Source organism: Geobacillus sp. C56-T2 (assembly GCF_007829715.1).
In the GTDB taxonomy this organism is placed as follows: domain Bacteria; phylum Bacillota; class Bacilli; order Bacillales; family Anoxybacillaceae; genus Geobacillus; species Geobacillus icigianus.
This window is the reverse complement of sequence record NZ_VJWB01000001.1, coordinates 463,185-520,855: the sequence shown is the minus strand read 5'-3', so window position 1 is coordinate 520,855 and position 57,671 is coordinate 463,185. Positions and strand designations below refer to the sequence as shown.

Annotated in this window: 54 protein-coding genes and 5 pseudogenes (2 of these 59 cut by a window edge); 16 read left to right on the top strand and 43 right to left on the bottom strand. The window is 51.0% G+C overall.

All coding sequences use genetic code 11. The annotated features are described in order from the left end of the window. Both GC56T2_RS02590 and GC56T2_RS02585 read left to right on the top strand, forming a co-directional pair. Window positions 1–126: the 3' portion of a class II glutamine amidotransferase domain-containing protein gene (locus tag GC56T2_RS02590; protein ID WP_144972848.1), read on the top strand. Its footprint begins 933 nt before the window's first position; only the last 126 of its 1,059 coding nucleotides appear in the window; the start codon falls outside the window, past its left edge; it ends in the stop codon at window positions 124–126. A gap of 394 nt (window positions 127–520) precedes the next feature. Continuing rightward, entirely contained in the window at window positions 521–1,600 is a 1,080-nt protein-coding gene (locus tag GC56T2_RS02585) for an FUSC family protein (protein ID WP_144972846.1), read from the top strand. 13 nt (window positions 1,601–1,613) lie between these two features. On the opposite strand, the gene nikC is transcribed toward GC56T2_RS02585, so the two are convergent. The 10 genes and pseudogenes from nikC to fabL form a co-directional block, all read right to left on the bottom strand. Continuing rightward, complete coding sequence (gene nikC, locus GC56T2_RS02580; protein ID WP_144972844.1) at window positions 1,614–2,513, bottom strand: nickel transporter permease; 900 nt, start codon at window positions 2,511–2,513, stop codon at window positions 1,614–1,616. Between the two features lie 14 nt (window positions 2,514–2,527). Continuing rightward, on the bottom strand, window positions 2,528–3,532 hold the full coding sequence (locus GC56T2_RS02575; protein WP_144972842.1) for an ABC transporter permease: 1,005 nt from the start codon (window positions 3,530–3,532) through the stop codon (window positions 2,528–2,530). Window positions 3,533–3,602: 70 nt separating this feature from the next. Further along, window positions 3,603–5,207 (bottom strand): ABC transporter substrate-binding protein, encoded by a 1,605-nt coding sequence (locus GC56T2_RS02570; protein WP_144972841.1) that lies wholly within the window; start codon window positions 5,205–5,207, stop codon window positions 3,603–3,605. Beyond that, on the bottom strand, window positions 5,204–6,226 hold the full coding sequence (locus tag GC56T2_RS02565) for an ABC transporter ATP-binding protein (RefSeq protein WP_144972839.1): 1,023 nt from the start codon (window positions 6,224–6,226) through the stop codon (window positions 5,204–5,206). Before GC56T2_RS02565 ends, GC56T2_RS02570 begins: the two co-directional genes overlap by 4 nt. Next, on the bottom strand, window positions 6,192–7,217 hold the full coding sequence (locus tag GC56T2_RS02560) for an ABC transporter ATP-binding protein (RefSeq protein WP_255515997.1): 1,026 nt from the start codon (window positions 7,215–7,217) through the stop codon (window positions 6,192–6,194). Before GC56T2_RS02560 ends, GC56T2_RS02565 begins: the two co-directional genes overlap by 35 nt. Window positions 7,218–7,509: 292 nt before the next feature. Then, window positions 7,510–7,834: pseudogene (locus tag GC56T2_RS02555) on the bottom strand (P-loop NTPase family protein); the annotation flags it as partial. Window positions 7,835–7,922: 88 nt separating this feature from the next. Further along, a complete protein-coding gene (gene ntdP / locus GC56T2_RS02550; RefSeq protein WP_033844543.1) occupies window positions 7,923–8,456 on the bottom strand; it encodes a nucleoside tri-diphosphate phosphatase in 534 nt (177 codons plus the stop codon). A 374-nt stretch (window positions 8,457–8,830) separates the two neighbouring features. Further along, window positions 8,831–9,037, bottom strand: coding sequence for a YgaB family protein (locus GC56T2_RS02545; protein WP_172706238.1), 207 nt, complete (start codon window positions 9,035–9,037; stop codon window positions 8,831–8,833). A 229-nt stretch (window positions 9,038–9,266) separates the two neighbouring features. After that, on the bottom strand, window positions 9,267–9,458 hold the full coding sequence (locus GC56T2_RS02540; RefSeq protein WP_144972833.1) for a gamma-type small acid-soluble spore protein: 192 nt from the start codon (window positions 9,456–9,458) through the stop codon (window positions 9,267–9,269). A 58-nt stretch (window positions 9,459–9,516) separates the two neighbouring features. Further along, window positions 9,517–10,266, bottom strand: a complete 750-nt coding sequence (gene fabL, locus GC56T2_RS02535) for an enoyl-[acyl-carrier-protein] reductase FabL (RefSeq protein ID WP_144972831.1) — start codon at window positions 10,264–10,266, stop codon at window positions 9,517–9,519. A 60-nt stretch (window positions 10,267–10,326) separates the two neighbouring features. On the opposite strand from fabL, the gene GC56T2_RS02530 reads away from it, so the two are divergent. Next, a complete protein-coding gene (locus GC56T2_RS02530; protein ID WP_031405621.1) occupies window positions 10,327–10,551 on the top strand; it encodes a hypothetical protein in 225 nt (74 codons plus the stop codon). On the opposite strand, the gene mutY is transcribed toward GC56T2_RS02530, so the two are convergent. The 4 genes from mutY to GC56T2_RS02510 all read right to left on the bottom strand — a co-directional run bounded on the left by mutY (window position 10,548) and on the right by GC56T2_RS02510 (window position 14,430). Then, entirely contained in the window at window positions 10,548–11,648 is a 1,101-nt protein-coding gene (gene mutY / locus GC56T2_RS02525; RefSeq protein ID WP_144972829.1) for an A/G-specific adenine glycosylase, read from the bottom strand. The genes GC56T2_RS02530 and mutY overlap by 4 nt on opposite strands. Before the next feature lie 103 nt (window positions 11,649–11,751). Continuing rightward, entirely contained in the window at window positions 11,752–13,017 is a 1,266-nt protein-coding gene (locus tag GC56T2_RS02520; protein ID WP_144972827.1) for an L-lactate MFS transporter, read from the bottom strand. Window positions 13,018–13,033: 16 nt separating this feature from the next. Then, window positions 13,034–13,825 (bottom strand): formate dehydrogenase accessory sulfurtransferase FdhD, encoded by a 792-nt coding sequence (gene fdhD / locus GC56T2_RS02515; RefSeq protein ID WP_144972825.1) that lies wholly within the window; start codon window positions 13,823–13,825, stop codon window positions 13,034–13,036. 257 nt (window positions 13,826–14,082) lie between these two features. Then, window positions 14,083–14,430 carry a Na-translocating system protein MpsC family protein gene (locus tag GC56T2_RS02510; protein WP_025949114.1) on the bottom strand — a complete coding sequence of 116 codons (348 nt, stop codon included), beginning with the start codon at window positions 14,428–14,430 and terminating at the stop codon, window positions 14,083–14,085. Between the two features lie 261 nt (window positions 14,431–14,691). Between GC56T2_RS02510 and fdhF the strand changes: the two genes are divergently transcribed. From fdhF to GC56T2_RS02490, 5 genes are all read left to right on the top strand, one after another. Continuing rightward, entirely contained in the window at window positions 14,692–17,655 is a 2,964-nt protein-coding gene (gene fdhF, locus GC56T2_RS02505) for a formate dehydrogenase subunit alpha (RefSeq protein ID WP_144972823.1), read from the top strand. Further along, entirely contained in the window at window positions 17,648–18,136 is a 489-nt protein-coding gene (locus GC56T2_RS02500) for a helical membrane plugin domain-containing protein (protein ID WP_144972821.1), read from the top strand. The genes fdhF and GC56T2_RS02500 overlap by 8 nt, the downstream gene beginning before the upstream one ends. Window positions 18,137–18,327: 191 nt before the next feature. Then, window positions 18,328–18,468, top strand: a complete 141-nt coding sequence (locus GC56T2_RS17705; protein WP_172706239.1) for a hypothetical protein — start codon at window positions 18,328–18,330, stop codon at window positions 18,466–18,468. Window positions 18,469–18,642: 174 nt separating this feature from the next. Then, entirely contained in the window at window positions 18,643–18,804 is a 162-nt protein-coding gene (locus GC56T2_RS02495; RefSeq protein WP_033018877.1) for a small, acid-soluble spore protein K, read from the top strand. Window positions 18,805–18,872: 68 nt separating this feature from the next. Next, the gene (locus tag GC56T2_RS02490; RefSeq protein ID WP_081897256.1) at window positions 18,873–19,034 is read left to right on the top strand and encodes a YpzG family protein; all 162 of its coding nucleotides are present in this window, start codon (window positions 18,873–18,875) and stop codon (window positions 19,032–19,034) included. A 41-nt stretch (window positions 19,035–19,075) separates the two neighbouring features. On the opposite strand, the gene GC56T2_RS02485 is transcribed toward GC56T2_RS02490, so the two are convergent. Both GC56T2_RS02485 and recX read right to left on the bottom strand, forming a co-directional pair. Beyond that, window positions 19,076–19,417: a YfhH family protein gene (locus tag GC56T2_RS02485; RefSeq protein WP_144972819.1), complete on the bottom strand. Its 342-nt coding sequence runs from the start codon at window positions 19,415–19,417 to the stop codon at window positions 19,076–19,078. Between the two features lie 431 nt (window positions 19,418–19,848). Beyond that, entirely contained in the window at window positions 19,849–20,649 is an 801-nt protein-coding gene (recX, locus tag GC56T2_RS02480) for a recombination regulator RecX (protein WP_144972817.1), read from the bottom strand. A 104-nt stretch (window positions 20,650–20,753) separates the two neighbouring features. Between recX and GC56T2_RS02475 the strand changes: the two genes are divergently transcribed. The 4 genes from GC56T2_RS02475 (at window position 20,754) to GC56T2_RS02460 (ending at window position 23,170) form a co-directional block, all read left to right on the top strand. Further along, complete coding sequence (locus GC56T2_RS02475; RefSeq protein ID WP_144972815.1) at window positions 20,754–21,671, top strand: TIGR01777 family oxidoreductase; 918 nt, start codon at window positions 20,754–20,756, stop codon at window positions 21,669–21,671. Between the two features lie 241 nt (window positions 21,672–21,912). Beyond that, window positions 21,913–22,467, top strand: a complete 555-nt coding sequence (locus GC56T2_RS02470; RefSeq protein WP_144972813.1) for a GNAT family N-acetyltransferase — start codon at window positions 21,913–21,915, stop codon at window positions 22,465–22,467. A gap of 125 nt (window positions 22,468–22,592) precedes the next feature. Continuing rightward, window positions 22,593–22,721 carry a YfhE family protein gene (locus GC56T2_RS02465; protein ID WP_081897257.1) on the top strand — a complete coding sequence of 43 codons (129 nt, stop codon included), beginning with the start codon at window positions 22,593–22,595 and terminating at the stop codon, window positions 22,719–22,721. Between the two features lie 263 nt (window positions 22,722–22,984). Beyond that, on the top strand, window positions 22,985–23,170 hold the full coding sequence (locus GC56T2_RS02460; RefSeq protein WP_033018872.1) for a YfhD family protein: 186 nt from the start codon (window positions 22,985–22,987) through the stop codon (window positions 23,168–23,170). A 47-nt stretch (window positions 23,171–23,217) separates the two neighbouring features. Here the strand turns inward: GC56T2_RS02460 and GC56T2_RS02455 are convergent, their stop codons facing one another. Further along, entirely contained in the window at window positions 23,218–24,048 is an 831-nt protein-coding gene (locus GC56T2_RS02455; RefSeq protein ID WP_144972811.1) for a glycosyltransferase family 8 protein, read from the bottom strand. Between the two features lie 1,113 nt (window positions 24,049–25,161). Here GC56T2_RS02455 and GC56T2_RS02450 point away from each other — a divergent pair. Beyond that, the gene (locus GC56T2_RS02450) at window positions 25,162–26,397 is read left to right on the top strand and encodes a CaiB/BaiF CoA transferase family protein (RefSeq protein ID WP_144972809.1); all 1,236 of its coding nucleotides are present in this window, start codon (window positions 25,162–25,164) and stop codon (window positions 26,395–26,397) included. Further along, window positions 26,384–27,583, top strand: coding sequence for an acyl-CoA dehydrogenase family protein (locus tag GC56T2_RS02445; protein WP_144972807.1), 1,200 nt, complete (start codon window positions 26,384–26,386; stop codon window positions 27,581–27,583). The genes GC56T2_RS02450 and GC56T2_RS02445 overlap by 14 nt, the downstream gene beginning before the upstream one ends. 72 nt (window positions 27,584–27,655) lie before the next feature. Here GC56T2_RS02445 and GC56T2_RS02440 read toward each other — a convergent pair whose 3' ends face one another. The 7 genes and pseudogenes from GC56T2_RS02440 to GC56T2_RS02410 all read right to left on the bottom strand — a co-directional run bounded on the left by GC56T2_RS02440 (window position 27,656) and on the right by GC56T2_RS02410 (window position 36,876). Next, entirely contained in the window at window positions 27,656–27,964 is a 309-nt protein-coding gene (locus GC56T2_RS02440) for a DUF3870 domain-containing protein (protein ID WP_033020043.1), read from the bottom strand. Window positions 27,965–28,212: 248 nt separating this feature from the next. Then, a complete protein-coding gene (locus tag GC56T2_RS02435) occupies window positions 28,213–30,801 on the bottom strand; it encodes a DUF2309 domain-containing protein (RefSeq protein ID WP_144972805.1) in 2,589 nt (862 codons plus the stop codon). After that, window positions 30,794–32,296 carry an NADH dehydrogenase subunit 5 gene (locus GC56T2_RS02430; protein ID WP_144972803.1) on the bottom strand — a complete coding sequence of 501 codons (1,503 nt, stop codon included), beginning with the start codon at window positions 32,294–32,296 and terminating at the stop codon, window positions 30,794–30,796. The genes GC56T2_RS02435 and GC56T2_RS02430 overlap by 8 nt, the downstream gene beginning before the upstream one ends. A 335-nt stretch (window positions 32,297–32,631) precedes the next feature. Further along, window positions 32,632–33,000, bottom strand: coding sequence for a Na-translocating system protein MpsC family protein (locus GC56T2_RS02425; protein WP_031405662.1), 369 nt, complete (start codon window positions 32,998–33,000; stop codon window positions 32,632–32,634). Between the two features lie 316 nt (window positions 33,001–33,316). Continuing rightward, entirely contained in the window at window positions 33,317–35,023 is a 1,707-nt protein-coding gene (locus GC56T2_RS02420; protein WP_144972801.1) for an ABC-ATPase domain-containing protein, read from the bottom strand. A gap of 135 nt (window positions 35,024–35,158) precedes the next feature. Further along, window positions 35,159–35,305 (bottom strand): annotated as a pseudogene (locus GC56T2_RS02415) (TipAS antibiotic-recognition domain-containing protein); the annotation flags it as partial. A 107-nt stretch (window positions 35,306–35,412) separates the two neighbouring features. Next, window positions 35,413–36,876 carry a protein adenylyltransferase SelO gene (locus GC56T2_RS02410; protein WP_144972799.1) on the bottom strand — a complete coding sequence of 488 codons (1,464 nt, stop codon included), beginning with the start codon at window positions 36,874–36,876 and terminating at the stop codon, window positions 35,413–35,415. Between the two features lie 176 nt (window positions 36,877–37,052). On the opposite strand from GC56T2_RS02410, the gene GC56T2_RS02405 reads away from it, so the two are divergent. Next, window positions 37,053–37,388 (top strand): DUF1640 domain-containing protein, encoded by a 336-nt coding sequence (locus tag GC56T2_RS02405; RefSeq protein WP_144972797.1) that lies wholly within the window; start codon window positions 37,053–37,055, stop codon window positions 37,386–37,388. A gap of 144 nt (window positions 37,389–37,532) precedes the next feature. Here GC56T2_RS02405 and GC56T2_RS02400 read toward each other — a convergent pair whose 3' ends face one another. The 15 genes and pseudogenes from GC56T2_RS02400 to GC56T2_RS02325 form a co-directional block, all read right to left on the bottom strand. Further along, window positions 37,533–38,165 carry a response regulator transcription factor gene (locus GC56T2_RS02400; RefSeq protein WP_144976992.1) on the bottom strand — a complete coding sequence of 211 codons (633 nt, stop codon included), beginning with the start codon at window positions 38,163–38,165 and terminating at the stop codon, window positions 37,533–37,535. Further along, a complete protein-coding gene (locus GC56T2_RS02395) occupies window positions 38,140–39,192 on the bottom strand; it encodes a sensor histidine kinase (protein ID WP_144972795.1) in 1,053 nt (350 codons plus the stop codon). Before GC56T2_RS02395 ends, GC56T2_RS02400 begins: the two co-directional genes overlap by 26 nt. Then, window positions 39,189–39,920: a cell wall-active antibiotics response protein LiaF gene (gene liaF / locus GC56T2_RS02390; protein ID WP_144972793.1), complete on the bottom strand. Its 732-nt coding sequence runs from the start codon at window positions 39,918–39,920 to the stop codon at window positions 39,189–39,191. The genes GC56T2_RS02395 and liaF overlap by 4 nt, the downstream gene beginning before the upstream one ends. 134 nt (window positions 39,921–40,054) lie before the next feature. Then, window positions 40,055–40,681 (bottom strand): PspA/IM30 family protein, encoded by a 627-nt coding sequence (locus GC56T2_RS02385; protein ID WP_144972791.1) that lies wholly within the window; start codon window positions 40,679–40,681, stop codon window positions 40,055–40,057. Between the two features lie 12 nt (window positions 40,682–40,693). Continuing rightward, window positions 40,694–41,050: a lmo0954 family membrane protein gene (locus tag GC56T2_RS02380; protein WP_144972789.1), complete on the bottom strand. Its 357-nt coding sequence runs from the start codon at window positions 41,048–41,050 to the stop codon at window positions 40,694–40,696. Between the two features lie 386 nt (window positions 41,051–41,436). Beyond that, a pseudogene (locus GC56T2_RS17980) lies at window positions 41,437–41,639 on the bottom strand (IS1634 family transposase); the annotation flags it as partial. 162 nt (window positions 41,640–41,801) lie between these two features. Beyond that, complete coding sequence (locus GC56T2_RS02370) at window positions 41,802–43,460, bottom strand: IS1634 family transposase (protein WP_144972787.1); 1,659 nt, start codon at window positions 43,458–43,460, stop codon at window positions 41,802–41,804. Window positions 43,461–43,759: 299 nt separating this feature from the next. After that, a complete protein-coding gene (locus tag GC56T2_RS02360) occupies window positions 43,760–43,972 on the bottom strand; it encodes a hypothetical protein (protein WP_255515995.1) in 213 nt (70 codons plus the stop codon). After that, window positions 43,969–44,079 (bottom strand): polymorphic toxin type 50 domain-containing protein, encoded by a 111-nt coding sequence (locus tag GC56T2_RS02355; RefSeq protein WP_255515994.1) that lies wholly within the window; start codon window positions 44,077–44,079, stop codon window positions 43,969–43,971. Before GC56T2_RS02355 ends, GC56T2_RS02360 begins: the two co-directional genes overlap by 4 nt. Before the next feature lie 235 nt (window positions 44,080–44,314). Continuing rightward, window positions 44,315–44,839, bottom strand: coding sequence for a hypothetical protein (locus GC56T2_RS02350; protein WP_144972785.1), 525 nt, complete (start codon window positions 44,837–44,839; stop codon window positions 44,315–44,317). An 18-nt stretch (window positions 44,840–44,857) separates the two neighbouring features. Further along, the gene (locus tag GC56T2_RS02345; protein WP_144972783.1) at window positions 44,858–45,229 is read right to left on the bottom strand and encodes a S8 family peptidase; all 372 of its coding nucleotides are present in this window, start codon (window positions 45,227–45,229) and stop codon (window positions 44,858–44,860) included. Between the two features lie 177 nt (window positions 45,230–45,406). Further along, window positions 45,407–45,655, bottom strand: a pseudogene (locus GC56T2_RS02340) (ISL3 family transposase); the annotation flags it as partial. Then, window positions 45,642–46,661 (bottom strand): annotated as a pseudogene (locus tag GC56T2_RS02335) (IS701 family transposase); the annotation flags it as partial. The pseudogenes GC56T2_RS02335 and GC56T2_RS02340, both read right to left, overlap by 14 nt. A 173-nt stretch (window positions 46,662–46,834) precedes the next feature. Then, on the bottom strand, window positions 46,835–48,646 hold the full coding sequence (locus GC56T2_RS02330; RefSeq protein ID WP_144972781.1) for a UvrD-helicase domain-containing protein: 1,812 nt from the start codon (window positions 48,644–48,646) through the stop codon (window positions 46,835–46,837). Continuing rightward, window positions 48,633–49,871, bottom strand: coding sequence for an ATP-dependent nuclease (locus GC56T2_RS02325; protein WP_255516133.1), 1,239 nt, complete (start codon window positions 49,869–49,871; stop codon window positions 48,633–48,635). Before GC56T2_RS02325 ends, GC56T2_RS02330 begins: the two co-directional genes overlap by 14 nt. A 144-nt stretch (window positions 49,872–50,015) precedes the next feature. Here GC56T2_RS02325 and GC56T2_RS02315 point away from each other — a divergent pair, with 144 nt between their 5' ends. Continuing rightward, on the top strand, window positions 50,016–51,674 hold the full coding sequence (locus GC56T2_RS02315; RefSeq protein WP_144972777.1) for an IS1634 family transposase: 1,659 nt from the start codon (window positions 50,016–50,018) through the stop codon (window positions 51,672–51,674). 66 nt (window positions 51,675–51,740) lie between these two features. Here GC56T2_RS02315 and GC56T2_RS02305 read toward each other — a convergent pair whose 3' ends face one another. From GC56T2_RS02305 to GC56T2_RS02290, 4 genes are all read right to left on the bottom strand, one after another. Next, entirely contained in the window at window positions 51,741–52,271 is a 531-nt protein-coding gene (locus GC56T2_RS02305; RefSeq protein WP_186440020.1) for an AAA family ATPase, read from the bottom strand. Between the two features lie 203 nt (window positions 52,272–52,474). Continuing rightward, window positions 52,475–55,816 (bottom strand): DEAD/DEAH box helicase family protein, encoded by a 3,342-nt coding sequence (locus GC56T2_RS02300; RefSeq protein WP_144972773.1) that lies wholly within the window; start codon window positions 55,814–55,816, stop codon window positions 52,475–52,477. Between the two features lie 42 nt (window positions 55,817–55,858). Beyond that, on the bottom strand, window positions 55,859–57,052 hold the full coding sequence (locus tag GC56T2_RS02295) for a restriction endonuclease subunit S (RefSeq protein WP_144972772.1): 1,194 nt from the start codon (window positions 57,050–57,052) through the stop codon (window positions 55,859–55,861). After that, a protein-coding gene (locus GC56T2_RS02290) for a type I restriction-modification system subunit M (RefSeq protein ID WP_144972770.1) crosses the window boundary here: on the bottom strand, window positions 57,045–57,671 show its end. The gene runs 831 nt beyond the window's last position; the window shows 627 of its 1,458 coding nt (coding positions 832–1,458); the start codon falls outside the window, past its right edge; it ends in the stop codon at window positions 57,045–57,047. The genes GC56T2_RS02295 and GC56T2_RS02290 overlap by 8 nt, the downstream gene beginning before the upstream one ends.

Sequence of the window (57,671 nt, the reverse complement as noted above, 5' to 3'; positions counted from 1 at the left end):
CGGCCGTTGGCTCTTGTCCGCTCGGCCGCTGGATCATTGCTGTGGCTTGAGGGAACCCGCTTCCGGCAAGAAGTAAACGCTCGCCTTTCCAACCGCCGCACCCCTCGCCTTCCCGTCGCGTTCTAAACTTTCGGCCAACGAAGGTGTCCCAAAAGGCTGGGACACCCTCTCTCATCGCTATATCGAGGCACTAACTGCTTCCCTGCCATACGGCTCTATCTTTCTTGAGGAGAGATTGCCTTTTCGGTCAGCCCCTCTCTCACCGCTATATAGGCACTAGCTGCTCCCTTGCCACACGATATGCTCTGTCTGTTTTGAGGGGGAGATCGCCTTTTCGGTCAGCCCCTCTTTCATTGCTTCTATATGCGTGCCGACTGCTTCTGCCACCTGATAGGGTTGCTATCTTGGGGCAGGCTATTTTTTGGTCAGCCCCGTTCTATTTTTTCCTTGAACTCATATAGAAAAGTGTGTATAGTACTGAATGGTTCAGGAAAACGAAAAAGGAGAGTTTTGATCATAGATGAAACTCGGTGCCCGCATTTTGAAAACGGGGATCGCCGTAGCGCTGGCGTTGTTTCTCGGGGCGCTCTTTCATTTTCCGTCTCCGGTGTTTGCCGGCATTTCAGCGGTGTTCGCGATGCAGCCGACCATTTATCGTTCGTATTTATCGCTGATCGAGCAAGTGCAAGCGAATGTGATCGGCGCCTTGTTTGCCATTGCCGCCGTTCTTATTCTCGGCCGTGATCCGTTGATCGTCGGGTTAACGATCATGATTGTCATCGCCCTTTGCCTGAAAATGCGCCTCGAATCCTCGACAATTTCGGTCGCGCTCGTGACCGTGATCGCGATTATGGAATATACTGACCGGCAGTTTATCGAGTTTGCAGCCATCCGCTTTCTCACAATCATGCTCGGCGTTTTTGCCGCTTTTCTTGTCAACTTGATTTTTTTGCCGCCCAAATATGAAAAAAAATTGTATGAAAAAATTAGCGGCGAAACAGAAACAATTTTAAAATGGATTCGCCTCCATAAACAACAGGCAGCCGATCATCATCGCTTAAAAGACGAGATTGAAACATTGCATGAAGAAATGACAAAACTGGAGCATCTGTACTTCATGTATAAAGAAGAACGCACGTACTTCCGGCGCCTGCGCTTCCAAAAATCGCGCAAGCTCGTGTTATACCGGCAAATGATCGCCGCCGCCCATCGCGCGTTGTCCGTCTTGAAATGGCTTCATCAGCTCGAAAACGAGTTCACCCGCTTGCCGGCTGAACTCCGCGAAGCCATTTGCTTGCACCTTAGCGACTTGCTCGACTATCACGAACAGCTGTTGCTGAAATTTATCCATAAAGCCAAACCGCTCCCCCACGACAAAAGGGCCGAGGAAATCGGCCGCCAACGCGAACGGCTCGCCTCCGCTCTTTACGCTGGCGGCGAACCGCCTGCTGAGTATCGGTTGTTTTCGTTGATTGGAGCGCTCATCGATTACGGGGACCGGCTTGAACATCTTGACAAACTTATTGACAGCTTCCATCATTATCACTACGATGACAAACTTGAAAAAGAGCTCGAAAAGGCAACAGGCGGCCGCTCGTAGCGGACCGCCTGCTTCAGTTTTTCATCCGTGGGTCAAGCGCATCGCGCAGCCCATCCCCCATTAAGTTAAACCCTAGTACGGTCAACATAATGGCCAACCCGGGAAAAATCATCGTCCACGGCGCCTGCGTCAAAAACTCTTTCGCATCGGACAACATCTTTCCCCATTCCGGGGTAGGCGGCTGCGCCCCTAAGCCTAAAAAACCAAGCGCGGCCGCTTCAATGATGGCGGTCGCAATCGCCAACGTCCCTTGGACGATGATCGGCGCGAGGCTGTTAGGCAAAATGTGATGGATTAAAATGCGCCAATCGCTCATGCCGATCGCTTTCGCTGCCGTAATGTATTCCTCCTGCTTAATGCTTAACACACGGGACCGGATCAAACGACCAAAGTTCGGCACGTTAATGACCGCAATCGCGATGAGGGCGTTTTGCAGGGAAGGACCAAGCACCGCGACGATGCCGATCGCCAACAAAATGCTCGGAAACGCCAACAAAATATCAAACAAGCGTGAAATGATGCCATCGATCCACCGGCCGTAATAACCGGCGATAATGCCGAGCAGCGAGCCAACGATGACGGAGCCAAGCACGGAAAAAAAACCGACCCATAACGAAATGCGAGCCCCATATACAATGCGCGAGAAAATGTCACGTCCAAAGTCATCGGTACCGAACCAATGCTCGCTTGAAGGCGGCTGCAGCCGCTCGGCCAACTGTTGGTCTTTATAATCATATGGCGCCAACCACGGCGCCAAGATGGCGACAAGGATAAAAAAGAAAACGATCCCAGCACCAACCAAAGCGATTTTATTTTTTCGAAACCGCCGCCACGCTTCTTTCCATAAAGAAACGGATTCCATCTCCCCCATTGCCGTCGGCGGTGTTGCCGGTGTGCGCGCTAGTTCAGCCATAGGCGCTCTCCCCTTTAATTGTACTTAATACGCGGATCAATGATCGCATAAAGCAAATCCACGATTAAATTAATGAAAATAAAAATGGTGGCAATGATCAAAATCCCCGATTGAATCACCGGATAATCGCGGTACCCGATCGCATCATAAATATAGCGTCCGATGCCGGGCCAGCTGAAAATCGTTTCCGTCAAAATCGCTCCGCCAAGCAGCAGCCCTGTTTGCAGCCCGATCACCGTCAATACGGGAATAATCGCGTTTTTCAACGAATGTTTGTACACAACCCAAAACATGCTTAACCCTTTCGCGCGGGCAGTGCGAATGTAGTCGGATTTCATCACTTCCAACATGCTCGAACGCGTCATGCGGGCGATAATCGCCATCGGGATCGTCGCTAGAGCCATGCTCGGCAAGACGAGATGTTGAACAACTTGCCAAAACTGCTCGGTATTCCCTGATAGAAGTGTATCGATCAAATACAGATGGGTGATCGGCTCAATCGGGTTGCGCACATCTTCCCGTCCTGCTGTCGGAAACCAATCGAGCTGGATGGAAAACAGCCATTGCTCCATTAAGCCAAGCCAAAAGATCGGCATCGACACCCCAATCAGCGCCAATACCATCGCCATATAATCAAACCATGAATTTTGAAACCAAGCACTGATAATGCCGGCGTTTACGCCGATGATCACGGCAATGAGCATCGCCGCCAGCGACAGTTCGATCGTCGCTGCTAAATACGGCCAGATTTCCTTTGCGATAGGCGCTCCCGTACGGATCGATTCCCCTAGGTCCCCCCGCAGCAAGCCGCCGATATATTTGACATACTGCACATACCAAGGCTCATCCAACCCGAGTTTATGGGTCAAAGCGGCGACAGCCTCTTTCGTCGCTTTTTGCCCTAAAATGACTTGCGCCGGATTGCCTGGAATGGCTCGGATCATCAAGAAGACAAGCAGCGACATTCCGAATAAAACAGGGATGATCATCAGCATCCTTTTCAACACATACGACAGCACCTGACTCTCCCTCCCTCAACATGCGGCAAGCAAAGAGGGGAAGACGCGCTCCTTCCCCTCTCTCAGTCGCTTATCGAAATTCGACTTTCGTAAACTTATCCGAACCGGTCGGGTGCGGAGTAAAGCCTTGAATATTCGCCTTGCCGGCCAACAGCGGAGTCGAATGGACGAGCGGAATCCATGGCGCTTCCTCTTTAATGATCTCTTGCGCTTTTTTATACAGTTCGTTCCGTTTGTTTTCATCGCTCACCGTTTGCGCTTCGACCAAAATTTTATGCAGCTCATCGTTCGAGAAATAGGTGTAGTTGTTGCTGCCAATGCTGTCTTTGTCAAGGAGCGCATATAAGAAGTTATCCGCATCGCCGTTGTCGCCCGTCCAGCCAAGCAGGAACGTGTCCGCTTCTCCTTTGGCGAGTTTGTCTAAATAAGTCGCCCATTCATACGTCACGATTTTCGCTTTGACGCCGATTTTGGCAAAATTCGCTTGAATGGCCTCGGCGATTTTTTGCCCATCCGGCATATACGGACGCGGCACCGGCATCGCCCACAGTTCGATTTCGAAGCCATTCGGATAACCCGCTTTCGCCAGCAGCTCTTTCGCTTTATTCAAATCAAACGGATAGTCTTGAATCGCATCGTTGTAACCCGGGATGCTCGGCGGCATCGGATTTTTCGCCGGTTCCGCTTGGCCGGCGTAAAACGCATCGATGATCGCTTTCTTGTCAACCGCGTAGTTTAACGCTTGGCGAACCAGCTTGTTTTTCAGCGGCCCTCTTGTCGCCGTCAGCCCGACATAGGCGACGTTCATCGACGGACGCTTGAAAATTTGAAACTCTTTGTTTCCTTCCACCTGTTTTAAGTCCGTCGGATTCAAGTCTTCCATGATGTCGATCTCGCCTTTTAAGAGCGCATTGAGGCGCGCCGAGTTGTCTGGAATGGACACGAAGATGAGCCGGTTCAGCTTCGGATAGCCTTTTTCCCAATAGTCTTTATTTTTCTCCAGCACGATCCGTTCGTTCCGCTTCCACTCTTTAAAGACGAACGGGCCGGTCCCGACTGGGTGTTCACCAAACTTGTCACCATATTTTTTCACCGCTTCTGGGCTGGCAATGGCAAACGGGGTCATGGCAAGATTTTTCAAAAACGGCGCTTGCGGGCGTTTCAGTACAAATTGCACCGTGTACTTGTCGAGCGCCTTCACTTCTTTAATCACATGGCTGTCATCCTGCTTGTAGCCGCCAAACATCGATCCGTAATACGGAAACTTGTCGGCGTTGCCGTTGGCCCACCGTTCGAAGTTAAAGACGACGGCATCGGCGTTAAATTCGGTCCCGTCATGAAACTTGACACCTTGGCGCAGCTTAAACGTATACGTCAGACCATCTCCAGAAATCGTCCATTCCGTCGCCAACGCCGGTTTGACGGACGTATCATTGTCATTGTAGTCCAGCAGCGTATCAAAAATATTTTTCGTCACTTTCAGCGACTCCCCGTCCGTCACGGTCGCTGGATCGAGCGATACCGAATCACCGCCGCGCCCGTACACGAGTGTATCTTGAGTCGACGGTTTGTCACTGCCACCCCCTGCGGTTTGCTTCGACTTGCCACAACCGGCAAGAACAAGCGTCACAGCCAGCATCATGACAAGCCAGGTTAACCATGGTTTTTTCCTCATCGCGCTTCCCCCTTCTGCTCAATTGGTCTATCATCACGCCACCCGCCAGCTGACTCATACAAGTGGCAGGCAACGTAATGTCCGTCCGTCACTTCTCGCCATTCCGGACGCCGCTCGCGGCAAATGTCCATACAGAATGCGCAGCGCGTATGGAAGGCGCATCCTTGTGGTGGATTTGCCGGGTTTGGCAAATCACCGGAAAGCAATGGCCGTTCTCTTTTATGATCAGGATCTGGAATCGGCACCGCGGACAAAAGCGCCTGTGTATAGGGATGCTTCGGCGATTCGTATAACGACTCGCTGTCCGCCAGTTCAACCATACGGCCCAAATACATAACGCCGACCCGGTCGCTGATATGGCGAACGACCCCTAAATCATGGGCGATGAAAATGTATGTAAGGCCAAACTGCCTTTGCAAATCTTCAAGTAAATTGAGCACTTGCGCCTGAATGGAGACATCAAGCGCTGACACCGGTTCATCGGCGATGATCAGTTTCGGATGGGTCATCAGCGCCCGCGCGATGCCGATGCGCTGGCGCTGGCCGCCGCTGAACTGATGCGGATAGCGCTTAGCATGATACGAACCGAGCCCGACCACCTCAAGCATCTCCCGCACCCGCCGCTTCCGCTCTTCTTTCGATCCCATGCCGTGGACAATGAGCGGTTCTTCCAAAATCTTCTCGACCGTATGGCGCGGATTGAGCGAGGCGAACGGATCTTGAAAAATCATTTGCATATCGCGCCGCAGCCGGCGCAGCTCCGCTTTTGATAAAGCGGTTACATGTTTCCCTTCAAATACGATCGAACCGTCCGTCGGCTCAATGAGCCGCAGCAGCATTCGCCCCGTTGTCGACTTACCGCAGCCGGACTCACCGACAATGCCGAGCGTCTCGCCGCGGTACACGGTGAATGTCACATCATCGACCGCTTTGACCGTCCCCACTTGTTTTCCAAAAACGCCCCCAGTGATCGGAAAGTATTTTTTAAGCCCTTTCGCTTCGAGCAGCGGTTCGCGCATCGGCTAGCCCTCCCTTCTCTACCGCCAAAAAGCAACGGGCGCGATGGCCTTGTTCCCCCGTTTCGTACAATAGCGGATCTTCTTGGCGACAGCGGTCAACTGCCCATTCGCACCGGTCAGCAAATCGGCAGCCGCCACGAACGGTTCCCGGTTTTGGAACGTGTCCGGGAATGGAATACAGACGTTCCTTTTTTCTGCGAATGTCCGGAATGGAACGGATCAATCCGACGGTATACGGATGCTGCGGATGACGGAAAATATCGCGCACGCTTCCTTCTTCCACGATTTGGCCAGCGTACATGACGATTACGCGGTCGCATAGTTCGGCAACCACGCCCAAATCATGGGTGATCATCATGATCGCCGTGCCGAACGCCCGGTTTAATTCTTTCATCAGCGCTAAAATTTGCGCCTGAATCGTCACATCAAGCGCCGTCGTCGGCTCATCGGCGATCAAAAGCGCCGGCCGGCACGCCATCGCCATGGCGATCATCACCCGCTGGCGCATGCCGCCCGACAGCTCGTGCGGATACGCGTCCAATAGCTGTTCAGCCCGCGGCAATCCGACGAGCTGAAGCATCTCCGCCGCCCGCACTCGCGCCTCTTTTTTCGTCATTTTGGTATGTAAGCAAATCGCTTCAACCAATTGATTGCCTATGGTAAACAATGGATTTAGGGAGGTCATCGGCTCTTGGAAAATCATCGCGATCTCGTTGCCGCGGATTTGCTTCATCCGCCGCTCGGACGCTTCCACTAGATTCTCCCCTTTAAACAAAATCTCGCCGCCGACCACCTTGCCGATTCCTTTTGGCAACAGCCCCATAATCGACAAGGATGTGACGCTTTTTCCACAGCCCGATTCGCCAACGATGCCGAGCACCTCGCCTGCTCGCACAGCAAAATCCACTCCGTCGACAGCTGGAATCTCGCCTTCATCGGTAAAAAAAGATGTCCGCAGCCCACGAACGTCCAGCAAAACCTCTCCTTCCACCAGCCTCACCTCCTCGCCGTCCCATGCCAACAAACGTTTCCCTCTGAACAAAATTATGCCATGTCTCATCCAATAAAACAATATAATATTTCAAAAAATTAAAATCATCGAAACAATAAAAAAGCAGCTTTGTCCAGAAGGATGACGGCGAGCGAACCCCTTAGTATAAGGGCCGTACAGATCAATGGAGCATCAGCAAAGCTGCTCGGTCTTCGTTGTTGTGCCTCCTCCGCTGCAACACCATGCTCTTCGGGACAAACCTGCTTCTTCAAAAATATTATTTTGTCTATCATCACAAATGCTGAACCGTAAACAGCTGGTCATAACTCCCCCGCTTCGCCATACGTTCTTCATGCGTGCCACTTTCAACGATTTGCCCGTTTTCGATGTACAAAATGCGGTCGACATGGATGATCGTCGACAAACGATGGGCGACGATCAACGTCGTACGGTTTTCCGCCAAACGCTCAACCGCTTCTTGAGTATGTTGCTCATGTTGTCAATCAAGGGCGGACGTCGCCTCATCAAAAATCAAAATCGGCAGGCTTTTCAAAAACACGAGGGCGGGCCATCCGCTGCGTTTGGCCGCCAAACAGCTTGACACCGCAACTGCCAATAACAACGAATGCTGTCCATGGCGATTCCCCCCGAAAAGCAGAAAAAACCTGCCAGCGGTGCCGAACAGGCTTTTTTCGTGCCGCTATGTTATCTTTGATACGCTTGGAACGTTCCGTACCACTTGTCGATAAACTCGGGGGCAAACGGCCCTTTCCGCTCTTGAATCCAACCAATGAGCTTATGAACGTTGTTTTTTAAAATGCGATCGATCACTTCCGGATAGTTCATTTCACGACGGTGACGCTCGTACTCGTCTTCGTCAAGCAGCATATACGTCATGTCTGGAAACACCTTAATATCCAAGTCGTAATCAATATATTTCAGCGCCTCCTCGTCCCAGACGAACGGCGAGCTCAAATTGCAGTAATAATACACGCCGTCTTCGCGGATCATCGCAATAATGTTAAACCAGTGCTTGGCGTGAAAAAAACAAATCGCCGGCTCGCGCGTCACCCACGTCCGGCCGTCCGCCTCCATGACGAGCGTTTTGTCGTTGGCGCCGATCACATATGACGGCGTTCCTTTGAGCACAACGGTTTCCTGCCAAATGCGATGAATCGTCCCATTATGTTTATAACTATGGATTTGAATGATTTTCCCTTCTCGAGGGTGCGTTGGCATCATTCTTCCCTACTTTCCAATGGGAGCTTTTTCTTTCACCTATTATACCTTGTTTCCTGCGCAAATGGAAAGAAAGCGAGCCCGCTCGCCGCGCCGAAGCGGCCAAACGAGCGGTGGGAAACAGCCATCTCGCCTCATGAAACGCCTAGGGGGGCTGGCGATTTAAGGGACAAGCCGTTTATCAAGCCCGCTTCTCAAATAGAAAAGCCCTGTCGCATCAAGATCGTCTTTCAAACGTTCCCCCATTGCTCAAGAGAAACAACCATTTACTCGTGGATACGGCTTTGCCATCCCTTTTCTCAATTAGAAAAACCTTGTTACATCGGTCCTGCTTTTCGCTCATTCTCCCATTGATGAAAGGAATCAGCGGTTTTTCACCAGCCATCTAGAGAAAGCTGGGCGAAAAAGAGGCGCCGAATGTCTTCCACCTGCTGTCTCATCCGCCGAACCTCCTCGCGAAGAGCAGCGGTCGGCGCTTCGTGCTCAAGCTCTTCCAACTGGCGGGCGATCTCCTCACAACGTTGCATTTCATGCCATAAAAACAGCGCGTCATCCTCTGCGTCCGTCCATGCGTACCCCATGTTCTCTCCCCTCCCGTTAACCATGCGTTTTTCTTATCAGTTCGCGGTTCGATGGAAAAATCCCTTGCACGAATTTTGCGCAACGGTGACTGCTTTTGTCGACAAAAAAGCAGAGGCATGCCGCCCCTGCTTTTTTCGTCTCTCCTCGTTCGGCCAGTTCTTGCTCCCGCTTCCGCAGCACCCGCTGCCATCGCTTAGGGGCAAGCCCCAGCCGTCGGTGATGACTCGTTTATCGGTTGACGTTTTGCGCTTTGCGGGCTTCCGCTTGCGCGTTTTGTTGTTTGACGTGTTGCACGTCCGTCTCAGCCGCAAACTCGGTGCCGAATTGGCCAGCTTGAGCAGCTTGAGCCGATTGTGCGTTTTGTTGTTTTACTTCTTGAATGTTCGTGCCAGCTGCTGTTTTATTTTGTTGTTTAGCCATTGTTCTCACCTCCACATCCCTTACTGTGCCCCGGAGGTGATCGTTCTATCCGCTGTCGTTACAACAGTAAAGATCTTCCACCGTCGACAATGATCGTCTGCCCCCGGATCATCTCAGCGGCATCGGACAATAAAAACATTACGGCATTGACGAGATCTTCCGGTTTGACGGGGCGGCCGGCCGGCGTGTTCGCCACGGCGTCAGCGAGGAGCTCATCGCGATTCGGGAAATGCTTCAGCGCATCGGTATCGATCGCTCCGCCGGAAACGGCGTTCACGGCGATGTTTTTCGGTGCCAGCTCGACCGCCAAGTAGCGGGTCAGCGCTTCAAGCGCCGCTTTCGAGACGCCGACTGCCGTATAGTTTTCCAAATAGCGGATCGACCCGAGCGAGCTGATGCTGACAATTTTCCCGCCGCCGACTTGCTCCATTCTTTTAGCCGCTTCCTGCGCGCAAAACAACAGCGCTTTGCTGTTGATGTTCATCGTCCAGTTCCAATGTGTTTCTTCCAATTCCATCGCCGGACGCAACACGCCGGAGGCGGCGTTGTTCACGAGCACGTCGACCCGCCCAAACGCCTCATCGACTTGGGCGAACATGGCGCGAATTTTCTCAACGTCGCCAACGTTCGCTTTCACGACAAGCGCTTTTCTCCCGAGCGCTTCAATTTCACGCGCCGTTTCTTCGGCGGCGGTTTTGCTGCGGGCGTAGTTGACGACAATATCGTATCCTTCCTTGGCCAACCGCAAGGCGATCGCTTTGCCGATACCGCGGCTGCTGCCGGTGACGACTGCTACTTTTCCGCTCATGTTTTTCCTCTCCTTTACGTATAATATAGCCGAATTCCGCAAACAAAGGAGGCGCTGCCTATGTATGTCGGCCGGGACATGACCGAGCTGGCGATGATTCCGAAAACGGAATGGACCGATGACGAACTTGCTTATTTTCATCATTCATTCCAACAAATCGCTCCGTATTTAAACGTCGAAGGGCAGACGATTCACCGCGAAATCATCGAAGAAATCGAAGCGCGCGGCGGCCTTGGGCGCCGTGAAGCAACGTATACACACGGCACGATGCCGGTGCCGGATTAATCGGGGCGGCGCATTTGGCCCGCCCATTTTTTGTATTCGCGCCAAACGCGCTGCTGGGACACCGGAAAAGCGTGCGCTTCGAGCTCATCTTCAGACACAAGCCGAAGCGGCTCTTTGACGGACTGGCTGCTGATCAGGCGGCCGGGAAAGACCGTCAACTTCCAGACTAAATGGGAAAACGCATGCTCCAACGAAGCGATCGCTTCTGTCAGCTCCGCTTGCAAGCCGTATTGTTCCCCAACCATTTGCTCAAGCGTCTTTTTTCCATCTGCACCGGCCGTTTCGCAGCTCGGAAATTCCCATAAATTCGCAAGCAAGCCGGAGCTGTCGCGCTTGCGGATGAGCACGCGGCCTTCCTCATCGGCTAGCACCGCCACCGCGAGCGGCACTTGTTTGACCGCTGTTTTTTTCGTTTTTACCGGCAGCTCTTCCGCTACCCCTTCGGCAAACGCCCGGCAATAGGTTTGCACCGGGCATAGCAGGCACGACGGGCGGCGCGGCGTGCAAACAAGGGCGCCAAGCTCGATCAACGCCTCATTGAATGCCCCCGGATGTTCGTACGCCATGATTTCGCGGATCATTTGTTCAAACCGTTTTCTCGTTGATGTTTTCGCAATGTCATCTGTCACGAGAAACAGACGCGACAAGACGCGCATCACGTTGCCGTCAACCGCTGGCTCCGGCACGCCGTAGGCGAGGCTCAGCACCGCCCCGACCGTATACGGGCCGACTCCTTTCAGCTTGGAAAATTCATCGGGATCGTCCGGCACTTTGCCGCCGTACCGCTCTTTGACTTCTTTCACCGCCGCGTGCAGATTGCGCACGCGCGAGTAATAGCCGAGCCCTTCCCACGCCTTCAGCACCTCGTCCTCCTCAGCGTCAGCGAGCGCCTCCAGCGTCGGGAACCGCTCGATAAACTGTTCAAAATACGGAATAACCGTCTCGACGCGCGTCTGCTGCAGCATCACCTCCGACACCCATACTTTATATGGGTCGCGGTCTTTCCGCCACGGCAAGTCGCGGCGCTCGCGGGCGAACCAGTCAAGCAAAGCGCGCTGAAACGCGCGCGCTGGAAATCGCTCTGTTTCCTTTGTCATGCAATGTTTCCCCCATGATGCCTATAATCGATATCCACTTTATTATAGCAAAAAACCCCCGGCGTCGCTTGCCGCACGCCGCGGGAGCAAAAGGACATCGTTCTCAACTTTCCTTGGCCGCCGAAACATAGGCGATTTGTTCATGTTGGGCGCGCAATCGGCGAATATCGATGCGCACGAGCAGCGAGATGATGAAAGCGATGACAAACAATCCGCCAAAAAAGGCCAAGCTTCCTTCGTACGAACCGGTCGTGTCTTTAATATACGCGGCAAACATCGGTCCGACGAGGCCAGCCGCGGCCCAAGCGGTCAAAATATAACCATGGATGGCACCGAGCTGCTTTGTTCCAAACAAATCGCCGATGTACGCCGGAATACAGGCAAATCCGCCGCCGTAGCACGTATACACAATCGTCAGCATCACCACAAACAACCATTTGATGGACACGTTCGGCAACAGGAAGAAAATCAAAATTTGCAAAACGAAAAACGCCGTATACGTATTGGGACGGCCGATATAATCCGAAGCCGACGCCCAGCCGATGCGTCCCAACCCGTTAAACACTCCGATGGCGCCGACTAATGCCGCCGCGGCGGCTTGGCTGATGCCGATGCTTTCCACTGCCAGCGGTTTCGCCACCGCCAAAACAGCAATGCCGCATGTCACATTGATAAACAACATCAACCATAAATACCAAAACCGTCTTGTTTTCACCGCCTCATTGGCCGTAAGCTGCGCCAAATCTAGCGAAGGTTTCGCTTTTCCGGCTTTCACTTTTTCCTGAAATCCCTCCGGCAGCCAGCCTTCTGGCGGTTTTTCTAAATAAAGCGATGAGAGCACCATAATGACAAAGTATGTAACCCCCAAAATAAAAAACGTGTTCTGAACGCCTACGGATGCAATCAAGCTGTTCATGACGGGACTCGCGATGGCCGCCGCGAACCCGAACCCCATGATCGCCAGCCCCGTAGCCAACCCGCGCCGGTCCGGAAACCATTTGACAAGCGTCGACACAGGCGCAATATACCCGACGCCAAGACCGATCCCGCCTAAAACGCCGTAAAACAGATACAGAAGATACTTAGAACCGAGCGCCACCGCCAATCCAGAACCAGTCACCCCGAGGCCAAAGAAAATAGCAGCCAATAGTCCCGATTTGCGCGGTCCGTGTTTTTCCACAAAATGGCCGAGGAACGCAGCCGACAAGCCTAAAAACAAAATCGCGATGCTAAACGTGAGCGCTACTTCTTGGTCCGACCAACCAAACAATTGTTTTAGCGGGTTGGTAAAATTGCTCCATGCATACACCGACCCAATCGAAAGATGAATGCCAACGGCCGACAGCGCAATGAGCCAACGGTTTTTCATCGCCTCTTTTCCCCTTTCATCCACTGATAATCCGATTCTCATGCGTATACACGTTAAACGCTTGTCCGCGCAAAAAGCCGACCACGGTGATGCCGAGCTCGTCGGCGAGATCCAAAGCGAGCGTCGTCGGCGCCGACTTCGAGAGCAAGACGCTCACGCCCATTTTCGCCGCTTTTAAAAGCACTTCCGACGAGACGCGGCCGCTGAATACAATCAGCTTGTCTTTCATCGCCACTTGATGGCGCAGGCAATAGCCGTACAACTTATCAAGCGCATTATGACGCCCGATGTCGGAACGGACGACGACCATCCCATTCGGTGTAGCGAGCGCGGCATTGTGCAGCCCCCCGGTCGCCGCAAAGTCCGTCGACTGATCGTGCAGCGCTTCCATGAGGCGAATGCAGTCATCCGCTTTCACGGTAATGCCGCCGACAATCGTTTTCGCCGTTTTCATATCGTTGTAAAAATAAAACTGGCGGCTTTTTCCGCAGCACGAGCCGATGAACCGCTTCGCATAAAACTGTTTGGCCGGCAGTCCCCCTGCGGCGAGCTCGACGTACGCAAACCCCCGCTTGCCATCGATCGTCATCGCTTTGATGTCGCTATACGTCCGAATGACTCCTTCCGCGGCTAAAAATCCACTCACCAGTTCATCGAGATGCGCGGGCGTGCAAACGATCGTCGCAAACTCCTCGCCGTTGACCATTATGGTCAACGGAAACTCGAGCGCGATCTCGTCCTCTTCCTCAACCAAGCGGCCGTTCCGGTATTTCACAATCGGCCGCCGCTTCGCCGCAAATCCGCTCACCCTTGCCATCCCCCCTTTCCACCAAAATAAAACCGCCGCCTTCCGGACAAAGGCACTGTTTGCCTCTGTCAGCGAAAAGCGGCGGTAGTTTGCGCCCAGCGCTTCTGCAGCGAAACCAACGCACATCCGTTTCGAAACTTGCCAACCAACCGAACAGCCGCGGCTAGCCGGCCAAGCTTCTTTTGGTTTTACCTTGTTTACACTCATAAGCATACCATGAACAGCGGGGAAAGACAACCGTTTTGTTCACAAATTTGTCACAATTCAATCGGTTTTTCAAACACGAACACGGACACGGCCATATCTTCTTCCACTTTAATGTCGCTGAACAAATAAAGCAGCTTCGAACCGACGAGCTCTTCCATGCCGTCCGGCACATGCTGAGCGTACACGTCTTGAATCATTTTCGTTCTCGCCGCGTGCACCATCTCCCGGCCTTCCGGGGTGCGGGCGATAAATTTTTCCGTCGGCGTTAAATTTCCGTGCAAAATCGTAATCGCCAAGTTGTCGACAAAATACGTTTTAATCCGTTCCGGCCCTTTGCCAAACAGCTGTTTGCGCACTTTGCGCACAATGTCGTTGAAAGCGGCTTCTTTTTTGGACATTTTTCTTCCCCCTTTCCGAAAGCCGCCAGAAAAAGTTCCGGCCCATCCGTTGTGTTCTTCGTTTTGCCGTACTATAATAAACTATAGCAAATGTATACATAGTGGAAAAATCATAAGGCAAGGTCATGACCTTGTGATTTTTCTACGAAGTCGCCAAAACGATGGATTGGTTGTTTAGTATCGCCATGCTAAAGAACTACTCCACCACGATGAAGCACGCATCGTTGGTGGAGTTTTATTTTTGAAAAAGGGGGAGCGAGAATGGAACCATCCATGGTGACATTGACCATCAACGGGCGCACGTATCGCGCCAAACAAGGGATGACCGTTTTGGACGTCGCCAATGAACACGGCATTGGGCATCCGCAAGTTTGTTACACGCCGGAGCTTGGCGCCATTCAAACGTGCGACACATGCATTGCCGAGATCAACGGCACGCTTCTTCGCGCCTGTTCGACGCCGGTTGCGGACGGCATGGTCGTCGAACTCGGCTCGCCGCGGGCAAAGGCCGCGCAAAAAGAAGCGATGGACCGCCTGTTGGAGAACCATCTCCTCTACTGTACGGTGTGCGACAACAACAACGGCAACTGCAAGCTGCACAACACAGCGGAAATGATGCAAATCGAACATCAAACGTATCCGTACCGGCCGAAAGTCGACCCATCCGAGGTGGACATGTCGCATCCGTTCTACCGCTACGACCCGAACCAATGCATCGCCTGCGGGCAGTGTGTGGAGGCTTGCCAAAACTTGCAAGTAAACGAAACGCTCTCAATTGACTGGGAAGCGGAACGGCCGCGCGTCGTTTGGGATGGCGGCGTGCCGATCAACGAATCGTCATGCGTCAGCTGCGGGCATTGCGTCACCGTCTGCCCGTGCAACGCCTTAATGGAAAAATCGATGCTTGGCGAAGCGGGCTTTCTCACCGGCTTGGACAAAGACGTCCTCAACCCAATGATCGATTTTGTCAAAGAAGTCGAGCCAAACTATACGAGCATTTTCGCCATTTCTGAAATTGAGGCGGCGATGCGCGAACAGCGGATCAAAAAGACGAAAACGGTTTGCACGTTCTGCGGCGTCGGCTGTTCGTTTGAAGTGTGGACGAAAGGGCGCAAGATTTTAAAAATCCAGCCGGTTTCCGAAGCGCCGGTCAACGCGATTTCCACATGCGTCAAAGGAAAATTCGGCTGGGATTTTGTCAACAGCGAAGAGCGCCTGACGAAGCCGCTCATCCGTAAAGGCGACGTGTTCGTCGAGTCGACATGGGATGAAGCGCTCGACTTGGTCGCAGAAAAGCTTGGCGCCATTAAACAACAATACGGCGGCAATGCCATTGGCTTCATTTCCTCATCGAAAATTTCCAACGAGGAAAACTATTTAATGCAAAAGTTGGCGCGGCAAGTGTTTGAAACGAACAACGTTGACAACTGTTCGCGCTATTGCCAATCGCCGGCGACGGATGGCTTGTTCCGCACAGTCGGCATGGGCGGCGACTCCGGCACGATTCATGACATCGCTTCCGCCGGCTTGGTCATCATCATCGGCGCCAACCCTGCCGAGGGGCATCCGGTAATTGCGACCCGCGTCAAACGGGCGCATAAGCTGTTCGGCCAAAAACTGATCGTCGCTGACTTGCGCCGCAATGAAATGGCCGAGCGGGCCGATTTGTTCATCCGTCCGAAACAAGGCACCGACCAAGTGTGGCTGATGGCGGTAACGAAATACATCATCGACCAAGGCTGGCACGATGAAGCGTTCATTCGCGAACGCGTCCATTTCTTTGATGAATTTAGGCAACTGCTTGAAAACTATACGCTTGACTATGCCGAACAAGTCACCGGCGTCGCCAAAGCCGATCTCATCCGCATCGCTGAAATGATTCACGAAGCGGACGGCACGTGCGTCCTTTGGGGCATGGGCGTGACGCAAAACACGGGCGGCAGCGACACATCGGCAGCGATTTCCAACTTGCTGCTTACAACCGGCAACTACGGCCGTCCGGGGGCAGGCGCGTTCCCATTGCGCGGCCATAACAACGTCCAAGGCGCCTGCGACATGGGCTCGCTTCCTGCCTGGCTGCCTGGCTACCAACATGTCACTGATGATGAGGCGCGGGCGAAGTTTGAAAAAGCGTACGGCGTCCGCATCGATACGAAACCGGGGCTTGACAACATCCAAATGCTTGAAGCGGCCGAGCGCGGCGAGCTGAAAGCGATGTATATCGTCGGCGAAGATATGGCGCTTGTTGACTGCAACGCCAACCACGTGCAAGAGACGTTGGCGAAGCTCGACTTTGTCGTCGTTCAAGACATTTTCTTGTCCAAAACGGCGCAATTTGCCGATGTCATCTTGCCGGCTGCGCCAAGTTTGGAAAAAGAAGGAACATTCACAAACACCGAGCGCCGCATCCAACGGTTTTACCAAGCGCTCGAGCCGCTTGGCGACTCCAAGCCAGACTGGTGGATCATTCAAGAAATTGCCAAACGACTTGGCGCCGACTGGAATTACGCTGGTCCGAAAGAAATCATGGACGAAATCGCCAGCCTCGCCCCGCTCTATTCGCAGGCGCATTACGACCGGCTCGAGGGCTGGAACAGCTTATGTTGGGGCAGCTATGACGGCGCGGATACCCCGCTTTTGTACAAAGAGCGGTTCAACTTCCCGGACGGCAAAGCCCGCTTTGCGCTGGCTGATTGGGTCGAACCGGTGCAATACCCGGAAGAATACGATTTGCTCGTCAACAACGGCCGGCTGCTGGAACACTTCCATGAAGGGAATTTAACGTATAAATCCAAAGGCATCGAGCACAAATTCCCGGAAGTGTTCGTCGAAGTGTCGCCGGAACTCGCCAACGAGCGCGGCATTGAGGACGGGGCGCTCGTCCGGCTCATCTCGCCGTACGGCCGCGTCAACGTGCGCGTGCTTGTCACTGATCGGGTCAGAGGCAATGAGCTGTTCTTGCCGATGCACTCCACCGCCAATGAAAGCGCCATTAATATGTTGACCGGTCCGCAGACCGACCATCGCACGAACACGCCGGCCTACAAACAAGCGCGCGTGCGCATGGAAGTGATCGAACGATCCGGCAGGACGCCGCTGCCGCGCACAAACCCGCGCTTTAAACAGCGTCATCCGCAAAACGGGGTGGAAGTTGAACGGAAATGGCGGCGCCGCGATTACGTGCCGCTCACCGAGGAAACCAAGGGGGTGAAAATCGGTGGCTAAACCGATTACCACCATTCAGAAGCGTCAACTGACCGAGGAAGAAAAACGGGCCGAAGCTTTGGCCAAACTGAAAGCGGCGGTCGGCGACAGCGAAGAGGCGGTCCGCGAGCTCTTGACGTTGATCGAGCAGCTTCACGAAAGCGGCTTGCTCGAAGCGGCCAACGCCTTATTGAAAGCGCGGGAAGACGTAGCCAAAATCGTCGTTGGCCAGCTCAATCAAAAACCGGTGACAACGATGATCAACCATCTGTTCTCCATCGCTGGTTTGGCCGCTTCTCTCGACCCGGAAAAGACAGCCAAACTGCTCGGACAGCTTGCCGCTGGCGTGATGGACGCGTACGAACAGACAGAGGCGGAGACGAAAAAAATCGGACTGCTTGACTTGTTGCGAGCGCTCAACGATCCAGACACGAACCGGGCAATCCGGTTTGGCCTGTCCGCGCTGAAAGCCATCGGCCAACAGCTTGGAAGCAAGGAGTAACGTCCATTCCATCAAGCGCGGCAAAAAAGGCCGGCCCGAAACGGCAGATCTCCCGTTCGGGCATCGGCCTTTTTCGTTGGCCAAAGCGCTCCTCGGCAGCCAAACCAAACGCATGAAACGATTTCGCCGGCATCGGCAGCCTGTTTCTCGGCGCCCATCCCGGCTACACCTTCCTCGCCGTTTACGGACTCATGGTCATCTACTACGGGTTCCGCTTCCGCCAACAGGCGAAGGTCAAAGAACTCGTCCGCGCCGCGGTGAATGGTGCCACTGACATCATTACCGTGCCAACGTGGCGGCGCAAAAAACTGGAGTTGGCCCCCAACAACTGATGGAGGCCGTTCGGACGGTCGCCGGATCGCCATTAGAACAAATGATCGTATTCCCCTAACAACTGATGGGTGGCCGTCCAGTCATTTTCACACATAAGCGCCGCACAGCCTCCCATACTAAAAATACCGTGTTGGCCACCCAACACGGGCACGCCATAAAGGAGGGAATGTGCCGTGCGGAATAAAGAGCGCCATTTCCCAAACCAAAACAACAACAAGCTCGAAGGCGAGCCGCGCGCCAAAGCCGAATATGCATCGAAGCGGGCTGACGGCACAACCAACACCCACCCGCAGGAACGGATGCGCGCCTCGGGAGAGCGAAGCGACTTTTTCTAACAGCCACACCGGGGCACGGTGCGGCCCACCGCCCTCCCCGGCACATTCCGGCAGCGAGGTGAACAGCCATGGGTCGCCATCGGCACAAACCGTTTTACGATCACCTTTACTCCAATCCGTTCCAACAGCCGTGGGCCAATCCGAAACATGCCCACTCGCAAGTCAACGGGGAAACGCAACAAACGCTCGACCTCATCATTTTGGAGCGGCAGACGCGCAAGCAGTCCTAGCCAAAAGGGGCGGTTCCGTTTCATGCGGACGCCCCTTTTTCCTAGTTCTCCTCTCTCACCGGTCGGCGCAAAAGCGAAATCGGGAGCGCCTCCTCTTCACCGGTTCCTTTCAATCGCCATCCCCAAGCAAACACCCCTTTTAAATAACGCACTTTGAAATACTCGCCGGGCGCCCCTTCGATTTCGTAAATCTCGCCCGGGCGAAAATCAGCCGGATTGAGCATATACGCTCTTGCCATGGCGATTTTCCGCTCATAGACGGCATATTCGTTCACCATGCCCATTTGCTCCGCCTTGCGCGCCTTTTCGGCCAGCACGGCGATTTCTTGTTGCAATTCTTCTTTCGTCATTTCGCTGTACCGCTTGGCTCCTTCGTTTATCATTCGGAAGTTCCCCCTTTCTTTTTGCCCTTGCAGCCTGCGAAATCGCGTTGCCGGTGAAGGCTGGTGATTGGCTTGCGCAACCGCTTCTCGGCATCGGCTCTCAAGGAGAAAAAACTGGCTCCTCACCACAACATGTACTTGACAGACGGTTCACTTCTCTTAACAAGTGTATGCAAAACATGATTCGTTTCCGATTCTTTCTTGGTTGCATAAGTAAGGTACGTGACGAAAAAATCAAGTACAACTTTTGGTGAAGAGCCAAAAAACTTGCTGCATCAGCCTCGATGTTCACGCGTTCCATCATCGATCAAGGCAAACGGCGTTTTTTCACCCACCTTGATGGTCGGTCGGATGAACCCGGACGGCTTCGCGACGCGATGGCTACGCCCCGGCGCCCCGGACGTTCGATCGATCGCCGGCGGTGACTAACGTCAGCCATCGCGAGATCGCAGCCATTCGTCGATGAGAGGGAGGGAAAACCCTTTGCGATACAGGGCTTGGCGCATTTTTTGCTCGTACAGCGGGCGCGGGTGCTGCGCATAGCGGCGGTGCGCTTTTTCTGCTTGAACGACAAGCGCCTCCCACTCCTGCTCGTCCGTTTGCCCACTCCCTTCCTCCAGCACTGCCGCAATCACTTCATGAGGAAATCCTTTGCGCCCAAGCTGCTGTCGAATCCGCTCGGAAAACGCGCGGGCCGATTCAGCCCGGCGCTGTCGTTTGGCCTTTTCGAAAAGAGCGCGGGCGCCATGCAGTTGTTCCTCCCACGAATACTCGGCCAAACTTTGCTCGATCAAACTAGTCGGTACACCAAGCCGCTCCAATTCGGCGCGAATGAGCAGCGGCCCTTTCGCCGCCTTTTTCTGCGTGCATACATAAGCCCGCGCAAACGCCTCGTCATCCACATACCGCTCGGCGCGAAGCTTTTTGAGCACCTGCTCCGCCACCGCATCGGCAACGCCCTTTTTGCGCAAATGGCGAATGATTTCCTGCTCGGAGCGCATCCGGCGCGCCAAAAAGTACAACGCTTGCTGATACGCCTTTTTTACGCCATCGGCAGCGATGATCTCACGCAAAAGCGCCTCATCGACCGCCATCCCTTTTTTCAGCCGGAATTGGAGCAACACATCTTGATCGACCGTCAGCTTGAGCGGCGGCTCTTCGGCACGGTCAATGACAAGCCAAAACCGTTCCCCGTTTCCCTTCGTGGGCGCGATTTCAATAATCGTCCCCATCCTGTCCATCTCTCCTCTCGTTTTATCGTATCACAAAAAGGAATTGGCGCGCACAGCACGAACATAGTAAATAAAGAAATCGTTTGGCGAAAGGAGAGACCGCTATGCGCATCGCCATCAACGGCGGAACCGGACTGATCGGCCGGGCGCTTGCCCGCCATTTTTCCGCACAAGGGCATGACGTTTATATTTTTACCCGCTCCCCCCGTCCTTCGGAAGGCCGCCTTCATTATCTTTCCTTGGACGATGACAAAAGGCCGGACACGATCGATGTGGCCGTCAATTTAGCCGGTGAACCGCTCAACCGGAAACGTTGGACCGCCAAACAAAAAGAGCGGATTGTCGCCAGCCGCTTGCAGGCAACCGACGCGATGGCCCGATATATCGCTTCCCTCCCCCGCCATCCGAACGTGTTCATCAACGCGAGCGCCATCGGCATTTACGGGACATCGGACACCGCAACATTTACGGAACAAACGAACGAGTATGGACAAGATTTTCTCGCCAAAACGGTTCAAGCGTGGGAGGCAGCGGCCCGTCCGATCGAACAGCTCGGCATCCGCACGGTCTATGCCCGTTTGGGCGTCGTGCTGGCCCGACATGGCGGCGCCTTGCCGATGATGGTCAAACCGTATCGGCTGTTCGTCGGCGGCCCGATCGGCAGCGGCCGGCAATGGCTGTCATGGATTCACCTTGACGACGTCGTCCGCGCCGTTTCTTATCTCATCAAACACGAAACGCTATCCGGCCCGATCAACTTCACGGCGCCCCATCCGGTCTCGATGAATGAGTTTGGGCGCACCGTCTCCCGTTTGCTGCGCCGCCCGCATTGGCTTCCGGTCCCCGAGGCAGCGCTCCGCCTTCTCCTTGGCGAAATGAGCATGCTCGTGACAGAAGGGCAACGCGTCATTCCGGAAAAACTGCTGCAAGCTGGATTTCGCTTTTCGTTTCCAACGTTGGAAGATTGTCTCGCTGATTTGCTGTTACAACAAGACCGACAAAAAATATCCAAACAAAATTAACAAAAAAGCCATTCTCTTTTTCACACAGATCGTGTATGATAAAAGGGACTTGAAGGCAGTTTCCGTTCATAACCGCATACGGACAAGAAAAAGGGAAGGCAAATGGTGCGCCACCAGCGCTCGCGCTGGTTCTAGTGGGTTCGATTCCCACCCCGAAATTTTTTTCATGAACGTTCGATAAAAAATTTCGAGGGTGGGTTCCTGCTGGGAGGCTGCCCTCGTCTCGAAGGAGGGATTGGCCATGTTGAAAAAACGCGAGCTGCAAGACTGCCATGCGCTGTACGAGCTGATGGTGCACCCGGACGTCTTCCCTTTCGTGCGCCAGAAAGCTCGCTCGTACGAAGAGTTTTTGTTTATGACCAAACAGCTCATCGAGGCGGAAGAACGCGGCGAACTGATTTCGCGCACGATTTTGGACGAATGGGGCAACCCGATCGGCACGATCAGTTTGTTTGACATCGAGAATGGCGCCGGCTTTTTAGGCACGTGGCTCGGCAAACCGTATCATGGGCTCGGCTACAATCGCCGCGCGAAAGAAGCGTTTTTCCATGAACTGTTTTATGAGCTGTCGATGGAAACGGTGTTTTTGCGCATCCGCAAAGCTAACGTCCGTTCGATCAAAGCGGCTGAAAAACTGCCGTACGTCACGCCCGCCAACGAAACGCGGCGGCCGCTGCTTGAACAAATCGGCGCGGACGTGTACGATTTGTATGAAATTACGAAAGACAACTACACGCTCTATACGATGCGCCATCCCTCCTTCGCCGCCGAAGAGGGGAAACGAAAGGAAGCGTAGGCGCGCCGATCGGAGCAGTCAAACAAGGATGTCCGTCCGGACATTCTTTTTTTATGCATAAAAACGGAAGAATTCGTCCAAAATGAAAATCAACAAACGATCGATGAAAAGCGAGGGAACAAGCGATGGCGGAAAAACGAAAACGCGAAAAAGCGAAACATACGCTAACAAGCGCGCAAGAAGTCAGCTATGCCCGCGATTTCAAACTGGCGGACCAAGCGGGCGGCTATACAGCGAAAAAAGCTCGCCACTAAAAAGCCGTCCTTAGCTTTGACGATTCAGCCCGCACTGAGAAGGCTGGTGAAAAACGGCTGATCCCCTTCATCAATGGGAGAATGCGCGGAAAAAGGACCGATACAACGAGGTTTTTCTAATTGAGAACTAACGTTGTAAAAGCATATCCACGATGAAATCAACAGCCTCTTAGATAGGATTACCATTTATACCTTTGCCCCGTTCAAGCCATCCTAATCGATGAATCGTACGATTCACATCTTTCAGCAAGGGGGCATGGGGAATGGGCCGTTCTCGCGGACAACGAACGCGCGACAAAAACAAAGCGACTTTGCCGCAAGTGCCAAAACAGCTGAAATCTGACGGCATTGACGTGGACTATTCGCAAGAGTTTGCTGACCATGAAGATCTCGAAGCGCAAGCGCGCGCGGCGGCCGCTGGCATCCGCCGCCAAGAGCGCAAACGGTAACAACGAAGGTGTCCCGCCGCAACGGGACACCTTTTTCTCCCCATTCCTTACACTGTCGCTTCGCCCTCGAGCTCCAGCACTTGGCTGTACCGCTTGTAAAACCGTCCGAGCTCCCCTTTATAATGGTCTTTCCACGGTTTTTCTTTCCCGCAATAATGGATAAAAACGGTGTTTTCCTCAATCCAAGCTAAATCGTGTTTCGGGTTGGGCAACAACTGCAAAAAATCGTAATAACGCGCATCATAATTGTAACGATAGCCGTCGACCGGCTTAATTTTGTCCCAATACAGCCCGTTCACTACATCCTGATCGGGCAGGACGAGCTTAAAGCGGTGATCGCGGATAAATTGATAAATGTCGGCAAGATGAACGTGCGTGCGCATCAACTTCACGTTCATCATCATCACGCCCGTATTGAAATACCCCTTGGCGTTCGGCGTTTTCAGCCGCAGCTTATTGAATAAATTCGCCACTTTTGTCGAATGGGTGTGTTCAGCAGCAATGAATAAGTTCCCTTCAAAGTCCATCTCGTACAGCTCATCGATCGGATTGATCGCCACAATATCCGGATCAAGGTATAAGACGCGTTCAACATGCGGAGGCAAAAATAAATGGGCTGCCAATCGGTAGTACATCTCGACCGTGTAGTGGCGGAACACGGGCGCATCACAAAACAGTTGCGGGTCAACATAGATCGGCACAAGCTTATGCCCTTGTCTGCGAACGAATTCACCGAGCGCTTCTAGGTCTTGTTCGGCAATGCGTGAATAAAGCAAGTAAAACGTAAACGGGCGCTGATTGTTGCAAAACAACGAATGCATCAACACCTTTAGCGGTGGAAGGTAATTGGCGTCTGTCGTCACTAACACATGAAACATCGACCCATCACTTCCTTTGCAGCATCGATTCCCCTTCCTTACCAAGTATATTCGCGTTTTTCTCGCGGTTGCCTTCAATTGTCCCAGACGCTTCACTTCTTTTCCCTTGAGCGCCTCGAAAGCCCGATGGTCGGGAAAGCGCGGGCGCTCGGTTCGTTCAAAAGGAAGACGACACCGCCCAGCTTGTCTCACCGAAACGGTTACGCTTTTAGGATAGAAGAAATTTTTTTCCCTTTCAAGAAAAGAGCCAAACGGCGCTTGCGCCCTTTCCTCCTGTCTCCGATCACAACGCTTTCCCGCTTCTTCTAGAGGGGCGGTGAAAAACCGCTGTTACACACGAATCGGCGACATTTTCATTCAGAAAAGAAAGCTCATTCTGCTAGGTTTCTCTAATTGAGAAACAGATGGAATCAGCAGTATTTTGCACGAAATCACCAGCCTTCTAGGGCATGTAGCGGGCGAGTCCCGCCATGAACCAACACCCGTAACGGAGACGCAAAAACCGCCTTGGTCCCGCCTAACCTTTGAGCAAACGCCGCCCGGTCCTTTTTCTATCTGAATATTTACAATTGACAAACGAAAATTTATAATAAAAATAACTAGCCGTCTCCTGCCGGCACAGCCGCCTGTGCAGATCAGACGGCGCAGACGATCCGTTTTTCGCCGCGGGCTGCCCCCATCGGCAGCACCGATCGCTCTCTGACCTAGGAGGACGGTGATTTAAGGGGAAATACTGCTGTCCAACATTGTTTATCAAATTGAAAAACCTTGCAACACCATCATTTTATTCCTTGTAATTTCCGACAAGTCGAACGAAGCTGGTGATTTTCACCAGCCTCCTAGGAGGACGGTGAAAAACCGCCAGTTCCCCTCATCAATCGGGAACGCTCGAAAAACCGGACCGATGCAACAAGGTTTTTCTAGTTGAGAAATGAGATGGCAAATAGGGATCTAGGATTAAATCACCAGCCTCCTAGACCGATTCGCAAAGAACTGTGCGGCCTGACGCCACCCTATGCCGGGGTGTCTTCTCAGTCCGTTCCAGCCGGTTCCTATCCAAACGACTGCATAGGAACCGGCTTTTTCCATGAACGCGGAAGGGAGGGAAATGCCATGCCAGGAGCGCTAGATGGCGTGCGCGTGCTCGACTTGTCACGCGTCTTGGCCGGTCCGTATGCGACGATGATTCTAGGCGATTTAGGCGCCGATGTCATCAAAGTCGAAGCGCCAGGCGGCTCGGATGACACCCGGTTTTGGGGACCGCCGTTTCAAAACGGCATGAGCGCCTACTACACGGCGATCAACCGGAATAAGCGAAGCATGACGGTTGATTTAAAATCGGAAAAAGGCCGGGAAGCGATTCGCCGCCTCGCTGGGGGAGCCGATGTTCTCATTCACAATTTCAAAACCGGAACGATGGAACGGTGGGGGCTCGGCTATGACGACTTATCGCGCCTCAACCCGCGTCTCATTTATTGTTCCATCACTGGATTTGGCGAGACCGGCCCGCTCGCCGCATTGGCCGGCTATGACTACATCATTCAAGCGATGAGCGGGTGGATGAGCATTAACGGCACCGAGGAAACCGGCCCGCTCAAAGTCGGGGTCGCCGTCACGGACGTGTTCACCGGCTTGTACGCCGCCATCGCGATCGAAGGAGCGCTGTTCGCTAGAGAAAAAACGGGACGCGGACAAAAAATTGATCTGGCGCTATTCGACTGCGCGGTCAGCGCGCTCGTGAACGTTGCCGCCAACTATTTATTGTCCGGCGCGGTTCCGAAGCCGCTTGGCAATGAACATCCTAACATCGCCCCTTACTCTACTTATGAGGCCAGCGACGGGCCGATCGTCATCGCCGTCGGCAACGATCGGCAATTTCAAGCGCTCTGTTCGCTTTTGTCCGACCGCGCTCTCGGGAGCGACCCGCGCTTTCAGACGAACGCCGGCCGCGTCGCCCATCGCGACGAGCTCAATCGGCGGCTGAACTCCGAAATCAAGCAACGACCGCGAGCCGAATGGCAGCGGCTGCTCGCCGAAAAAGGCATTCCGTGCGGGCCGGTGCAGACGCTTGACGAACTGTTCAGCCATCCGCAAACCGCCGCCCGGGAAATGACGGTGGCGATGCATCACCCGCTCATCGGTTCCTTGAAGCTGGTCGCCAGCCCGTTGAAACTTTCTGACACGCCGGTGTCGTACCGGCTCCCTCCGCCCCTTCCCGGCGAGCATAACGACGAAGCCGCCAAGGCGTGGGAAAAGCGGCCGGAATATGAAGGCGAAACAACCGCCGCAACTGATGATCGAATTCAAACCAATCGGACAGAAAGGGGATCCATCGATGATGAACTTTGATTTTACACCTGAACAAGACATGCTTCGGCAAACGGTGCGCAAATTCGTCGACCGCGAGATTATGCCGCATATTAAGGAATGGGATGAACGCGGCGAATTTGACCGCGCCATCTTCAAACGGCTTGCCGAACTGAACTTAATGGGCGTCTGCATTCCGGAAGAGTACGGCGGCATGGGCATGGATTACAACTCGCTCGCTATCGTCTGCGAAGAACTCGAACGCGGCGACACCGCCTTCCGCACCGCCGTCTCCGTCCACACGGGGCTGAACAGCTTAACTTTGCTGCAGTGGGGCACGGAAGAACAAAAGCGAAAATATCTTGTCCCGCAAGCGCGCGGGGAAAAAATTGGCGCCTTCGGACTCACCGAACCGAACGCCGGATCGGACGTCGCCTCCATCCAAACGACGGCCGTTCGCGACGGCGATGATTACATTTTAAACGGGCAAAAAACGTGGATTTCTCTCGCCGATATCGCAGATCATTTCCTCGTGTTTGCTTACACCGACAAAACTAAAAAACATCGCGGCATTTCCGCCTTCATTGTCGAGCGGACGATGCCGGGCTTTTCCTCGCGGCCGATCAAAGGGAAGCTCGGCATCCGTTCCGGCAACACGGGCGAACTGTTTTTTGACAACGTCCGCGTCCCGAAAGAAAACTTGCTCGGCGAGGAAGGCGAAGGATTCAAAATCGCCATGTCTGCGCTTGACAACGGCCGCTTCACCGTCGCCGCCGGCGCGGTTGGCCTTATTATGGCATGTCTTGAGGCGAGCGTGAAATACTGCCATGAGCGAAAAACATTCGGCAAAGAAATCGGCCGCCATCAGCTCGTTCAACAAATGATCGCCCGCATGGAAGCCGGGTTGCAAATCAGCCGCCTGCTCGTTTACAAAGTCGGCTTTCTCAAAAACGAAGGCCGGCGTTGCACGCGAGAAACCTCGCTCGCCAAATGGGTCGCCTGCGACTATGCCAATCAAGCGGCCGATGACGCCGTGCAAATCCACGGCGCCTACGGCTATTCGAACGAATACCCGGTCGAGCGCTACTTGCGCAACTCGAAAGCGCCGGTCATTTACGAAGGAACGCGGGAAATCCATACGATCATGCAGGCGGAATACGTGCTTGGCTACCGCCAAGACAAACCGCTGCGCAAAACGTTGCCGGCATGGCAGCCCGCTGAGAGCTGACCGGACGGTGCCCGCGCGCCCAAAAACGCGGCTGTTCTCCATCGGCGGACGGGGAACAGCCGCTTCCTGATTTTACTCGTCCATTTTGCAATATTGTTTATACAAGTCTTTCAACGCCGCGCAAAGAGCGGAATGCGCCTTGCCCAAATATCCCTCATCGAGCTCGGCCAACAGCTCATCAATGCCCTCACGAAGCGAATGGCCGCGCAGCATCCGCGCGATATAATCACGTCCGTGTTCGGTGGCGAGCGTGCACGATGCTTCGACGATCACCCCATACTTTTTATCAATTTCCGCCGTAATCGTCAGCGTATCATACAAGCTTTTGGCCGCCATTCCGGCCGGCAGTCGCGCATGGCCAGCGATAAATTGCGTTTTCACGAGTTTCCCCCTTTCGCGCTGACATCCGTCATGATCCATGTTCGCCACCCGCTTCGCTTTTCCCTGCTGCGTTTGGCAACAAGCGAAAAAAACCGCTGAGGGTGTCCCAAACGGAGCGGGACACCCTCTCTCATCGCTACATATAGACACTAACCGCCCCTCCACACTAGATGCTGTGTCTTTCTTGAGGGGAGATCGCCTTTTGGGTCATCCCCAAGCGGCCGATGATGACTGCTCAACGATCCCGTTCAAATGCAGGGATGGGTTGCTTCCCAGTTCAGCCACTCCCCGCTGTCAGGATCGATCGAGGCAAGCCGAAGCCAACCGTTTTGCACTTTGCGGCGAAACGCTTCGTCTGTATCGAGCAGGCGCTCGATAGACGAGGACGGCGCTTCAATGATGACAAGAAGCCTTAGCGGCGCGTGGAACCACTCGCCGTCGGAAGCGGCCACCGACTGCCATGGCAAGCCAGCGAGCAAGTCGCTGCCGTTTCCTTGCATCACCCCGATGCCGCCGGTCACCGTCTGCGTCGTTTTGTCGCCGCTTCCGTAATAATGCGGCGCAACGGTGGAGGCGTAATATTGCAAGTTGATCCACTGTCCGACCGTCGCCGGTCCGGCAATGATGCCGGCGAGCGCCTCACCGCTTGGATCCTCGCGCCAATCGTAACTGTGCAAAAACACTCGTCCGTCCAAATGAGCTCCCTTCGTCAACGCCCGACGGCCAATCAAGAAAGCGGCGTTGCCCGCCAACCCCCATTCCGGGCGGATTTCGCTCCAGTCCACCGCGCGCCGCCGCGCTTCAGCAACCGGATCGCGCGGCAGGCGGCCGACATGCGGAAGCTTTGCCATCCGTTCTTCGTTCGCTCGGCGACCGGCTTCACGTAACGCCTGCTGCAATCGTTCAAACGCCTGCGCGGCCGCCCCCGATAACGGCGGCACTTCCACCCACTGCAATTCATCAACAGTCGTAATATGTTCGGCCGCAATAAATACCGTCTCATCCGGGATGACAATCCCTTCTTTTGCCAACTGCGCGCGCACGTGCGGCAAATTGGCCAGCGCCGCAAACACACGGGCGTTGAACGCCCCAGCGGCGCCGCCGCACGCTCCGCAATCTAGCGCAGAAGCGTACGGATTGTTGGCCGTTTCGCTCTCATGACCGCAGACGACGACAAGCGGAGCAAACGAGGACGTCAACCCAATATTGACGAGAAGCTGTTTGACATATTCCACCTGCTCATCTTTCGTCAAGCCGACCGGCAGTCCGCCCACTTCATTCTCCCCCTTGTACTCAAGGGAAAGCACCGTCTTCGGTTTTTGCTCCGCCGCGGCGGACGCTTCATGCACGGCGCTTCCCGCCCAAGCCGGCGCCGCGCTGCGAGCAAGCGTATGCAAGCCGAGCCAAGGCCCGCTCATTTCCGGAAGAAGCAAACTGGCCAGCAAGTGCTGCTTCACTTTTTTGAACGTGCGGCCAACAAAACGGACGAGATCGCGCCGGCGACGATACGGCTCGGCAACTTCGGGAGCAGCGGTTTCCTTGATTTCATGCTGCGGCGCCACGATCGCCGGACAAGATGGATGGGCATCATGACCGTCCAAAACGCGCGTTTGAATCGGCAAGCCAAAAAAGCCAGCGCAACCATACGTTTCAAACGGCCCTGCCGCTTCGATCTGACGGCGGAACGGCTCGGAGCGGACATCGATGCAAAACAGTAGCTGCGCGACCGCCTGCTCTTGGCTCGCGTCCGGACGAACGGGGCGAATCGCCTCTTTCAACTTCGCTTCATACGTATCCTCCCATGCCCCGAGCCAGAGATGACGGCGGTCAATCCGCCAAAACCGATCAACGAACATCAAGCGGGCTTGGCGGTCTGAAAGCGGCAAACGCTGCCATTCGTCAAGCGTCATCCCGCCCCACTGAATCCAAGCCGCCAAGAGGAACGCCGCCGCGCGGTCTTCTTTCTTTTCTTCCGCCTCAAGCGGCACATGCAAAGCAGCGAACACCCATTCAAGCGACAAACGGACAGCCAAATAATCAAGCAGCCCACCGATTTCGTCCCCACTGCGGCGCGATTGCCACAAGACCATGCCCGCCCATCCCGGCAGCGCCAACAAATGGGCTTCCAAATACGCTTGCACGTCTTCCGTCCGCACGCCAAGCTTGTTCAGCGCCTGCTGCAACGCTTCTTCAGCGCGCTCCGGCCACTCGCAAATCCGCTTTCTCTCGTCCTTCGACAGCGAGGGGTCTTCGGGCGCCAAACGCCGCCAAGCCGCATAAAAGCCTTGCTCGCGATGCGGCAACGCCCACACCGCCTCACCGCGGTCATAAAACAGCTTGCACCATTTGGCCGTTTGCTGGTCAAGCCGCTGGGTCAACTGAAGGCGGGCAGACACGGGAAAAACACAACGGCTGCGCGGCACCAACGGCTCCAGCTCCACATCCGGAAGCGCTCCGTCCGGCAGCGCATCGTTCCAAAGAAGGGCGCGGCATAACCGCTCCGCTTCGTGGCGAGGAGCCGGAAGCGCGGTGGTGTCGAGCCACCGCTGTAGCCGCCGCTCGACAAACGCAAGATCAATGTCGCCTTTGGCCAAAGCGGCATGGAAAACAGCCATCGGCGGATACAGGTCAATGCCGTGCATTTCCTGCAGCCGATCCGCGACATGGACAAACGGTTCCTCCTCCAGCCCCATCCATGGATGGCGGGCGATAAACGCCGAAATCGGCCAAAGCGGGGCAATGACCTTGGCCGCCTCACTGATGAGGGAAGTGAGCGGACGGACGTCTTTTTTCCGTTCAGCCGATGTCCGCCCGGCGGAAACAACGGTTTTACTCATGAGCCATCCCCTCCTCTAAATAGGATGCGAGATAACGCGGGTGGGCTTCAGTCGCCGCTGGGCGCGGTTCCCCCCAATGCACGAGCCGCATATACAAACGAACAGCAAGCGGAGAGTGGCGGTGCTTCGCCGTCCAAACCGCTGCCAAGGCAGCCAAGGCAAACAAAAGGCAAACGCCCCATTCAAACGAAGAAGGCGGCAAAAAGGCGGATGACATTCGCGGATCGACCAATCGCAACAATTGAGCGCGCACCGTTTCGGACAATAACGCCAGCCCGACAACCGCCGTTAAACCGAGCCACCGCCCTTCGCGAAAATCTGCCAGCCTCCCCCAAGCCACTGCCGCCGATGCCGCCAGCAGCACCGAACTCAACAACCGGGCCGGCTCATGCGGAGCCGCTTGCCAAAAGACCGCACCGAGCACCAGCCCGACAACCATTCCTCCGCGCCACGAACCGGCCGTGACCCGTTCTCCCGCCCGGCCCACTCGCGGCACGACCGAACCGGACTGCAAAAAGAGCGTAGCTTTGAACAATCCGTGCAGCACTAAGTGCACCACCGCCGCCCCGTAAGCGCCAAGAGCGCATTGCACAAGCATCATCCCCATTTGCGCCATCGTCGAACCGACCAATTGCCGCTTGTAGTCGACATGAACAAAGCTGATGCCTGTGCCGATCAAAATCGAGACAAAGGCAAGCAAAAAGAGCAAAACATGCGCCCACGTGTCGGTAAAGAGCGGGGCAAAGCGCCCGAGCAACAAACCACCTGCATTCACCAATCCGGCATGCATGACGGCTGACACAGGCGTTGGTGTCACGACCGATTCCATTAGCCAGCGGTGAAACGGCCATTGGCCGGCCGGAATGGTGGCCGCCACCAACAGCAACCCGTTAAATACCGCCCGTTCCCAAGCTTCCAAGTGGGCGATCCGCTCGGCGGATAACGCAGCGGTCAACGTCCATTCCCCGCTGTCGACCCCAAGCCAGACAGCCACAATGATCAAAGCGAGCCAACTCGCGCCAAACATTAGCCCCATTTGCCGAACGACGAACGGAACCGGACTCCATTCTTTTTTCAACGCCGTCAACGCCACAAGCCCCACGAGCGGCAGCCCCCAGCACGCAGCGATCCACCGCAAGTCATGAGCGGCCCACGTGAGCGAAGCGGCCACCGTCGTCCACGTCAAAAGCGAGAAATACCACCGATAGCGGCGATCTCCATGCAAATAGCGAATCGAAAACCGTTGAATCGCCCAACTCAACAAAGAAACATACACGCCGGACAGCCAACTGACGGCATCAAACCGAAAGCGGCCGATATCCACCGTCCCAGCGCCGATCCACCCGATCAGCGCGACAGCCCCCGGCAAAAGCAACAGCCAAACATGAACATGCACGTATCGCTCCGGCACACGCGGGAACAACCAGATCAGCGCACTGATGAGGACAACGGCCACCGATGCAAACCATCCCGAAGCGATCCATTCCATTCCCATTCCGTCTCCTCCCCTCTGTTTGATGAGCCCTTGGTGCGGAAGAAAAGAAAAAACCGGCTATGTCAATCCGGCAAGGCGGCCCCACAAGGCCGTTTCATTGCCGAGCGATTGCTCATAGCCGGTTTACCTTCAACCAATCTTCGATGCGATTGTTTGAAGATCTCCCGCGCGCTCTCTCGCAATGGGCGACGGTCGGTTTCCCTTCAACGAACCTAAGCCGACCTAGGTTTTTTGAAGGGCTGCCGACAGCATCGTCCTCTCGATTTTCTTTTATCCTTACTATACAAAAGTTGTTTTTATTATACAACATCTTGATGGACCTGTCATGAAAAACGTTACTTTGTCAGCTGTTTTTCCAAATCGTGAAACAGCTTAAAAACAATGATGCGCTCGCCTGTTCGCGTGCTCAAATCGGTGTGGAAGCTTTTCACCTGCTCGCCGGTGATCTCCAAAATCATCTCTTTCAACTCATCGACTCCCGATTCAACCAAACTCGTTCTCGACCGCTTTACCGCCAGCATCCCTTCTTTCGTCTCGCACAGCGCATACTCCGCCGGCGTCAAAATGCCGTGCAAGGACACGATGATCATGTCGCGCAAAATATCGGTTTTGACCGACACCGAGCCGCGGCCAAGAAAGTCTTTTTCCCATTTCGTCAACGCTTTGCTGATTTCGGATTCGATCCAGCCTTTGGATTTGTTCATGCCCTGACCCCCTCACTTGCCCGCGGCTTCCCGCCGCTTTCGCCACGTTGCACTCATAACCTTTATTATAGCGGCAATGGCTTTATGGCGCTAGAGTCAAATCACCGGAAAACAGGGGAAAGCCCGCGGGAGACAGCCGCCGCTGTTCCGAGCAAAGGGGCTGATGTTTCTCTTTTGCCCTGCGATCCAGCGGGGCGTGTTTATTTTGTTCCCAGTAAAAGCACTGATGTTCCTCCCCGCAACAAGCGCCGGTTGTTTAGGCGGAAGCAAAGCCGGGCGGCAAAAAGCGGACACCGCTTCGCGCAGCTCTCTATTCCTAGCACTGCCGGCAGCGAAGCGTTCGCAGCCGATTGAGCGCCGCCGCCAGCTCGAAGCGGCGCGGGCGGGCGAACTCGCCGGGATGGCCGTTGCGGAAAGAAATCGAGCCAAGCCCGTGTCGGTCCCACCGTTCCTCGATGGCATCGAGCAATTGCCGGACGGTCTTCGTTCCGTCGAGCCACCCTTTTCGCTCCATATACAAAAACGCCGCAGCGATCGCTCGCGTCTGGCTGTCGTCAACAAGCTGCTCGAGCGCATACAACAGCACGTCCGTCAGCCCGTATTGAATGACATGGCGACCGCGCGCGGCCGTTTTCGCTTTCTTTCCTTTTTGGCTGTTTAAGCTCTCCGGCAACGGGATGCGCTCACGAATGCGGCCAAACGACGCTCCGCCTTCCGCTTTCCGCCCCGATGGCATCTTGGCCGCGATCTGTTTCGCTTCGCTGGTCACATCGGATGGAACATACTGTTCCATTTTGATCACACAATCGGCAATCTCAAAATAATCCCCTAACCCTCCGACGACTAAGACAGTGGAAATGCCGTAGTCATGAAACAGCTGGCGGGCTTTGTCGATATACGGGGTGATCGGCTCGGCTTCTTTCGCGATGAGCGCCTGCATGCGCGCGTCGCGCATGAACAAATTGGTAGCGCTCGTATCTTCGTCAATCAAAAACGCCGACGCCCCCGCTTCGATCATTTCGATCATGCTCGCGGCTTGCGAGGTGCTGCCGCTCGCGTTTTCCGTCGAAAAGCGCGTCGTCTCCTTGCCGTACGGCAGCGTGCCGATAAACGGGGAAATATCGACATTGGCCACGCTGCGACCGTCCTCAGCGCGAATTTTCACCGCCCCGCTGTCGGTGATGACAAACTCCCGGCCATCGCCGGCGATATGATCATACACACCGTGCTCTAACGCCTGAAGCAGCGTCGATTTTCCGTGGTAACCGCCGCCGACAATGAGCGTGATCCCCTTTCGGATGCCCATGCCTTTGATCGGTTCGGTGCGATGCGGCACCGGAATCGCCACTTCGAGCTCCGGCGGGCTTTGAAACGGCACCGCGCCGCGCCGCAGCGGCTTGTCGCTCACCCCGCTTTCGCGCGGCAAAATCGCGCCGTTGGCGACAAACGCCACCAATCCGTGCTCATGCAAATAGCGGCGGATGGCGTGCTGTAGATCGGCCAGCTCAACCGCCGGGCGGATATCCTCTTCACGAAGGCCGTACACCGCCCGCTCGATCACGGCTGGAATTTGTTCGAAAAAGATGCCCTCGGCTTCCTTCGCTAAGATGCGCCGCCCGTTGGCCGGCAAGCCAACCGATAAACAAATGGCGATCGTCTCATCGGTGATTTGCACCGCCGTTCGCTCGAGCACCTTCTGCCCCGGCGCGTCGATCGACACGAGCCCGCTTTTTCCCGACCCGCGCGCCCGCGCCGGCCATTGCCGCAGTTCGTGATGGACGCGGCGCACCAGCACATCTTCGCAACGGACGCGGCGCGGTTTCGTATTCGTCCACTCCGATGTCAGCACCGTCTTCGGCCGCGGCACGATCACCCGAATTTTTGACGGTTCCGCAAACGGGTCGCCTTGCACATGGTCAATCGCCAAAGTAAACGCTGGAAAAGAATACTCCCCCTCAATCGTTTTGTACGCTTTATATCCCTTTTGGTCAATGGCCCGCAGTCGTTGTCTGAGCGCCTCCATTGCACCCACACCTTCCTTTCGCTGTTCACCGAGGACTCCTTTATGCACACTTTGATTGTATCGCAAACCGAACGCCTTCATCCAGAGCCATCAAAAACGGCGGCCCGCCTATTCTTCGGGCGGGCCGCCTGCTGCTTACCGGTCTTTCATCCCCGTATAGATCCAAATCGCTTCTTTGAGAAACTCAGCCGCTCCCGGATGCACTTGGTCATAATACGCTTTGAACCGTTCGTCCTCGACATACAGGCGCGCCAGTCCGGCATGCGCTTCCTTGGAATAATGCATGCACGGTGTACTCGATGTTCCTCACCTCCCTATGGATGACGATACACCTTGACGCAACGTCAACGTAAAGAGGAAAATGAAAAAAGGGCTCCCAAGGGCCCTTTTCACGTCCCACAAAACGTCCGGTACGGCCGGTCGGACAGCGGCGGCAGCTCCGCGTACTCGGCTTGTTCCGGCGAATAAGCGTACGGGTCGGCCAGCGCTTCGAGGAAACGATCCATCACGCTGTAGTCGCCGCAATTGACCGCGGCGGCCAACGCCTCTTCGACTCGATGGTTGCGCGGAATGACGGCCGGATTATGGCGGCGCATCCGTTCATACGCTTCTTCCCGCGAAACCGCTTCTTGGCTGAGCCTCGTTTGCCAGCGCTCGTGCCACTCGCGAAACTCGGAAGCGTCAAAGAGCGCCATTCCGGTGTACTCGCCTAACGTCAACGCCCGGAACGTGTTCGTATAGTCAGCGCGGTGCTCTTCCATCAGCCGCAATAAATCGGCGATAAGCCCGCCATCCCCCTCTTGCGCTTCAGCCAAACCGAGTTTCGCTCTCATCCCGTCGAGCCAATGACGATGATACAACGCCGGATATTGATCGAGCGCCTCCTGCGCCAACGCCACCGCCTTTTCCTCATCCTCATCCAGCAGCAGCAGCAAGCTCTCCGCCAATCGGGCTAAGTTCCAGCCCCCGATATACGGCTGATTGCCGTACGCATACCGCCCTTCCGTATCGATGGAGCTGAACACCGTCTTCAAGTCATACGTGTCCATAAACGCGCATGGCCCGTAATCGATCGTTTCCCCACTGATCGTCATGTTATCGGTGTTCATCACCCCGTGGACGAAACCGACCAGCTGCCATTGGGCGATCAACGCCGCTTGCCGGGCGATGACTTGTTCAAGCAAAAACAAATAGCGGTTCTCAGCCTCTTCAAACCGAGGGAAATGCCGCTCAAGCGCGTAATCGGCCAACGCGCGCAGCTCGTCTTTCGTCCCCCATTGCGCCGCGTATTGGAACGTCCCGACACGCAAATGGCTTGAGGCGACGCGGGTTAACACCGCCCCAAGCAGTTCGGTTTCCCGCCGAATCGTCTCTCCCGTTGTCACGACCGCCAGACTGCGGGTCGTCGGAATGCCAAGGGCGTGCATCGCCTCGCTCACGATGTACTCCCGCAGCATCGGCCCGAGCGCCGCCCGCCCGTCGCCGCCGCGCGAATACGGCGTCCGACCCGAGCCTTTCAGCTGAATATCCACCCGCTTGCCGCTTGGGGTGACATGCTCGCCGATGAGCACCGCCCGTCCGTCGCCAAGCATCGTGAAATAGCCGAACTGATGCCCGGCATACGCTTGCGCCAGCGGCTCAGCCCCGTCTGGAATCCGATTTCCCGCCAACACCGCCACCCCTGCGTCGCTTCGCAATGCTTCTTCATTCAACCCAAGTTCTGCCGCAAGCGACCGGTTGAGCACCGCCAGTTCCGGCGCGCGCACCGGCGTGGGGAGAACACGGCTGAAAAAGCGTTCCGGCAGCCTTGCATAACGGTTGTCAAACGTCCAACCCACATCCAATTTGATCATCTCCTTTTATTCGGCCAAGCTATAGTTCTATTGTATGGCAAAGCAGGCGGCATAATAAATCGAAAACACGCGGTTCGCTCCAAAAATTCGACCGCCCTGTTTCGACGAAACCCGCCATCTTTTCTCTTTCGCTTCCGTTCCGTTTCGCCTATAATGGCTATGAGGAGGTGAAAAGAATGGAAGAGAGCACAATCATTCAAGCGGTGCTGCACGCCCTCGAACAACATTCCGACAAAATCAGCTCGAAAATGGAGGAAATGGAACAACGACTCCGCGGTGAAATGCACGAAATGGGCCAGCAGCTCCGCAGCGAAATCCATGCTGTCGAAACCCGTCTTGAAGCCAAAATCGATTCCCTTCGTGAGGAAATGCAACAGATGAACAGACAACTGAACGAACGAAGCGATCGCCTCGAAGAAGAACTCGCAGACACGCAAACCTCGGTCGACGTGTTGACCACGAAGGTGCTCCATCACGACCGAAAGCTTCGCCAATTGGCAAAACAAGCGTAATTCCTCTCGAAACGTTAGCCTTTTTGACCCACCGCAACGAACAAAACCGCTCCTGTTTCATCCTCCTGTTCCGTTTGATGAAACGGAGCGGTTTTCGTCTGAACATGGCGATCTTTTTCCCATCGCAACCAAATGATGCACCCCTCACTTCACCAGCCCATGGCGAAACGCATAAATCACCGCTTGCGTCCGGTCTTGGACGCCGAGTTTGGCGAGGATGTTGCTCACATGCACTTTCACCGTTTTGAGGGAAATGAACAATTCATCAGCCATTTCTTGATTCGTCTTCCCTTGCGCCATCAACAAAAGCACTTCCATCTCCCGGCTCGTAAGCTGTTCGTGTGGCAGCCGCTCTCGTTGTCTTCGCCGGTTTGGCATGACTTTTCCCGCTACTTCCGGCTCGAGCACCGATTGTCCGTGGAACGTAGCGCGAATGGCGTCGGCAATTTCGCTCGCTTTCGATGTTTTCAACAAATAGCTCGTCGCCCCTGCTTCAAGCGCCGCGAACACGTTTTCATCATCCAAAAAACTCGTCACGACAATGATTTTCGCCCCCGGCCATGCGCGAATGATTTCCTGTGTCGCGGCAATGCCGTCCACCGGTTCCATCACCAAGTCCATCAAAATGACATCCGGCCGCAACCGGAGGGCGAGCTCCACTCCCTTTTCCCCATCCTCCGCCTCACCGACCACCTCCATGTCCGGTTGAGCGGACAAATACGCCGACACGCCAAGCCGCACCATTTCATGATCATCGACAAGCAGCACCTTGATCACGGTCATCCCCCCTATGCAAAAGCGGCACTTTCACTTCCAGCCGTGTTCCTTGGCCTTTTAAGCTCACGACCTTCAATGTTCCGCCGATTTCCGCCGCCCGCTCATACATGTGCTTCAACCCGTACGAACCGCTTTTTGAACGTTCCACATCAAAACCGACACCGTCGTCAGTGACGCGCAAAATCGCAAACCCGTCCCGTTCAATCAGCAATACTTCCACCGTTTGCGCTTTCGCATGGCGCAACGTGTTCGACAGCGACTCCTGCAAAATGCGAAACAGATGATCTTCCACCCCTTTATCGAGCGGAACGTCTTCGATGTTCCATCTTATCTCAAGCGGCACTTTGCCCGCCAATTCCGTGAGCAGTTCGTTCATCCCTTCTTGAAGCGATTTTCCTTTCAGCTGCACCGGCCGCAAATGCAAAAGCAGCGCCCGCATTTCCAATTGCGACTGGTGAATCATTTGCTCGACCATGGCCAATTGTTTGCGCTGCCGTTCATCATCCGGCGGCATCGTTTCCATGACGGCCGACATCATCATCGAAGCGGCGAACAATTGTTGGCTGACCGAATCGTGCAACTCTCGCGCCAACCGCGTGCGCTCTTCCGAAAGAATGCGTTCAACGAGCCGTTCTTCCTGTTCCGCCTTTTCCGCCGCTAACTTTTGCACGCGCTTCATTTGCGCGAGCCATTGCGCTTGCAGCTTCTCGATTTGTCGCCAGACGTCTTGCAGCTCCGATGGCGCTTCGGTCCGGTAAAGCTCCCCGATTTCACCGCGTTCAATGTGTTCCAGCGCCTGCCTGAGAGCCTCTCGCTGCCTCCGCCAAACGATATCCAACAGAAGCCCGCTCACGATCCCAACCAGCAAACTGCCGGCTGTCACAAACAGCAAAAACGGGACCCCCATCACCGTTCTCTCCCACAGCTCCGCCCATGTCCCAAGCGGAAACGTGTACAGAAAGGAAACAAACAACAAACCAAAAACAATCAGCGCTGATAACACGGAAACGATCAACGGCCGGCTCATAGCCGCTTCACCTCAAGATGGCCGATCATCATCGAGGTGACAATTTTCAGTTTCCGCTCGGCCGCTTGATACGAAGGGGTCTGATAAAGGAACGTCTGATTAAACAGCTGTTCTGTCGCATGCCCAAACACTGTCGCACCGCCAACGATGGCCGAATGGACGACCTTCGTCTCCACTTCGTACGGAACAAGCACGCGCACATGACCGATCCACCCGCGCACCATAATCACCGCTTCCCCTTTCGGCAAGACGGTGTTGCTGACGTCGATCACCGTATCGCCAATGCCGGTTTGAATGTTGACGTCATCCCATTCATACACATGTTCGGGAGTCGCCTGCCGTCCAAACAGCACATTACAAAACAACGGCTGCCGCTCGATGATTTCCTCGTTTCCACTCGTCGCTTCCGTAACGACGGGACGAATAACGGTCGGCTGCTGCTTGGACTGAGCAAACTTCCAAATAAAGTAAAACAAACTAGCAACAACGATCAACCGGGCCGTCACCATCGTAAACATATGAAACACGAGACTAATGCCGCCGAGCCAAAAGAGCACTTTCCCCCGTTTGCGCGGCCAAGACTGTTTGCCGATATAAAGCAAAGCGATCGATAATCCGATCGAAAACAACCATCCGGGATGGAAAAACGAAATTTCAATCGCCAAAAGCACTAGTGCGATCAAAACCGCCCAACTGACATAATCCGTTTTCTTCCGTTGATCGAGCATGCGGGGAGCCCCCTGTTGTCCAAAATGAAAAAGGTTGTTTCAAACGATGATTCGCCCCAAAGCCCAACATGGTGTGCATACCAAGTATGAAAGAAGGTGCCCCACTATGTCGGGACACCTTCTAGCATATCCGGTTAGTTTCCTTCCTGCAACTGCTTTTCCAGCTGAGCGATGCGCGCGTCGATCGTGCTCCGGTAATCATCGGACTGGACTTGCCGCTCGAGGCGGTCAAGGTAGGCTTCCGCATCGGCGAACGCCGCCAGCGCCGGGCCGGCATCCCCGTTGATCACCCGCTGGATTCGGTAGTGCGCGCGCACCGCGTTTTCCCGCCCCATCAACTCCATGCGCCGCATCTGCATGTCTTTCAGCTTATGCTTCATGTCCTCATATTTCGCCTCTAACTCAAACAGCTCGCGGCTCGCTTGCTCGAGCAGCTGTTTCAGGCGGCCCGCCCGTTCCGCATATTGCGCTTGTTCGCGTCTGGCAAATTCAGCTAGTCCCACTTCCCCGGCCCGCTCGGCCACCTCCGCCTGCTTGCTTCGTTTTTCTGCCATCTGTTCCGCCTCGCGATGTTCACGGGCAAACTGCTCTTTTAACACATATTGGCGCTCAAGCAGCTGCCGCACCCGCTCGATTTCTTGTTCACATTGGCGCAAATAGTGATTAAGAAGCGCAATGGGGTTTTTCTTTTCCTTTTCGTCAAGCCATTCGTGAAGATCGGCTTCAATGATCGTTTTCAAACGCGACAATACACCCACCATCAATCACTCCTCTTAATACTGTTTTTGCAGCTCGGCCCACTGCTTTTCAAAGTTGACAAACGGATCGTCGCTTTCCGGAACGACACGTTCCCCTTTCACTCCGTTCCATTGTTTATACACGACATACAACACATACGCCGCCACAAGCGCGATGAGCGCCGGCACATTCGAAGCGCTGGCCACCAACGCCGCACAGCCAATAAGCGCCCACACCACTTTCCCAAATGTCGATGGGGCTTTCAAACATTTCTTGAACGCATAGTACAAGACCGCCAGCGTGATCGCCAGCCCGACAAGCGGCCCGAGATGAAACAAGAGCACCAGCAAAGCGGCCGCGCCGGCAACGAACAACCCGATCTTTTTTGCCATCCTTTCGCCTCCTTTCGCTTCCTATCGTATCGCATCCCCGCAAACTCCCATCACGTTCCGAAGATATATTTTGACTACGACTCAAGGCGTATTTTTCAAAATTAGGAAGCGAGGTGGTCACTGCAGCCGCGCCACTTGTATTGAAATCATTTCCATATGAAAAAGACAAACAGAGCACTCCTTGTGCCGCGTGAAGCTGTTTTTTACGGCAACAATGGAAATACATTGTTTCGCTGCCTCATCAATCCCCCCGAGGAAACATTGCCGTTCTTCCCAAGTTCGACAGTGACGAGGCAAAAAAATGCCTCTCATCCCTTGATACCAAAGGGACGATAGGCATTTGCGCGCGTAATCCGACTCTTCTCCTGCCAACGTCTCGATTTCCCAAGCCTGCCTAGGGGAAAGAAACCGCGAAATGCTTTTGGCCAGACGCTCCAAGGCAGCGCGATCCATCTCGTCTTCACGTCCCAATGAATCGATTCCCTTCGCTTTCACCTATTTGGCTTTCGGATCCCATTCGTTGAGCAAGTCGGAGATACACCTCGGTTGTTCCATCTTTGTTTTTGCGTGTGACTCGTCGTATGTACATGCCTATATGATCATCGATATTCAGCTGCTTTAAAACTCACATTTCGCACCCTAACAAGGTCAAAACAAAGGATTTTTTATTTAGTTTTTCAGAATAACTTTTTGACCAACACAACGAGCGATGGCTATCCTTTTTTACCATCGCTGGTCGTTCCGTATGACGTTACACGTAAATGCTCTCATCCAGCCCCAACCCCTGCAGAATCCTTCGTTGTTCAGGGGTGAGGGAGCGATCCAGTGAGCGTTGGATGCGCCCATCCGGCAGCTCCAGGAGGACGACGTTCACATATTGAAACAGCTGAAAAATCGCCTGTCCCGTCGGCCGGGTCAGCTTGCGGCCTCCAGGACCCTTCAACGGGTGTTCTGGAGTAATAAACTGACGCACTCGGCGCTGAAAAACGCGGTAAATCGCCAAGGCCAACAGAAACAAATAGCCTAATACTGCGACCCGTTCTGGTTTTTTGACGTAAATCTCATCCGTGAAAAACGGATCTTTCAAAAAAGCGAAGTTCATTTCCACCGAGATCTGCCCTTTATATAGCTTCAAGATCTCTTGGGCATCCATTTGTTGGCCCTTCCATTCCTCCGGAACGGTCGTGACGAGGACAAACCGGGACGCTTTCCGTCTTGCCTGTTCCCACGCGTTTTGGTCGAATTCGACGTCAAGGCGCAAGAGATACCGCGTCTCCATCTCGGGTTCCACCCCTTTTTTCGGCCGTCCGCGCCGTTTTTTCGGGCGTACGATCTCTTCGACCGCGGCCTTGACCTGATGAAACCGTGGGCGAAGGGACATCTTGAGGGACGCCAAGGCTTGTTCAGCGTCTTCCCGGCACGAGAAAGGGTGGCGCTCCCAATGGGCTTGTTCCTCGCGAAGAAGCTCCGCTTCTTTGGTTCGTTCTTTTTCGAGCGTCTTTCCTTTTCGCTGGTCGAGCGCGCTCGATTCAACAACGATCAGCCGAACGGGGTGGCCTTCATACGTCGAGGCCGTTTCCCATACCCGGTACGTGGCGCCGTTTCTCTCCGCCAGCGTAAAGGGTTCGCTCCACGGGATGTGAGGCGAATCGGCCTCCGCTAATGCCCGTTTCACGATCCGAAGCGACGAAGGGCCTCGGGTGATCAAAAAGGCGTTGGCCGCTTTGGTTTGCGCCAGAGTGTCTTTTGTCATCGCGGCGGAATCGGCCACGTAAATCCATTCGTCTTCCATCTTGGCTTGTTTGAGCTGTTCGTGGACACGGGACAGCACCTCCGGATTCCACGTTTTGTCAGGCAGGTTGCCGTCGTGCACATCGCCGTAAAACGGGATGCCGTCCTCGTTGCCGACCAGTCCGAAACCGATCTGTTTTTGCCAACGATGATGGCGGTTATAGCCATGTGTGATTTGTAAGGCCTCTAACGAGGCCGATTCATACGCGCCGTAAACGGTCTTGTCCGTCGTATCGGCGTGAAAGGCTCGGAGGGAAAGGCCTTCTTTGCGATAAATGTGAATCAAGCAAGTGCTGATCACCTTGTGAATATCGGCCTCATACAAGCGGTCGAGATGACGAGCCAAGGCATCGTCGTTCAACCAGGAAGGATGGAGACCGGGACGGATGAGTTTCTCTAGATCGATCTCCTGAGCCCATCGTTCCACGTGAACGAGGGCTTGCCGGCCGTCAAACATATTGTAGATGATGGCCTGAACGGCATCGCTGACTCGAGTCTGGCACTGTGGATCAACGGGAACGAGATGGTCAATCAATTGGGGCAGGCCCAGTTTCTTGAATAGGGCACTTATTATATTCAAATAATCATTACGATAGACCTTTTTGACTTGAACGTTCATGAGAGAAAAACTCCTTCACTTTCCTTGTGTGTCAAGGATTCATTCGACATCGGAACGAAAAAATCCTCCCGATTTTCGTCGAGAGGGTGCGAAATGTGAGTTAAAAGTTAAAATAAACAAGTCGTGGGCCGATGAGATTCAGCGTTTTTTCTAGGATCCGCATCATGAAACCCTTGATATGAGAGCATGTTAGCCATTTTCCTTTGCCTAAAAAGGGCCTCAAAACTGTCGAACTCGGGTGCTAAAAAGACGAGAGCAAACCAAAAAGCACTCAACCCCCTAAATGGGATTAAGCGCTTCTAGCCAATGACTTCGATCGATTTTATTTCGGTTTCCAGCACACCAAAAACATAGCCCCGCCCTTTTGTTTCTTCATTTGTAATCTCTAAACTGTCAATTCCATCCTCACTATCCTCTCCGTCGCAGTAATCACGGACAAATCCTTCCAACACACCTCCGTCTTTGTATATAATTCTTACTTTTTTACCGACATATTCCCATAGCTTCATCATTCCTCGCCTCTCCTTATTGTTGGAACAATATGAGTACCCGTTTTAGAGTAGTGTATTCTGAAACTGCTTGTCACTGTTTTCTCACCCGTTGCTTGATTTACATGCACTACTATCGGCTTGGAATGTGAAAAATATCCTCCTACTTGGAAGCATTCTTTACATGTAACCAATTAAATTAAAAACAAAGGCCCCTAATCCTATAGATAATACCAGAAGAAAGAAATCCATTTAATTCCCTTTATTTTCGACAAGAATCCATACACTAATAAAATCAGTGAGGTAACAAATAAAAGGATTATAAATAAAGAAATCCCCATATTCAACCGTCCCCAACTTATATTTTTAATAGAGTTCAGTAAGAATTGATTGCTTTACTTTATTATCATACATAACAAACTGGATTTTTATTCCACTTTTTCGATCAATGTACAATACTGTTTCTCCTATTTCTTCTGATGTAGACAAGTAGTTTTTTCCATATTTCTTCTGTATTTTCTCCAAATGATCTCCTGGTTTTATTCCCTTATTTGTTAAAGCCTTTTTATTTTCAGCAACGATTGTAACCACTTTACCTTCCCTTAATCCAATAAACAAACCGTCATAGCTTAAAGATTTCTCATAAGGTGCGCTTACCAGAACAACTATATTACGATTCTTTATCTCAGGACCAAAAGTTGCTTCTATTCGTCTTATATCACTCGAGTCCAGTTTCTTCCCAATTCTTAATCCAGCCAGAGAACTGTTAGCTAAATTTGTATTCTTAACAAAATGATAGTTACTGACATATAGATAGGTAAAAGCCCCTATCGAAGCGAGTAAGATAAGAAATATAAAAAATGATTTTAACGAAAAAAATTTATATATCAATAACAATCTTCCCCCATTCTAAAAAGTGGGTGTGCCATACCCTTTATAATCATTAATTCTTGTTTCATTGGAAGTCATTTTTACGAGTCGTTTGAATATGAAACCAGGAGTTGAATTAGGAAATTCTTCTTCGATTCTTGCTACCATACCTGTTAGAATTGCTGCAGAGAAAGAAGTTCCTTCTACAAACTCATCCCCTATTTTAATTGAAGACCCCGGAAGTAAAAAGTCCAATTCACTTCCATAATTCGAATATGCCCACCTATCTGTATTGGTATTTAAAGCTCCTACCGCTATAACATAAGGAGAGGAAGAAGGATAGTCTAATTTTCCATGACCGTCATTCCCCGCCGCAGCAATGAGTACAATGTTATTTTGGTTCTTCACCATTTTCTGTGATTTCCACTCAATCCTAGAAACATGTTAGCTGGATGAAATAGGTTCATCAGTCAGGATCCTTCTTCCGCATACAGACCACGAAGTTGGTAGAATGGAAACAGTCAAGTGCTTTCCTTGACAGGTTTCCATTCTACCAACGATCATACGGAGAGCGGAAGAAGGGAGTGCTTAGGCAGCCTGACTACCTGTAGTAGTGTTCCCTGTACACTCCAGAAATACACGCAAACGAAACCGTTCCCGATTTCGATAGCCATATGCCCGGCGTTTGATGTTTTTGATCTTGTGATTCGTTCCCTCGATTCGGGCATTGGTATAGGGGCACAAAAAGTAGGAAAGAATCGGCTCCTTCCACCTTTCAAGCGTGTTGGCTGCTTCCTGAAAAGAAGCAAAAGGGCTCTGTTTGGCTAACTGAATCCATGATGCTGTATACGCAGACGAACAGCACCACGGCCCAATACCGTTTCACCACCCGAATTTGACGAACACGGTACCACCTGACTTCAGCTGGTCTTTGACCTGCCGGAAAACGCATTCGATCGTCCAGCGCTGGGCATAGTAACGCAAGATGTCTTCGTCACTCAGCTCCCGGTCGGTGTCGAAGACGACATGGAGATGATCTGGCGTCATCGGTTCATCCGCCTTCCAAGCCAGCAGCACCACCGCGTCATCAAGACCGTTGAGCGCGCCTTCGTAGCGGTAGACACGATAGCGCTCGTTCCCCACCGTGACGAGGCGGGTGTCGTTGGGCTCAATATAGCGGGCAAACTCCTTCGCTTGGACGGCGATGCCGTTCGGGTAGAGAATCCGGTTCGTCTTGAGCATGGCGATGACATGGAATCCTTGTTTCAGGCAGGCTTCGATGAGCGCTTGGGACGGATACCACGCACATCGGCCGAGTCCACTTTTCTTTGAGCGAAGAAAGCCTCTCGATCGCTAGGTCGATTTTGCTTCTTCCTGCCACCTTATCATAGAGACGGGTATGCACCATCCGCCAAACAAGCAAATGCCCCCAAACGGATGGATGATCTTTGTGCGAGTAGTGCCAATCACACCCTTGAATGGCGCGGACAGCCCGTGACGAAGGCTTCGTTTTTTGGCAAATGGTATCATCAATCGAAAGGAACAGAAGTTGATTCGTTCGTTTGGCCAAGCGTTCGATCTGGCGAAGAACCCACTCCTGAAGCTTCTCAAGCAGTTTTTCCTCGTTCCAAGAGCTTTTCGTGAAAAAGTGGCTGAACGTGGTTCGATGATTCGGGTGAAAACTCCAGTACCCGACATCCGTCAATGTCCCCGAAAATCCCTTGGTCGTCAAGGCGTCGACAAGATGAACCAGATGCTTGATGACCGGTTTCGAGAAATAAAGCACCAATCCCAGCGTCATGAAAAACTTGTGGATTCCTTGATGATGTGCTAATCTATTCATGAGACATGAACCTCCTTGTGTGAATGGGTTTGAGCACATCTATTTTACTCAAGGGGCTGGGTTCATGTCTCCTTTTTTGTTTAGTTGTAAATTTATGTTAGCGAATTTGCTCATCTACAGGTCCTAATTAAAAATCATTTTTTCGGGACCTCGCAGGAATAAATATGATTTACTTAGAGTTCCTTCAAAACTAAACCTGACAAACTTAAAAAGCAGCTTAATTTGGAGTTCTTTTCCTCTCCAGAGCTATTCAATCTGGATCTACTCGCACTAAAAAAAACTTGCTTTTTTGCCCTTGTAATTGCAACATAAAATACACTTATTTCTTCCAAATATTTCGATTCATCCTTCTTATTAAAATGACCAAAATTCGGGTGACACAAAAATCCTGAAACCGTATTCAATTTAAAATTACAACGACTACAAAAACCGCGATAAGAAGGAAATACATTCTGTTCCATATCGGGTAATATAACATAATCCCATTCTAATCCCTTCGCTGCATGCATTGTAGAAATTACCACATTTTCATTCACAAACTCCATATTTTGTTTTAAAGCATAATTATTAAAGGTTTCCTGTATTAGATTTATTTTATCTTCATTATGTAGAGACATAAATTCTTCCGAAATTCTATTCAAAAAGATACTCAATAATTGCAATAATGATTCAATCATAATACTTGAAGATTTACTATATGTGTCTTCGATTTCCTTTAAATATTTCTTTATGAATGTTTTTGTAATATTCTTTTCTGATTGAAGAAATTCTATAAACTTAGATTGACATCTTTTGTGAAAATCAATATAGATTGGATCTTCATCTGTATAAAGTCCATAAAAATATTTGATTTTATTTTCTTTAAACTTATTAATTATCACATCAATATTCTTACCTCTTGATCGAGATAAAATTGCTATTCGGTTAGATTCTTTTTCCTCTTTTAATTCAATAACCTTGTTTGCAACCCAGATAGCTTCTTCTTCCTGATTATCTAAAACCACTAGAGGTATTAAGGCATTTTGGCTGATACTAGGTTTAGACAAATTTTCAGCATTGGCTCTAATATTTCTCTCCAATAACAACATTTGGGGATTATCCTTAAATCTATAATTTTGGCTTAGTGTGATTTTATCCATTTTATATATTTTTCTACATTTTTCCAAAAGATTCGGAATAGCTCCAATAAAACCATATATTCTTTGTAGAGAATCTCCAATAAAAACTACTTGATTATCCTCACCAATTAACTGGTCTAAAACTAAAAAACTAAGAATGTTAGTATCTTGAAACTCATCTACAATAATAATTTCAAAGTACTTTTGATAAAAACTCTTTATCTCTGTATAAGATTTTAATAATTGAACAACAAACATTAAGATTGCATTATAGGGAATGTATTTATTAGTAATAAGTTTTTTACAAACAATCTGAATATAATCATCCCAATTATCTAACAGAAACTTATAATTAGCATTATTAATATTTTTTACTGAATCACTAATCTTGGTTAAGAGTTCTGCTTCTTCATGTCTCAATCCTACTTTTAAACTCATAAGTTCTTGATAATCATCATCGTTAATACTAGTTAAATTATCTATTTCCCTTAAATTTTGATGTAATAAGTAACCATAATATTTTAAAATTCGTCTGCAGAGACCGTGATAATTTGAAATAAATAATTTATCGTTTATATTAAAATCTAACGCTCCTATAAGTTGTGGCAATTGACTGGTAACATCTTTTTTTATCTTATAAGCGGCGTTTACACTAAAAGATAACGCTAATATTTTTTTATTACTACTAAGTTTTTTTGTAACTAATAAATATGCAATTTTACTAATCATTGTTTTAGTCTTTCCGTAACCTGCGGGTGCCTCAATTAATAATCTTTTTGAATTGGAATAAATGGCTTTTAATTGCATTGGATCATTTGAATGCAACTGTTCAATTTTTTCTTTTAATTTCGCTTCATCTTGAGTCATTACGAAGCATCTCCTTAGCCCTCATTATTGCTTTCTTATACACTTCTGGAATTAAATCAAGCGTCAATAATCTGCCAATCTCTCTTCCCAAGACTATAGATTTATTAATATCAAGCCATGCCAAATACATAATTCTTAGAATTTGATGATCAGAAACCTCAGAAAATCGGCAATCTCCATTTAATTCAACTCTTAACTCTAATCCATATTTCTCTGCTGTTTTCTTCAGTTTATTTGATTGAATACTTCTTTCAAGTTCCAAGCTATCATATTCTTTAACGATTTTTTCTAAAATTGTAATGCTGTCATTATCAAAACACTTACTTACTATTTCATCCTCAAAATCACGACAATCAGTATGTAGGAGATTATCTATTTTCTTTAGTATTTTTTCTTTTTCAAGATATTTATCTTTATCAATAACTCCGACACATTTTATTCCAAACTCTTTAAATAAATTCATTAAAGGGCTGATTGATTCTGCTCCATTAGCTTTTAGTATACTAATCCCGGCATCATCTAAATCTACGCCCAACTTTGTAGCAAAAATGTCCATACATCCAAATTCGCTTTCACCCTCTACAATAATTACACATTTTGAAAAGAAAGTTTCTTTTATATATTGCATATTCATTAATAGATGCTTTTCTATATTTTTAGGCAAATCGATATCGACACCGTTTTTTACCACTAATTTATTTTCATAATTTTTGTAAAATCTCACTATTTGTTTATAGTCATTTAATAAGATATTAGGTGAATGAGTAACTATTATACTTTGTCCAACAATACCGTCTATATTAAACAACTCTTTTAATAGAGCTGTAAAATCAGTATCTTTATTCCGAATAATTTCATATATATTTTTAATCAATGATCTTTGCATATAAGGATGTAGATGTATTTCTGGTTCATCTAGTGAAAAGATTAAAGGAATTAGTTTTTTGTTCTTGTTATCCTCATATAGTATCTTTTCTAATTTATTTTTATTAAGATTACTTAATCTTTCAAGAATGGCCAAGGCGATAATAATTGAGTACTGTACCCCATACCCACTCGAAGTAATCTCTAACTTCTCGTTATCAGCTAAAACTAAGACTCTAGAAAGTAAATTTTCAACTTCGTCATCTATACTTGCATTAATTTTAAAATCATTAAAACTCTTTAATTTTCTAAAGATCTTATTAATATATTCCATTAATTGCTGTAGCTTTGCTTTATCAATAAAATCTAAGTCATTAGTTTTATTTGTATTAAGATATTTTTTAACTCACATTTCGCACCCTCTCGACGAAAATCGGGAGGATTTTTTCGTTCCGATGTCGAATGAATCCTTGACACACAAGGAAAGTGAAGGAGTTTTTCTCTCATGAACGTTCAAGTCAAAAAGGTCTATCGTAATGATTATTTGAATATAATAAGTGCCCTATTCAAGAAACTGGGCCTGCCCCAATTGATTGACCATCTCGTTCCCGTTGATCCACAGTGCCAGACTCGAGTCAGCGATGCCGTTCAGGCCATCATCTACAATATGTTTGACGGCCGGCAAGCCCTCGTTCACGTGGAACGATGGGCTCAGGAGATCGATCTAGAGAAACTCATCCGTCCCGGTCTCCATCCTTCCTGGTTGAACGACGATGCCTTGGCTCGTCATCTCGACCGCTTGTATGAGGCCGATATTCACAAGGTGATCAGCACTTGCTTGATTCACATTTATCGCAAAGAAGGCCTTTCCCTCCGAGCCTTTCACGCCGATACGACGGACAAGACCGTTTACGGCGCGTATGAATCGGCCTCGTTAGAGGCCTTACAAATCACACATGGCTATAACCGCCATCATCGTTGGCAAAAACAGATCGGTTTCGGACTGGTCGGCAACGAGGACGGCATCCCGTTTTACGGCGATGTGCACGACGGCAACCTGCCTGACAAAACGTGGAATCCGGAGGTGCTGTCCCGTGTCCACGAACAGCTCAAACAAGCCAAGATGGAAGACGAATGGATTTACGTGGCCGATTCCGCCGCGATGACAAAAGACACTCTGGCGCAAACCAAAGCGGCCAACGCCTTTTTGATCACCCGAGGCCCTTCGTCGCTTCGGATCGTGAAACGGGCATTAGCGGAGGCCGATTCGCCTCACATCCCGTGGAGCGAACCCTTTACGCTGGCGGAGAGAAACGGCGCCACGTACCGGGTATGGGAAACATCCTCCACCTATGAAGGCCACCCCGTTCGGCTGATCGTCGTCGAATCGAGTGCGCTCGACCAGCGAAAAGGAAAGACGCTCGAAAAAGAACGAACCAAAGAAGCGGAGCTTCTTCGCGAGGAACAAGCCCATTGGGAGCGCCACCCTTTCTCGTGCCGGGAAGACGCTGAACAAGCCTTGGCGTCCCTCAAGATGTCCCTTCGCCCACGGTTTCATCAGGTCAAGGCCGCGGTCGAAGAGATCGTACGCCCGAAAAAACGGCGCGGACGGCCGAAAAAAGGGGTGGAACCCGAGATGGAGACGCGGTATCTCTTGCGCCTTGACGTCGAATTCGACCAAAACGCGTGGGAACAGGCAAGACGGAAAGCGTCCCGGTTTGTCCTCGTCACGACCGTTCCGGAGGAATGGAAGGGCCAACAAATGGATGCCCAAGAGATCTTGAAGCTATATAAAGGGCAGATCTCGGTGGAAATGAACTTCGCTTTTTTGAAAGATCCGTTTTTCACGGATGAGATTTACGTCAAAAAACCAGAACGGGTCGCAGTATTAGGCTATTTGTTTCTGTTGGCCTTGGCGATTTACCGCGTTTTTCAGCGCCGAGTGCGTCAGTTTATTACTCCAGAACACCCGTTGAAGGGTCCTGGAGGCCGCAAGCTGACCCGGCCGACGGGACAGGCGATTTTTCAGCTGTTTCAATATGTGAACGTCGTCCTCCTGGAGCTGCCGGATGGGCGCATCCAACGCTCACTGGATCGCTCCCTCACCCCTGAACAACGAAGGATTCTGCAGGGGTTGGGGCTGGATGAGAGCATTTACGTGTAACGTCATACGGAACGACCAGCGATGGTAAAAAAAGGATAGCCATCGCTCGTTGTGTTGGTCAAAAAGTTATTCTGAAAAACTAAATAAAAAATCCTTTGTTTTGACCTTGTTAGGGTGCGAAATGTGAGTTTTAATCAGAAATCTCAAAAATTTTCCCGATCCTTTACCTTTTTCAAAACTCAGTTCATTGCTTGGATTTCTAAGCGAGTCATAATGGATATGCAATATTTTTTTGATAGTGTTATTAGACAAATTTATCCCTGTTTCTTTGTGAGTAAAGTTGATAAACTCATCGGGAGATTCTTGACTAACAATAATATTAATTCTATTGCTATTTTCAGGATCAAATAAATCACCAAACATTCCTTTCTCATAATCATTTAATAATAGAGATAACAGTATATTGATTTCCTTATCCTTATCATGAAAATCTTCGCTTTTAAAACTTTGGTAGTTAAAAATTGTATTAATTAAAGACAATACATTAGATTTACCTAAATTATTTTCACCAACTATAAAAGTAATATCAGGATGGAATTTTATATGTACTCCATCAAGATTTCTATAATTTTGAATATATAATTCTGACAAAAACAACTGTATCCCTCCTCGAACTTTAACTAGAAGATAACTATTAAATCTTTATTGTTATCATGTCAATATCTCTTTATCCTTCATTTTAAACATCTTTCCCCTTCCATTAATAAACAGTTGATTGATTTTCTAATTAAAGAAAGCATCTAAGAGCGGGGGATGAAAACTCTAAGATGCCTTTATAGTTAAGTGTGAAATATATTCAGCTACGCCCCCACAATATCTTCCGAATTCCGGTTAATCTCATCGATAATGCGGATGATCTTCCGGGCGTCGTCCATGTTGTCTTGAAAGAGTTCAACGATGCTGCCGACGGTTTTGAACGGCTCTTCCTGCAGCACGCGCTTGTCCATGACTCCGTTTTTCACAAAGTAATCGACGATCAGTTTGACAAAGCGGCTTTGTTGGATGTTCAACCGTTCGCTTGATAAAAATTCGGAAAACGCTTCGTTGGCGGCCTGCGGGTCAAGGCCGACGATTTGGCGGACGAGCTTTGTAATCGGCGTGGCGCCGAATTCTCTTTGATAATCTTCCTGTGTGCCAAGCTCATTCCAAAGAATATGCTCCAACGTTTTTACGTCTTGGATGGTCAGCTTTTTATTATTCCGCAGCTTGTAAATGGCCATCTGGTCGCGGTGTTCGTGCAGATAATGTTCCACCTTTTTGCGATAATTTTTCAGATCATTGACAGTAAACATCGGGCCGTTTTCTTTGACTTCTAAAACTTGGTCTTTAAAGTTCGTATAGTAAATTTTTTGCGTTTCTTTTTCAAGGAATTTCACTAAATCACGCAACGCTTCGCGAACGGCTTCCAATTCGAACAGATCGGCTTCGCTCCAAAACTCTTCCGTCTGCACCTTTTCGATGATGTATTTTTGTTCCTGCACTTGCGGGATCGAGCCGAGCTTAGATAACGCCTCTGCGGTGCGAATCACGCTGCGGATCGGCTTTGTGGCATTATTCGTTTGCAGCTTCGCCAGCTCAATCGTATACATCAGCAAATCAAAGCGCTTGGCCAGCTCATCATCGTTGAGCGGAACGATGAGCGGCGCCAGATGTTCTTTGATTTCATTGACATCCATGGCCGTTAAACCGTTCCATGCTTCCCGGTTTTGGAACTTGTGTACGTACTGAATATGTTGGCGCACGCGGAAGTTTTCTTCGTTTAACCGATTGATTTCTGCCAGCAGCTCGTCAATCAATTGATGGCGATAGGCAATATACTCTTCTTGTTGATATTGTAAATGCTGCAGCTCTTTAATGATTTCCAGTTTGGTGGTAAACAAACGCTCCGTTAAGCTTTCTACCGCTTTTCCTTCGATTCCTTTCGGATTTTCGCGGAAAAACGCAAAGTTGCCGCAATAATCAAAAATAAGGAAATGCGTTTTATCTTGCCCGGGTCCGAACAAGTCTTTGCATAAACGGGTGCCACGCCCGATCATTTGCCAAAACTTCGACTTCGAGCGTACTTTCTTAAAGAACACAAGGTTGACGACTTCGGGAATATCCACTCCCGTATCAAGCATATCGACCGATACGGCAATTTGCGGCCATTTGTTGCGGTCGGAAAAGTCATCGATTAATGTTTGGTAGTAGTTCACGCTGTAATCAATCACCCGCGCAAAGCCGCCCTTGTATTCGGGAAACAATTGATCAAAGCGCTCCACGATCCGTTCCGCATGGCGATGGTTTTTCGCAAAAATGATCGTTTTGCCGAGTTTGTCTCCGCCTTCGACGCGAATTCCTTTTTCCATTACATCTCTCAGCACCGTATCAATCGTATCATCGTTAAACAGCCATTCGTTTAACGCGGAGCTGTCAATATCGTCGCCGACGTCCTCGTCAAATGTTTCTTCATATCGTTCTTTTTCTTCATCAGATAACTCATCGTAACGAATGCCTTCTTCGAGAAACTTTAGCGTTGTTTCAATCGTCCGATAATCGACTAAATAGCCGTCTTGAACGGCTTGGTCCAGCTCATACGCATACGTCGGCACACCGTTTTCCAGATCAAACACTTCATACGTATTGCGGTCAATTTCATCTTTCGGTGTGGCGGTGAGCCCAAGCAATATGGCGTCAAAATAGTCAAAAATCGCTCGGTACTTCTTATAAATACTGCGGTGGGACTCATCGACGATGATTAAATCAAAATGCCCGACGGTAAAGAGACGTTTGCCGTCTTTTCGTTTCGCTTCGTCAATCGCGTTCATCATCGTCGGGTACGTCGAAAACACCATGCGGCTTTCCTCGGGATTGTCTTTGTTGTCAAGCAAATTGCAAAGCGTCAAGTTCGGCAGCAGATGGCTAAAGCTGTTTTTCGCCTGTGTAACTAGCGTTTTGCGGTCGGCTAAAAACAAAATATTTTTCACCCAATTGTGACGGGTAAGAACATCGACAATCGAAATCGCTGTCCGCGTTTTGCCGCTCCCCGTCGCCATGACTAGCAGCGCTTTGCGCCGCTTGTTCTCAAGCGCATCACAGACCGCCAGCACCGCTTCTTTTTGATAGTAACGATTCGCGATGTTGTCATTGATTTGCACATGTTTTAGCGGCTTTTTCATCGTCCGGCGGTCAATCAGCAAGCTTAATTCTTCCTTGTTGTAAAAGCCGGAAACCTTCCGCGCCGGATAGGCAAGGTCGTCCCAAAGATACGTTTCAAAACCGTTTGTGTAAAAAATGATTGGACGTTGGCCGTGCATGTTTTCGATACAGTCGGCATATAGTTTGGCTTGTTGCTTTCCTTTGTTCGGGTCAGCGGTTGTCCGTTTCGCTTCGATGACCGCCAGCGGCTTTCCGTTATCGCCAAAAAGGACGTAATCAACATAGCCGACTCCTTCTTGATTCGGCATGCCAACGACAGGATATTCCACAACAACGTCCTTTTTAAATTCCCAACCCGCCAGCTTCAAATCTAAATCAATATATTTCTTCCTTGTTTCCCATTCGCTCAGTGCGTCGACTTGGAAATGGGATTCTTTCGTGTTTTCTTCCCGTTTGGCGGCAAGCAGAGCGCGAAGCTGTTCGTTTTCTTTCATCATCTCTTCCAGACGCTTGTCTTTCGAACTGAGCCGCTCGTATAAATCTTTCAGCTCTTCCGGACGCTCGCGCTTTTCCTCACCGATGGGCAATAACGATTCATTAAACTCCGCCGCCGTATAGTCATCCGAATAACAATAATCAATCCAAGAGACGAACTGATGAAGATTGTGGAGGGAAAGAATCGCTTCTTCCCGCGTAATCATCGAGTTCGTATGAACCGCGACATTTCCCAGCTTGACAATGTAACGCAACAGCGGCAGCAACGCTTCATCAATAATGGCCAAAAAACCGGGGTCATGAATCAAGCTCGAAAGACGATCTTGATACGGAACTTTCAACGCGCCATCAAAGCTGTACACCCACTTCACCGCCAGCTCCAGCGCCCGGCGCGTCAAAATCGCGCACGTCGCCGGACTGACAACCAGACTTTTCTCCGCCTCCAAACACGCATTGGCAAAGCTCTCATAATGAGGTTTGCCGATTAAAAACTGAAAGTTGGATCGCAATCAACGCCCCTCCTTAACCGGTACGAATTCCTTTCCTGTCGGTTAATCGTTGAACAACTCTCCCTTGAATGCGCGTTGCATGAGGGAGTTGAAGTTGTTTTCTAGTTCTTCTAGGCTTTTTTGAAGAAGGTCTTTTTGAGATTCTATTTTTTCTACTATCTCTACAAATTTATTTTGAAGTTCAACAGGTGGTACCGGTATTTCTAACTCACTTAAAATTTTGAGATTAATATTTTTTTGTGCTGATTCGGGAGCATTAGCTTCAATGATTCTTTGTAAAAACGTGAACCAAAAATGAACATATATATTAGACATATAATTTTTTGGAATGTAAGCAACAACGCTGTCTGGAAAACAAGCATCAAACGTTAATATTCCTGTTTGGGCTATATTAGCCGCAATTGTAATACATAACGTACCTTTTGGCCACATTTTGCTCTGCTTTAAACCTAACTCAGAGTACGTTTGGTTATATTTTTTTATGAATATACCTGAATTTGCAACATCCCCAGTTTGAATCAAAGGATAAGGACCATTCAGAAGTTCAGGAGCATTTCTTGGTCGATATTTCGATATTCCTCTTTTAAGCTCACCTGTCTCGGATAGCTTCTGCATGACCCAGTTTTTATTATTTTTAACCGGATCCCCAAACATCTCCAAAAACACACTTTGCGTTAACTGGTCTAACGCTTCAATTTGGGTTTTTCGTTTGTCGATGAGTTCTTGGGTTTTGTCTAGAATAGAAACAATTTTTAATTGAGTTTCCTTTGAAGGTAAGTCTATACTCAAGCTTTTTAAATAATTATCTAATTTCAAGTTAATGATCCCAGTCGTTTTGTTCTGATATTTTAACACAGCTTTAGTCTTGTACTTATAAAATAAGTAATAAAAAAGATATTTGTTTATAACCTTATTACTATCTGGTCTTAAAATACTAGTGAAGTTATTACATAAATAAATATCGTTTTTAATATCAAAATAAACAACCCTTCCAACTGGTTGCTCAGGGGAACCTCCAGATTTTTCTATAATGATATCACCATAATTTAATTTTTTTTCAATCGCTTTCTGTTGTTCAATATTTCTAAATACTATCTCTTTATTAAGGTCTAATCTACCATCATTCGAAAAATTTGTAGTCCTAATAACTTTTACATCATTAGAGCCAGTTGGTTCCTGGCCCCATTCTCCACTAACAACATTTTCAAGCAGATCAATTACTTTAAATCTACTCACTTAGCATTTCCTCCAACTCTTTTATCCCTTTTACAATTTCTTCTTCTAATTTCTTTACTTTTTCAATTATGATTTTAGGTTCTTCATACTGTACTTCTTCGTATACTATTTCTTTATATCTATTAATTGAAAGGTCATAGCCGTTTTCCCGAAGTTCTTCCACCGGCACGAAGAACGATTGGTCTGTTCGTTTTCGGTCTTTTTCCGCTTCACGGTTATGGAAGCGCGCAATGATGTCCGGGATGTCGTTTTCTTCGATTGGGGTGCGTTTGTCGTCCAATGAATAGCCGTCGGCTTTCATGTCGTAAAACCAGACGTGATCGGTTCCGCCCGCGCCTGTTTTCGTAAAAATCATAATGGCTGTCGATACGCCGGCGTACGGTTTAAACACGCCGCTTGGCATCGAAATAATCGCTTCGAGCTTATGGTTTTCGACGATTTCTTTGCGAATCGCTTTATGCGCCGTCGAGCTGCCGAACAATACCCCATCTGGCACGATGCAGGCGCAGCGGCCGCCCGGTTTTAAGATGCGCAAGAATAACGCCAAGAATAATAGCTCCGTTTTCTTTGTTTTGACCACTTTTAATAAATCGCTCGATACCGCTTCATAGTCGAGCGA

Excerpts from the sequence above, each read along its gene's own strand:
- GC56T2_RS02465 (WP_081897257.1), top strand. The coding sequence starts at position 22,593 with ATGGCGGAAAAACGAAAACGCGAAAAAGCGAAACATACGCTAACAAGC.
- GC56T2_RS02380 (WP_144972789.1), bottom strand. The coding sequence starts at position 41,050 with ATGGCAAAAAAGATCGGGTTGTTCGTTGCCGGCGCGGCCGCTTTGCTG.
- GC56T2_RS02435 (WP_144972805.1), bottom strand. The coding sequence starts at position 30,801 with ATGAGTAAAACCGTTGTTTCCGCCGGGCGGACATCGGCTGAACGGAAA.
- ntdP (WP_033844543.1), bottom strand. The coding sequence starts at position 8,456 with ATGCCAACGCACCCTCGAGAAGGGAAAATCATTCAAATCCATAGTTAT.
- GC56T2_RS02585 (WP_144972846.1), top strand. The coding sequence starts at position 521 with ATGAAACTCGGTGCCCGCATTTTGAAAACGGGGATCGCCGTAGCGCTG.
- GC56T2_RS02530 (WP_031405621.1), top strand. The coding sequence starts at position 10,327 with ATGTATGTCGGCCGGGACATGACCGAGCTGGCGATGATTCCGAAAACG.
- GC56T2_RS02485 (WP_144972819.1), bottom strand. The coding sequence starts at position 19,417 with ATGATAAACGAAGGAGCCAAGCGGTACAGCGAAATGACGAAAGAAGAA.
- GC56T2_RS02455 (WP_144972811.1), bottom strand. The coding sequence starts at position 24,048 with ATGTTTCATGTGTTAGTGACGACAGACGCCAATTACCTTCCACCGCTA.
- GC56T2_RS02540 (WP_144972833.1), bottom strand. The coding sequence starts at position 9,458 with ATGGCTAAACAACAAAATAAAACAGCAGCTGGCACGAACATTCAAGAA.
- GC56T2_RS02420 (WP_144972801.1), bottom strand. The coding sequence starts at position 35,023 with ATGGAGGCGCTCAGACAACGACTGCGGGCCATTGACCAAAAGGGATAT.
- GC56T2_RS02345 (WP_144972783.1), bottom strand. The coding sequence starts at position 45,229 with ATGGTGAAGAACCAAAATAACATTGTACTCATTGCTGCGGCGGGGAAT.
- GC56T2_RS02395 (WP_144972795.1), bottom strand. The coding sequence starts at position 39,192 with ATGAGCCGGCCGTTGATCGTTTCCGTGTTATCAGCGCTGATTGTTTTT.
- GC56T2_RS02430 (WP_144972803.1), bottom strand. The coding sequence starts at position 32,296 with ATGGGAATGGAATGGATCGCTTCGGGATGGTTTGCATCGGTGGCCGTT.
- GC56T2_RS02490 (WP_081897256.1), top strand. The coding sequence starts at position 18,873 with ATGGGTCGCCATCGGCACAAACCGTTTTACGATCACCTTTACTCCAAT.
- GC56T2_RS02425 (WP_031405662.1), bottom strand. The coding sequence starts at position 33,000 with ATGAACAAATCCAAAGGCTGGATCGAATCCGAAATCAGCAAAGCGTTG.
- GC56T2_RS02460 (WP_033018872.1), top strand. The coding sequence starts at position 22,985 with ATGGGCCGTTCTCGCGGACAACGAACGCGCGACAAAAACAAAGCGACT.
- GC56T2_RS02405 (WP_144972797.1), top strand. The coding sequence starts at position 37,053 with ATGGAAGAGAGCACAATCATTCAAGCGGTGCTGCACGCCCTCGAACAA.
- GC56T2_RS02330 (WP_144972781.1), bottom strand. The coding sequence starts at position 48,646 with ATGACTCAAGATGAAGCGAAATTAAAAGAAAAAATTGAACAGTTGCAT.
- GC56T2_RS02475 (WP_144972815.1), top strand. The coding sequence starts at position 20,754 with ATGCGCATCGCCATCAACGGCGGAACCGGACTGATCGGCCGGGCGCTT.
- mutY (WP_144972829.1), bottom strand. The coding sequence starts at position 11,648 with ATGACAAAGGAAACAGAGCGATTTCCAGCGCGCGCGTTTCAGCGCGCT.
- liaF (WP_144972793.1), bottom strand. The coding sequence starts at position 39,920 with ATGCTCGATCAACGGAAGAAAACGGATTATGTCAGTTGGGCGGTTTTG.
- GC56T2_RS02470 (WP_144972813.1), top strand. The coding sequence starts at position 21,913 with ATGTTGAAAAAACGCGAGCTGCAAGACTGCCATGCGCTGTACGAGCTG.
- GC56T2_RS02545 (WP_172706238.1), bottom strand. The coding sequence starts at position 9,037 with ATGGGGTACGCATGGACGGACGCAGAGGATGACGCGCTGTTTTTATGG.
- recX (WP_144972817.1), bottom strand. The coding sequence starts at position 20,649 with ATGGGGACGATTATTGAAATCGCGCCCACGAAGGGAAACGGGGAACGG.
- GC56T2_RS02370 (WP_144972787.1), bottom strand. The coding sequence starts at position 43,460 with ATGAACGTTCAAGTCAAAAAGGTCTATCGTAATGATTATTTGAATATA.
- GC56T2_RS02450 (WP_144972809.1), top strand. The coding sequence starts at position 25,162 with ATGCCAGGAGCGCTAGATGGCGTGCGCGTGCTCGACTTGTCACGCGTC.
- fdhF (WP_144972823.1), top strand. The coding sequence starts at position 14,692 with ATGGAACCATCCATGGTGACATTGACCATCAACGGGCGCACGTATCGC.
- GC56T2_RS02565 (WP_144972839.1), bottom strand. The coding sequence starts at position 6,226 with ATGCGCGAACCGCTGCTCGAAGCGAAAGGGCTTAAAAAATACTTTCCG.
- GC56T2_RS02510 (WP_025949114.1), bottom strand. The coding sequence starts at position 14,430 with ATGTCCAAAAAAGAAGCCGCTTTCAACGACATTGTGCGCAAAGTGCGC.
- fabL (WP_144972831.1), bottom strand. The coding sequence starts at position 10,266 with ATGAGCGGAAAAGTAGCAGTCGTCACCGGCAGCAGCCGCGGTATCGGC.
- GC56T2_RS02315 (WP_144972777.1), top strand. The coding sequence starts at position 50,016 with ATGAACGTTCAAGTCAAAAAGGTCTATCGTAATGATTATTTGAATATA.
- GC56T2_RS02410 (WP_144972799.1), bottom strand. The coding sequence starts at position 36,876 with ATGATCAAATTGGATGTGGGTTGGACGTTTGACAACCGTTATGCAAGG.
- nikC (WP_144972844.1), bottom strand. The coding sequence starts at position 2,513 with ATGGCTGAACTAGCGCGCACACCGGCAACACCGCCGACGGCAATGGGG.
- GC56T2_RS02360 (WP_255515995.1), bottom strand. The coding sequence starts at position 43,972 with ATGATGAAGCTATGGGAATATGTCGGTAAAAAAGTAAGAATTATATAC.
- GC56T2_RS17705 (WP_172706239.1), top strand. The coding sequence starts at position 18,328 with ATGGTCATCTACTACGGGTTCCGCTTCCGCCAACAGGCGAAGGTCAAA.
- GC56T2_RS02570 (WP_144972841.1), bottom strand. The coding sequence starts at position 5,207 with ATGAGGAAAAAACCATGGTTAACCTGGCTTGTCATGATGCTGGCTGTG.
- GC56T2_RS02520 (WP_144972827.1), bottom strand. The coding sequence starts at position 13,017 with ATGAAAAACCGTTGGCTCATTGCGCTGTCGGCCGTTGGCATTCATCTT.
- GC56T2_RS02385 (WP_144972791.1), bottom strand. The coding sequence starts at position 40,681 with ATGGTGGGTGTATTGTCGCGTTTGAAAACGATCATTGAAGCCGATCTT.
- GC56T2_RS02445 (WP_144972807.1), top strand. The coding sequence starts at position 26,384 with ATGATGAACTTTGATTTTACACCTGAACAAGACATGCTTCGGCAAACG.